Origin of the sequence: Mycolicibacterium wolinskyi, from assembly GCF_002101965.1 — a bacterium.
Lineage (GTDB): Bacteria > Actinomycetota > Actinomycetes > Mycobacteriales > Mycobacteriaceae > Mycobacterium > Mycobacterium wolinskyi.
This window is the reverse complement of record NZ_LQQA01000032.1, coordinates 168,189-218,318: the sequence shown is the minus strand read 5'-3', so window position 1 is coordinate 218,318 and position 50,130 is coordinate 168,189. Positions and strand designations below refer to the sequence as shown.

General features: G+C 66.9%; 60 protein-coding genes (1 of these 60 cut by a window edge). 24 read left to right on the top strand and 36 right to left on the bottom strand.

The genetic code is table 11. The annotated features are described in order from the left end of the window. The coding region (locus AWC31_RS30255) for a DUF349 domain-containing protein (protein WP_420087652.1) at window positions 1–1,262 on the top strand (1,262 nt) is incomplete at its 5' end. Window positions 1,263–1,265: 3 nt separating this feature from the next. Here AWC31_RS30255 and AWC31_RS30250 read toward each other — a convergent pair. Together AWC31_RS30250 and miaB are read right to left on the bottom strand one after the other, a co-directional pair. Further along, entirely contained in the window at window positions 1,266–1,871 is a 606-nt protein-coding gene (locus AWC31_RS30250; protein WP_085148285.1) for an Rv2732c family membrane protein, read from the bottom strand. After that, complete coding sequence (gene miaB / locus AWC31_RS30245; protein ID WP_085148377.1) at window positions 1,859–3,409, bottom strand: tRNA (N6-isopentenyl adenosine(37)-C2)-methylthiotransferase MiaB; 1,551 nt, start codon at window positions 3,407–3,409, stop codon at window positions 1,859–1,861. The genes AWC31_RS30250 and miaB overlap by 13 nt, the downstream gene beginning before the upstream one ends. 187 nt (window positions 3,410–3,596) lie before the next feature. On the opposite strand from miaB, the gene AWC31_RS30240 reads away from it, so the two are divergent. From AWC31_RS30240 to AWC31_RS30225, 4 genes are read left to right on the top strand one after another with little or no spacing between them, the layout of a single operon-like run. Continuing rightward, window positions 3,597–4,325 (top strand): amino acid ABC transporter ATP-binding protein, encoded by a 729-nt coding sequence (locus AWC31_RS30240; protein WP_085148374.1) that lies wholly within the window; start codon window positions 3,597–3,599, stop codon window positions 4,323–4,325. Between the two features lie 25 nt (window positions 4,326–4,350). Next, the gene (locus AWC31_RS30235) at window positions 4,351–5,181 is read left to right on the top strand and encodes a glutamate ABC transporter substrate-binding protein (RefSeq protein WP_067851111.1); all 831 of its coding nucleotides are present in this window, start codon (window positions 4,351–4,353) and stop codon (window positions 5,179–5,181) included. A gap of 24 nt (window positions 5,182–5,205) precedes the next feature. Next, the gene (locus tag AWC31_RS30230; RefSeq protein WP_067851109.1) at window positions 5,206–5,886 is read left to right on the top strand and encodes an amino acid ABC transporter permease; all 681 of its coding nucleotides are present in this window, start codon (window positions 5,206–5,208) and stop codon (window positions 5,884–5,886) included. A gap of 31 nt (window positions 5,887–5,917) precedes the next feature. Further along, window positions 5,918–6,829 carry an amino acid ABC transporter permease gene (locus AWC31_RS30225; RefSeq protein WP_085148371.1) on the top strand — a complete coding sequence of 304 codons (912 nt, stop codon included), beginning with the start codon at window positions 5,918–5,920 and terminating at the stop codon, window positions 6,827–6,829. A gap of 10 nt (window positions 6,830–6,839) precedes the next feature. On the opposite strand, the gene AWC31_RS30220 is transcribed toward AWC31_RS30225, so the two are convergent. Then, window positions 6,840–7,376, bottom strand: a complete 537-nt coding sequence (locus tag AWC31_RS30220; protein WP_085148368.1) for an AAA family ATPase — start codon at window positions 7,374–7,376, stop codon at window positions 6,840–6,842. An 81-nt stretch (window positions 7,377–7,457) separates the two neighbouring features. Here AWC31_RS30220 and AWC31_RS30215 point away from each other — a divergent pair, with 81 nt between their 5' ends. After that, a complete protein-coding gene (locus AWC31_RS30215) occupies window positions 7,458–8,063 on the top strand; it encodes a LysE family translocator (RefSeq protein WP_207626456.1) in 606 nt (201 codons plus the stop codon). 1 nt (window position 8,064) lies between these two features. On the opposite strand, the gene recX is transcribed toward AWC31_RS30215, so the two are convergent. The 5 genes from recX to AWC31_RS30190 all read right to left on the bottom strand — a co-directional run bounded on the left by recX (window position 8,065) and on the right by AWC31_RS30190 (window position 11,441). Next, window positions 8,065–8,625: a recombination regulator RecX gene (gene recX / locus AWC31_RS30210; RefSeq protein WP_085148279.1), complete on the bottom strand. Its 561-nt coding sequence runs from the start codon at window positions 8,623–8,625 to the stop codon at window positions 8,065–8,067. Then, on the bottom strand, window positions 8,594–9,646 hold the full coding sequence (recA, locus tag AWC31_RS30205) for a recombinase RecA (RefSeq protein ID WP_067851099.1): 1,053 nt from the start codon (window positions 9,644–9,646) through the stop codon (window positions 8,594–8,596). Before recA ends, recX begins: the two co-directional genes overlap by 32 nt. 167 nt (window positions 9,647–9,813) lie before the next feature. After that, entirely contained in the window at window positions 9,814–10,017 is a 204-nt protein-coding gene (locus AWC31_RS30200) for a hypothetical protein (protein ID WP_085148276.1), read from the bottom strand. 46 nt (window positions 10,018–10,063) lie between these two features. After that, window positions 10,064–10,258, bottom strand: coding sequence for a DUF3046 domain-containing protein (locus AWC31_RS30195; RefSeq protein WP_067851096.1), 195 nt, complete (start codon window positions 10,256–10,258; stop codon window positions 10,064–10,066). Window positions 10,259–10,268: 10 nt separating this feature from the next. Then, window positions 10,269–11,441 carry a glycosyltransferase gene (locus tag AWC31_RS30190; protein ID WP_085148273.1) on the bottom strand — a complete coding sequence of 391 codons (1,173 nt, stop codon included), beginning with the start codon at window positions 11,439–11,441 and terminating at the stop codon, window positions 10,269–10,271. 41 nt (window positions 11,442–11,482) lie between these two features. Here AWC31_RS30190 and AWC31_RS30185 point away from each other — a divergent pair, with 41 nt between their 5' ends. Together AWC31_RS30185 and AWC31_RS30180 are read left to right on the top strand one after the other, a co-directional pair. Continuing rightward, a complete protein-coding gene (locus AWC31_RS30185) occupies window positions 11,483–11,917 on the top strand; it encodes a limonene-1,2-epoxide hydrolase (protein WP_067851092.1) in 435 nt (144 codons plus the stop codon). After that, on the top strand, window positions 11,914–12,330 hold the full coding sequence (locus tag AWC31_RS30180; protein WP_085148270.1) for a DUF5313 domain-containing protein: 417 nt from the start codon (window positions 11,914–11,916) through the stop codon (window positions 12,328–12,330). Before AWC31_RS30185 ends, AWC31_RS30180 begins: the two co-directional genes overlap by 4 nt. A gap of 3 nt (window positions 12,331–12,333) precedes the next feature. On the opposite strand, the gene pspM is transcribed toward AWC31_RS30180, so the two are convergent. The 5 genes from pspM to pgsA all read right to left on the bottom strand — a co-directional run bounded on the left by pspM (window position 12,334) and on the right by pgsA (window position 15,633). Beyond that, the gene (gene pspM, locus AWC31_RS30175) at window positions 12,334–13,152 is read right to left on the bottom strand and encodes a phage shock envelope stress response protein PspM (RefSeq protein WP_085148267.1); all 819 of its coding nucleotides are present in this window, start codon (window positions 13,150–13,152) and stop codon (window positions 12,334–12,336) included. Window positions 13,153–13,172: 20 nt separating this feature from the next. Continuing rightward, on the bottom strand, window positions 13,173–13,988 hold the full coding sequence (gene pspA / locus AWC31_RS30170) for a phage shock protein PspA (RefSeq protein ID WP_067851086.1): 816 nt from the start codon (window positions 13,986–13,988) through the stop codon (window positions 13,173–13,175). 157 nt (window positions 13,989–14,145) lie between these two features. Beyond that, window positions 14,146–14,478 (bottom strand): transcriptional regulator ClgR, encoded by a 333-nt coding sequence (clgR, locus tag AWC31_RS30165; RefSeq protein WP_085148264.1) that lies wholly within the window; start codon window positions 14,476–14,478, stop codon window positions 14,146–14,148. Between the two features lie 83 nt (window positions 14,479–14,561). After that, complete coding sequence (locus tag AWC31_RS30160; RefSeq protein WP_085148365.1) at window positions 14,562–15,050, bottom strand: CinA family protein; 489 nt, start codon at window positions 15,048–15,050, stop codon at window positions 14,562–14,564. Beyond that, window positions 15,028–15,633, bottom strand: a complete 606-nt coding sequence (pgsA, locus tag AWC31_RS30155) for a CDP-diacylglycerol--glycerol-3-phosphate 3-phosphatidyltransferase (protein WP_067851082.1) — start codon at window positions 15,631–15,633, stop codon at window positions 15,028–15,030. The genes AWC31_RS30160 and pgsA overlap by 23 nt, the downstream gene beginning before the upstream one ends. Window positions 15,634–15,675: 42 nt before the next feature. Here pgsA and AWC31_RS30150 point away from each other — a divergent pair, with 42 nt between their 5' ends. After that, window positions 15,676–16,197 carry an amino-acid N-acetyltransferase gene (locus AWC31_RS30150; RefSeq protein ID WP_084356691.1) on the top strand — a complete coding sequence of 174 codons (522 nt, stop codon included), beginning with the start codon at window positions 15,676–15,678 and terminating at the stop codon, window positions 16,195–16,197. A gap of 113 nt (window positions 16,198–16,310) precedes the next feature. Here AWC31_RS30150 and AWC31_RS30145 read toward each other — a convergent pair whose 3' ends face one another. Next, window positions 16,311–18,848, bottom strand: a complete 2,538-nt coding sequence (locus tag AWC31_RS30145) for an FtsK/SpoIIIE family DNA translocase (protein WP_207626454.1) — start codon at window positions 18,846–18,848, stop codon at window positions 16,311–16,313. 159 nt (window positions 18,849–19,007) lie between these two features. Between AWC31_RS30145 and AWC31_RS30140 the strand changes: the two genes are divergently transcribed. Genes AWC31_RS30140 through AWC31_RS30130 form a run of 3 tightly spaced genes read left to right on the top strand, consistent with a single transcriptional unit; the run spans window position 19,008 to window position 20,571 of the window. Beyond that, complete coding sequence (locus AWC31_RS30140) at window positions 19,008–19,322, top strand: putative quinol monooxygenase (RefSeq protein WP_085148258.1); 315 nt, start codon at window positions 19,008–19,010, stop codon at window positions 19,320–19,322. Further along, window positions 19,322–20,149: a mycofactocin-coupled SDR family oxidoreductase gene (locus tag AWC31_RS30135; protein ID WP_085148255.1), complete on the top strand. Its 828-nt coding sequence runs from the start codon at window positions 19,322–19,324 to the stop codon at window positions 20,147–20,149. The genes AWC31_RS30140 and AWC31_RS30135 overlap by 1 nt, the downstream gene beginning before the upstream one ends. Further along, window positions 20,146–20,571, top strand: coding sequence for a hypothetical protein (locus tag AWC31_RS30130; protein ID WP_085148252.1), 426 nt, complete (start codon window positions 20,146–20,148; stop codon window positions 20,569–20,571). Before AWC31_RS30135 ends, AWC31_RS30130 begins: the two co-directional genes overlap by 4 nt. Here the strand turns inward: AWC31_RS30130 and AWC31_RS30125 are convergent. Genes AWC31_RS30125 through thyX form a run of 3 tightly spaced genes read right to left on the bottom strand, consistent with a single transcriptional unit; the run spans window position 20,568 to window position 23,968 of the window. Continuing rightward, entirely contained in the window at window positions 20,568–22,244 is a 1,677-nt protein-coding gene (locus tag AWC31_RS30125; RefSeq protein WP_085148362.1) for a ribonuclease J, read from the bottom strand. The genes AWC31_RS30130 and AWC31_RS30125 overlap by 4 nt on opposite strands. 8 nt (window positions 22,245–22,252) lie before the next feature. After that, window positions 22,253–23,161: a 4-hydroxy-tetrahydrodipicolinate synthase gene (gene dapA / locus AWC31_RS30120; protein ID WP_207626453.1), complete on the bottom strand. Its 909-nt coding sequence runs from the start codon at window positions 23,159–23,161 to the stop codon at window positions 22,253–22,255. 54 nt (window positions 23,162–23,215) lie between these two features. Next, a complete protein-coding gene (gene thyX / locus AWC31_RS30115; protein ID WP_085148247.1) occupies window positions 23,216–23,968 on the bottom strand; it encodes an FAD-dependent thymidylate synthase in 753 nt (250 codons plus the stop codon). An 88-nt stretch (window positions 23,969–24,056) separates the two neighbouring features. On the opposite strand from thyX, the gene AWC31_RS30110 reads away from it, so the two are divergent. Both AWC31_RS30110 and AWC31_RS30105 read left to right on the top strand, forming a co-directional pair. After that, complete coding sequence (locus tag AWC31_RS30110; RefSeq protein ID WP_085148244.1) at window positions 24,057–25,523, top strand: FAD-dependent oxidoreductase; 1,467 nt, start codon at window positions 24,057–24,059, stop codon at window positions 25,521–25,523. Next, on the top strand, window positions 25,520–26,095 hold the full coding sequence (locus AWC31_RS30105; protein WP_085148243.1) for an acyl-CoA-like ligand-binding transcription factor: 576 nt from the start codon (window positions 25,520–25,522) through the stop codon (window positions 26,093–26,095). Before AWC31_RS30110 ends, AWC31_RS30105 begins: the two co-directional genes overlap by 4 nt. An 11-nt stretch (window positions 26,096–26,106) precedes the next feature. On the opposite strand, the gene AWC31_RS30100 is transcribed toward AWC31_RS30105, so the two are convergent. Further along, window positions 26,107–26,931 carry a helix-turn-helix transcriptional regulator gene (locus tag AWC31_RS30100; protein WP_085148239.1) on the bottom strand — a complete coding sequence of 275 codons (825 nt, stop codon included), beginning with the start codon at window positions 26,929–26,931 and terminating at the stop codon, window positions 26,107–26,109. Between the two features lie 119 nt (window positions 26,932–27,050). Here AWC31_RS30100 and AWC31_RS30095 point away from each other — a divergent pair, with 119 nt between their 5' ends. Further along, a complete protein-coding gene (locus AWC31_RS30095) occupies window positions 27,051–27,545 on the top strand; it encodes a nitroreductase/quinone reductase family protein (RefSeq protein WP_085148236.1) in 495 nt (164 codons plus the stop codon). Window positions 27,546–27,572: 27 nt separating this feature from the next. On the opposite strand, the gene AWC31_RS30090 is transcribed toward AWC31_RS30095, so the two are convergent. Continuing rightward, window positions 27,573–28,358 (bottom strand): FadR/GntR family transcriptional regulator, encoded by a 786-nt coding sequence (locus AWC31_RS30090; protein ID WP_110775334.1) that lies wholly within the window; start codon window positions 28,356–28,358, stop codon window positions 27,573–27,575. A 70-nt stretch (window positions 28,359–28,428) separates the two neighbouring features. On the opposite strand from AWC31_RS30090, the gene AWC31_RS30085 reads away from it, so the two are divergent. Both AWC31_RS30085 and AWC31_RS30080 read left to right on the top strand, forming a co-directional pair. Then, window positions 28,429–29,355 carry a proline iminopeptidase-family hydrolase gene (locus AWC31_RS30085; RefSeq protein ID WP_085148359.1) on the top strand — a complete coding sequence of 309 codons (927 nt, stop codon included), beginning with the start codon at window positions 28,429–28,431 and terminating at the stop codon, window positions 29,353–29,355. Window positions 29,356–29,388: 33 nt separating this feature from the next. Beyond that, window positions 29,389–30,798, top strand: coding sequence for an APC family permease (locus AWC31_RS30080; protein WP_085148232.1), 1,410 nt, complete (start codon window positions 29,389–29,391; stop codon window positions 30,796–30,798). Here AWC31_RS30080 and AWC31_RS30075 read toward each other — a convergent pair. From AWC31_RS30075 to AWC31_RS30055, 5 genes are all read right to left on the bottom strand, one after another. Next, window positions 30,778–31,977: a winged helix-turn-helix domain-containing protein gene (locus AWC31_RS30075; protein WP_085148230.1), complete on the bottom strand. Its 1,200-nt coding sequence runs from the start codon at window positions 31,975–31,977 to the stop codon at window positions 30,778–30,780. The two genes, AWC31_RS30080 and AWC31_RS30075, sit on opposite strands and share 21 nt — an antisense overlap. Before the next feature lie 14 nt (window positions 31,978–31,991). Next, a complete protein-coding gene (locus AWC31_RS30070) occupies window positions 31,992–32,591 on the bottom strand; it encodes a TetR family transcriptional regulator C-terminal domain-containing protein (protein ID WP_165766082.1) in 600 nt (199 codons plus the stop codon). An 8-nt stretch (window positions 32,592–32,599) separates the two neighbouring features. Then, a complete protein-coding gene (locus tag AWC31_RS30065; protein WP_085148226.1) occupies window positions 32,600–33,322 on the bottom strand; it encodes a hypothetical protein in 723 nt (240 codons plus the stop codon). A 90-nt stretch (window positions 33,323–33,412) separates the two neighbouring features. Next, on the bottom strand, window positions 33,413–33,889 hold the full coding sequence (locus tag AWC31_RS30060; protein ID WP_085148224.1) for a dihydrofolate reductase: 477 nt from the start codon (window positions 33,887–33,889) through the stop codon (window positions 33,413–33,415). Then, on the bottom strand, window positions 33,886–34,686 hold the full coding sequence (locus AWC31_RS30055; protein ID WP_085148222.1) for a thymidylate synthase: 801 nt from the start codon (window positions 34,684–34,686) through the stop codon (window positions 33,886–33,888). Before AWC31_RS30055 ends, AWC31_RS30060 begins: the two co-directional genes overlap by 4 nt. Before the next feature lie 42 nt (window positions 34,687–34,728). Here AWC31_RS30055 and AWC31_RS30050 point away from each other — a divergent pair, with 42 nt between their 5' ends. Beyond that, window positions 34,729–35,466, top strand: coding sequence for an alpha/beta fold hydrolase (locus tag AWC31_RS30050; protein ID WP_085148219.1), 738 nt, complete (start codon window positions 34,729–34,731; stop codon window positions 35,464–35,466). Window positions 35,467–35,511: 45 nt separating this feature from the next. Further along, the gene (locus tag AWC31_RS30045; protein ID WP_085148216.1) at window positions 35,512–36,432 is read left to right on the top strand and encodes an HpcH/HpaI aldolase/citrate lyase family protein; all 921 of its coding nucleotides are present in this window, start codon (window positions 35,512–35,514) and stop codon (window positions 36,430–36,432) included. Here AWC31_RS30045 and AWC31_RS30040 read toward each other — a convergent pair. The 5 genes from AWC31_RS30040 to dapB form a co-directional block, all read right to left on the bottom strand. Then, window positions 36,426–36,881, bottom strand: a complete 456-nt coding sequence (locus AWC31_RS30040) for a hypothetical protein (protein WP_085148212.1) — start codon at window positions 36,879–36,881, stop codon at window positions 36,426–36,428. The genes AWC31_RS30045 and AWC31_RS30040 overlap by 7 nt on opposite strands. Before the next feature lie 139 nt (window positions 36,882–37,020). Further along, entirely contained in the window at window positions 37,021–37,569 is a 549-nt protein-coding gene (locus AWC31_RS30035; protein ID WP_085148210.1) for a hypothetical protein, read from the bottom strand. Window positions 37,570–37,870: 301 nt separating this feature from the next. Then, window positions 37,871–38,272 carry a flavodoxin family protein gene (locus AWC31_RS30030; RefSeq protein WP_110775343.1) on the bottom strand — a complete coding sequence of 134 codons (402 nt, stop codon included), beginning with the start codon at window positions 38,270–38,272 and terminating at the stop codon, window positions 37,871–37,873. A gap of 50 nt (window positions 38,273–38,322) precedes the next feature. Next, a complete protein-coding gene (locus tag AWC31_RS30025; protein ID WP_085148204.1) occupies window positions 38,323–38,790 on the bottom strand; it encodes a hypothetical protein in 468 nt (155 codons plus the stop codon). After that, entirely contained in the window at window positions 38,787–39,524 is a 738-nt protein-coding gene (dapB, locus tag AWC31_RS30020; protein WP_085148201.1) for a 4-hydroxy-tetrahydrodipicolinate reductase, read from the bottom strand. Before dapB ends, AWC31_RS30025 begins: the two co-directional genes overlap by 4 nt. 125 nt (window positions 39,525–39,649) lie before the next feature. Between dapB and AWC31_RS30015 the strand changes: the two genes are divergently transcribed. After that, the gene (locus AWC31_RS30015; RefSeq protein ID WP_085148198.1) at window positions 39,650–39,946 is read left to right on the top strand and encodes a hypothetical protein; all 297 of its coding nucleotides are present in this window, start codon (window positions 39,650–39,652) and stop codon (window positions 39,944–39,946) included. Window positions 39,947–40,059: 113 nt separating this feature from the next. After that, window positions 40,060–40,821 (top strand): META domain-containing protein, encoded by a 762-nt coding sequence (locus AWC31_RS30010; RefSeq protein ID WP_085148195.1) that lies wholly within the window; start codon window positions 40,060–40,062, stop codon window positions 40,819–40,821. A 10-nt stretch (window positions 40,822–40,831) separates the two neighbouring features. Here the strand turns inward: AWC31_RS30010 and aldR are convergent, their stop codons facing one another. Next, complete coding sequence (gene aldR / locus AWC31_RS30005) at window positions 40,832–41,347, bottom strand: HTH-type transcriptional regulator AldR (protein ID WP_085148192.1); 516 nt, start codon at window positions 41,345–41,347, stop codon at window positions 40,832–40,834. Window positions 41,348–41,441: 94 nt separating this feature from the next. Between aldR and ald the strand changes: the two genes are divergently transcribed. The 3 genes from ald (at window position 41,442) to AWC31_RS29990 (ending at window position 43,822) form a co-directional block, all read left to right on the top strand. Beyond that, complete coding sequence (ald, locus tag AWC31_RS30000) at window positions 41,442–42,557, top strand: alanine dehydrogenase (RefSeq protein WP_067852570.1); 1,116 nt, start codon at window positions 41,442–41,444, stop codon at window positions 42,555–42,557. A 98-nt stretch (window positions 42,558–42,655) separates the two neighbouring features. Then, window positions 42,656–43,207, top strand: a complete 552-nt coding sequence (locus AWC31_RS29995; protein ID WP_085148189.1) for a DUF4334 domain-containing protein — start codon at window positions 42,656–42,658, stop codon at window positions 43,205–43,207. Window positions 43,208–43,330: 123 nt separating this feature from the next. After that, the gene (locus AWC31_RS29990) at window positions 43,331–43,822 is read left to right on the top strand and encodes an Hsp20/alpha crystallin family protein (RefSeq protein WP_085148187.1); all 492 of its coding nucleotides are present in this window, start codon (window positions 43,331–43,333) and stop codon (window positions 43,820–43,822) included. A gap of 15 nt (window positions 43,823–43,837) precedes the next feature. Here the strand turns inward: AWC31_RS29990 and bla are convergent, their stop codons facing one another. The 6 genes from bla to AWC31_RS29960 form a co-directional block, all read right to left on the bottom strand. Beyond that, entirely contained in the window at window positions 43,838–44,713 is an 876-nt protein-coding gene (gene bla / locus AWC31_RS29985) for a class A beta-lactamase (RefSeq protein ID WP_085148183.1), read from the bottom strand. 18 nt (window positions 44,714–44,731) lie between these two features. Continuing rightward, entirely contained in the window at window positions 44,732–46,051 is a 1,320-nt protein-coding gene (locus AWC31_RS29980; RefSeq protein WP_067852562.1) for a M16 family metallopeptidase, read from the bottom strand. Beyond that, the gene (locus AWC31_RS29975) at window positions 46,029–48,302 is read right to left on the bottom strand and encodes a polyribonucleotide nucleotidyltransferase (protein ID WP_067852560.1); all 2,274 of its coding nucleotides are present in this window, start codon (window positions 48,300–48,302) and stop codon (window positions 46,029–46,031) included. Before AWC31_RS29975 ends, AWC31_RS29980 begins: the two co-directional genes overlap by 23 nt. Before the next feature lie 331 nt (window positions 48,303–48,633). Next, the gene (gene lppU, locus AWC31_RS29970; protein WP_234817044.1) at window positions 48,634–49,131 is read right to left on the bottom strand and encodes an LppU family putative lipoprotein; all 498 of its coding nucleotides are present in this window, start codon (window positions 49,129–49,131) and stop codon (window positions 48,634–48,636) included. An 11-nt stretch (window positions 49,132–49,142) separates the two neighbouring features. After that, the gene (gene rpsO / locus AWC31_RS29965) at window positions 49,143–49,412 is read right to left on the bottom strand and encodes a 30S ribosomal protein S15 (RefSeq protein WP_036437013.1); all 270 of its coding nucleotides are present in this window, start codon (window positions 49,410–49,412) and stop codon (window positions 49,143–49,145) included. A gap of 119 nt (window positions 49,413–49,531) precedes the next feature. Continuing rightward, window positions 49,532–50,130: the 3' portion of a bifunctional riboflavin kinase/FAD synthetase gene (locus AWC31_RS29960; RefSeq protein WP_067852556.1), read on the bottom strand. The gene runs 376 nt beyond the window's last position; the window shows 599 of its 975 coding nt (coding positions 377–975); its start codon lies beyond the right edge, outside the window — the gene reads right to left on this strand; the stop codon is at window positions 49,532–49,534.

The window sequence follows — 50,130 nt, the reverse complement described above, 5'->3', positions numbered from 1 at the left end:
GCCCCGTGCCCCACCCCGGCCGGGCGGCCAGTCCGGTGGTTGCGCCGGCCCCGACGAGCGATCCCCACCGGTTCGGCCGGGTGGACGCCGACGGCACGGTTTGGCTGATCACCGGTTCCGGCGAGCGCGTCATCGGCTCCTGGCAGGCCGGCGACACCGAGTCGGCATACGCCCACTTCGGTCGCCGCTTCGACGACCTGCACACCGAGGTGGCGCTGCTCGAACGGCGCCTGACGTCGGGCACCGGCGATGCCCGCAAGGTCAAGTCGGCAGCCGCCGCGCTTGCCGAAACCCTGCCCACCGCAGCGGTTCTCGGTGATGTCGACGCCCTGGGCGCGCGGCTCACGGCGATCCTCGAACAAGCCGACGCGGCAGCCCAGAACGAACGCGCGCAGCGCGACGAACACCGCGCGGCACAGACCGCCCGCAAGGAAGCGCTCGCCGCCGAGGCCGAGGATCTGGCCGCCAACGCCACGCAGTGGAAAGCCGCCGGCGACCGGCTGCGCGAAATCCTCGACGAGTGGCGCACGATCACCGGGCTGGACCGCAAGGTCGACGATGCGTTGTGGAAGCGCTACTCGGCCGCGCGGGAGACCTTCAACCGCCGGCGCGGTTCGCATTTCGCCGAACTCGACCGCACCCGGCTCGGGGCCAGGCAGGCCAAGGAGGCGCTGTGCGAGCGCGCCGAGGAACTGGCCGGTTCGACCGACTGGGGCGCGACCGGGGCCGCGTTTCGCGATCTGCTGGCCGAGTGGAAGGCGGCGGGCCGCGCGGCCAAGGACGTCGACGACGCCCTGTGGCAGCGGTTCAAGGCCGCCCAGGACACGTTCTTCTCGGCCCGCAACGCCGCCCATGCCGAACGCGACGCCGAGTTCAAGGCCAATGCCGCGGCCAAAGAAGCACTGTTGGCCGAAGCCGAGAAAATCGACACCACCGATCTCGACGCGGCGCGCGCGGCATTGCGGGTCATCGGCGACAAGTGGGACGCGATCGGCAAGGTGCCCCGCGAGCGCGCGGCCGACCTGGAACGCCGGCTGCGAGCCGTCGAGAAGAAGATCCGCGATGCCCCCGTTGGGGGCGTCGATCCGGAAGCGCAGGCGCGTGCCGACCAATTCCGGGCCCGCGCCGAACAATTCGAGAAGCAGGCCGAAAAGGCTGCCGCAGCGGGCCGGACGAAAGACGCCGAGGCGGCACGGGCCAGCGCCGAGCAGTGGCGCCAGTGGGCGGACGCCGCGGCCGAATCGCTGGGGAAGCGCCGCTGACCGCTAAGCCTGGTCCGGCTCGTCCGGGTCCTTGGCAGGCTTGTCCTTGTCGGTGTCGTCGAGCAGGCTGTGCTGTTCACGCTGCGCGGCGGCCCGGCGGCGTTCCTCCTCGGCCGCCAGCTGAACCGCGGTGCGCGACCAGACCACACGTGCCCAGTGGAACGTCAGCACGATCACCGCGAGCCAGGCGATGATCAGGCCGAACCCCGGCCCGGGATAGCCGGTCGCGGTCTGGCGCGACCACACCGCGAGCATGCCGAGCGCACTGGCCACGGCCGAGCCGGCCAATGCCACCCAGGCCAGCGCCCAGCGGCGGGTCAGCAACGCAAGCGTCGAGAAGCCGACCGAGAAGACCAAAGCCAGCCAGGTGAACACGCGCGAGGGCAGCGACACACCGTCACGGACCGCCGCGGCGTCACCGACCAGTACGTCGAAACCCAAGCTGTCACCGGTGTGCGGCAGCACGAACGACAGCAGCACGATGAATACCAGGATCGCCACCACGAGCGCGCGGGCACCCGGGTCGAACTCGCGTGCCATCTTGCGTTCGACGGCATCGAGGTCGCCCTTGAACTGCTCGAAGTCACCGTGGTTGGTCAACACCCACACCCTCCCGAGGACGGTTGTTGCACCGGCGCACCGATGCGTGGCATCCCCAGGCCGACGCCGGTGCGCGGTCGCTGCCCCGCCGCATGTGCGTCACCGGCACGGGTGCGCCGGTGCCCGACGATCGCGGAATCGGCGATCAGGTGATGCGGGGCCGCGCCGGTGACGGTCGTCGTGACGATGTCGCCGGGACGGATCTCGTTGTCCCCCGGGAGGAAATGCACCAGCCGGCCGTCGCGGGCGCGCCCCGACATGCGTGCGGTGGCGGCGTCCTTGCGGCCCTCGCCGGTGGCGACGAGCAGTTCGACGACGCGGCCGACCTGCGCCCGATTCTCCTCGAGGGAGATCCGCTCCTGCAGCTCGATGAGTCGCTGATAACGCTCGGAGACAACAGCTTTCGGCAACTGATCGGCCATGTCGGCAGCCGGGGTGCCGGGCCGTTTGGAGTACTGGAAGGTGAACGCGCTCGCGAACCGCGACTGCTCGACCACATCGAGGGTGGCCTGGAAGTCCTCCTCGGTCTCGCCGGGGAAACCGACGATGAGGTCGGTGGTGATCGCGGCGTGCGGGATCGCGGCGCGGACCTTGTCGATGATCCCGAGATACCGGTCGGCCCGGTACGAGCGGCGCATGGCCTTGAGGATGCGGTCCGAACCGGACTGCAGCGGCATGTGCAGCGTGGGGCACACGTTCGGCGTCGCCGCCATGGCCTCGATCACGTCGTCGGTGAACTCGGCCGGATGCGGTGAGGTGAACCGGACCCGCTCCAGGCCATCGATGCCACCGCACGCCCGCAGCAGCTTGGCGAACGCGCCGCGATCGCGCGGCATGGCAGGCGGGGCTGTCGGGTCCTCGCGCAACCGCTCGTCCGAAAAAGACACGCCGTAGGCATTCACGTTCTGGCCGAGCAGAGTGATCTCCAGCACACCCTGGTCCACGAGCGACTGCACCTCGGCGAGGATGTCGCCCGGCCTGCGGTCGACCTCCTTGCCACGCAGCGACGGCACGATGCAGAACGTGCAGGTGTTGTTGCACCCCACCGAGATGGAAACCCAAGCGGCATAGGCCGACTCCCGCGCCGCGGGCAGCATGGACGGGAACTCCTGCAGCGCCTCGACGATCTCGACCTGGGCTTCGCGGTTGTGACGGGCCCGGTCCAGCAGTGTCGGCAACGAGCCGATGTTGTGCGTGCCGAACACCACGTCCACCCACGGCGCACGGCGCAGCACCGCGTCACGGTCCTTCTGCGCCAGGCAGCCGCCGACCGCGATCTGCATGTTCGGATCGGACTGCTTACGGGGCGCCAGGTGGCTGAGGTTGCCGTAGAGCTTGTTGTCCGCGTTCTCCCGCACCGCGCAGGTGTTGAACACCACGATGTCGGCGTCGGCACCGTCGTCGGCCCGCCGATATCCGGCCGCCTCCAACAGCCCCGAGAGCCGCTCGGAATCGTGGACGTTCATCTGGCACCCGTACGTGCGGACCTGATAGGTGCGCACGTGACGGTCGACGGCATGATCTGCCGTCGCCTGTCGGGTCACCATCGAAGTCACGGCCCTAATGGTACGGACGCGCGACAGACGTCAACCGGGCAGGAGGTCGCCGCCCGGGCGACTCCGGCGCGGATTCACGAATGCGAGCACGCTGGGCGTTCCCTGGGTAAGGTCTGCACCCATGGGAAGCCCCGGCGCGCAGCCGCAGGTCGACGATCCGGCGCCACCAGAGGTGCCGATGATTTCACTCCAGGGAGTCAACAAACACTTCGGCTCCCTGCATGTCCTCAAGGACATCAACCTGGATGTCGGCCGCGGCCAGGTGGTCGTGGTGCTCGGCCCGTCCGGTTCGGGTAAGTCGACGTTGTGCCGCACCATCAATCGGCTGGAAACCATCGACTCGGGCACGATTTCGGTTGACGGCGAACAGCTACCGGCCGAGGGACGCAAGCTCGCACAGCTGCGTTCGGATGTCGGGATGGTCTTCCAGTCCTTCAACCTGTTCGCGCACAAGACGATCCTGGAGAACGTCACGCTCGCGCCGATGAAGGTGCGCAAGGCCACCAAGGAGAAGGCGCGTGACAACGCCATGGCGCTGCTGGAGCGCGTCGGCGTCGCCAACCAGGCCGACAAGTACCCCGCGCAGTTGTCGGGCGGCCAGCAGCAGCGCGTGGCCATCGCGCGCTCACTGGCGATGAATCCCAAGGTCATGCTGTTCGACGAGCCGACCAGCGCCCTGGATCCCGAGATGATCAACGAAGTTCTCGCGGTGATGACCTCGCTGGCCGGCGAGGGCATGACGATGGTCGTGGTCACCCACGAGATGGGCTTCGCGCGCCGGGCGTCGGACCGCGTGGTGTTCATGTCCGACGGCGCCATCGTCGAGGATTCCGCGCCTGCCGAGTTCTTCGACAATCCGAAAACCGATCGCGCCAAAGATTTTCTCGGCAAGATTCTCCATCACTAATGCTCCGGTGAAAGGACCCAGGAATATGGCGTCCATACCCACACGACGGATGCGCGTCGTCGGTGCGATCGCACTGGCCGTCGCACTGCCGCTCGCCGCGACCGCATGCGGGGGCGGCGGTGGCGGCGACGAGGGCAACACCATCGTCATCGGAACCAAGTACGACCAGCCCGGCCTCGGCCAGAAGAATCCGGACGGCTCGGTGTCCGGGTTCGACGTCGACGTCGCCAAGTACGTCGCGAAGGAACTCGGCTACAACGAGGACCAGATCGAGTGGAAGGAAGCGCCGTCGGCCCAGCGCGAGACGCTGATCCAGAACGACCAGGTCGACTTCATCGCCGCCACCTACTCGATCACCGACGCGCGTAAGGAGAAGGTTGACTTCGCCGGGCCCTATCTGTTGACCGGGCAGAGCCTGCTGGTGCGCGCCGACAACACCGACATCACCGGGGCGGCGTCGCTGGAGAACAACAAGAAGCTGTGCTCGGTGTCCGGGTCGACTCCCGCGCAGCGGATCAAGGACGAGTACCCGAAGGTGCAGCTGCAGCAGTTCGACACCTACTCGGCCTGCATCGACGCGCTCAAGAACGGTGTGATCGACGCCGTGACGACCGACGAGGTCATCCTGGCCGGCTACGCCGCGCAGACGCCGGGCACGTTCAAGATCGTCGGCGACACCTTCTCCGAGGAGCGCTACGGCATCGGCCTGAAGAAGGGCGACACCGAGCTGCGCAACAAGATCAACGACGCCATCGAGAAGATGGAGTCCAGCGGCGCCTGGAAGGAAGCGTTCGACAAGAACCTCGGCCCGGCCGGTATCCAGGCCCCCACGCCGCCGCCCGTCGACCGCTACTGATCCGCCGGAGGCACAGCTCCGACCGTGGAGATCTTCACCGAGTACCGCGATGAGATATTCGCGGCGTTCTGGACGACCATCCAGCTGACCGTGTACTCCGCGGTCGGAGCGCTCATTCTTGGCACCGTGCTGGCCGCGATGAGGCTGGCGCCGACACCGGTGATGAACTGGATCGGCACGACGTATGTCAACATCGTCCGCAACACTCCCCTGACGCTGATCATCCTGTTCTGTTCATTCGGGGTGGGGCAGACGTTGCGGATCACCCTCGTCGACCCGAATTCACCAACCTCCATCACCGACAGCAACTTTCGGCTCGCGGTGCTCGGCCTGACGGTCTACACCGCTTCATTCGTGTGCGAGACCGTGCGGTCGGGGGTGAACACCGTGCCCCTGGGGCAGGCCGAGGCCGCCCGGTCGCTGGGTTTGACGTTCGGCCAGAACCTGCGATTGATCCTGCTGCCGCAGGCTTTTCGCGCGGTGATCATCCCCCTCGGCTCGGTTCTGATCGCGTTGACGAAGAACACGACGATCGCCTCGGCGATCGGTGTCGCCGAGGCCGCGTTGCTGATGAAGGAGATGATCGAGAACACCGCCGCGCTGATCGCCGTCGGCACGATCTTCGCGGTCGGGTTCATCCTGCTGACGCTGCCGCTCGGGTTGTTCTTCGGCTGGCTCGGTAAGCGATTGGCGGTGGCCAGGTGATGAGCGCTTGCGCGAAGAACGGATGGCCAAGGTGAGCGGATCGGTTCTCTTCGACGCGCCCGGTCCGCGGGCTCGGGCACGCAACCATGTGCTGACGGCGCTCACCGTGTTGATCACCGGAGCGGTCATCGCGTTCGTGATCTACCAGCTGTGGAACCGCGATCAACTCGAAGCGGCCAAGTGGAAGCCGTTTCTCACGTCAGACCTGTGGATGACGTACGTGTTGCCCGGGGTGCAGGGCACGCTGACGGCGGCGGCCGTGTCGATCGTGCTGGCGCTGGCGCTCGGCCTGATCCTCGGGGTGGGCCGGCTCGCGCCGATCGGCCCGATCCGCTGGGTCAGCGCCGTGATCGTGGAGTTCTTCCGCGCGGTCCCGGTCCTGATCATGATGATCTTCGCGTACTTCCTGTACGCCACATACGACGTCTTCCCCTCGAAACACCTTGCGCTGGCCGGGGTCATCACGGGTCTGACGCTCTACAACGGCGCGGTGATCGCCGAGATCGTCCGCGCCGGGGTCAGTTCGCTGCCCCGCGGGCAGAGTGAAGCGGCATGGTCACTCGGCTTGTCGTGGACCCAGACCATGCGCATGATCCTGCTGCCGCAGGCGATCACGGCCATGCTGCCGGTCTTGATCTCGCAATTGGTGGTCGTGCTCAAGGACACCGCGATCGGCTACCAGATCACGTTCGTGGAGATGGTGCGGCAGGGCACCAACATCGGTTCGTCCTACGGCAACTACCTACCCGCATTGATCGTCATCGCGATCTTGATGATCACCGTGAACTTCGCATTGTCGGCACTGGCCACGAGAATCGAACGACGGCTGCGAAGCTCCCGCCGGGCACCGACTCCCCTTGCGGCCGAAGCCATCGAACAGGAAGGCGCCCCCGGCGCGCACGTGGAGCTGGCGGCCACCGGCGACCAGTCCCGCGGTACCTAGACCTGCCGGATCACAGGCGGTAACGCCCCGAGGCGATCGCCTGGCGAACGCGCTCGGCCGTGCCGGATGCGTCGAGTGCGCTGTTGTCGATGACGTGGCTTTCCAGGCCGTCGAGTTCGGCGAACGCGGAATGCAAACCGGTGATGGCGTCGGGGTCCTTGAGGTCGTCGCCGCTGCGGGCCTGTGCACGCGCCAGCGCGGTCTGCAGCGTCGGCCGTAACACGATGTAGGACAAGGTGATTCCGCTCCTTCCCGCGAGGTCGCGGAACGGTCCGAGAAACCACGGGCCGACGATGCCGTCGACGACCACGTCGAATCCGCCACTGGCGTATGCCGCGACCGCTGCGACGATCGCGTCGATGACCACTTCGTTCTGCGCTTGCGCCTCCGGCAGAAACGGCGGGATGTACCCGGCGCGGATCGCCCGATAGAACTGATCGGTGGTCAGATGTACGGTCGGCCGGTCGGCTGCTGCCGCGAGGATGTCCGCCGCTGTGGTCTTGCCGCTTCCGGGCGGACCGGTCAAGATCACCACTTCGCCGTTCACGTTGGTCAAGCTACCGTGCAGGTGGTCAGCCGATAAGCTGCCCCCGTGGTGTCCGCCGACCGGCTGCTGGCGTTCGCGGCGATGTCGTTCGTCCTGATCATCGTCCCGGGGCCGAGCGTCCTGTTCGTCATCGGCCGAGCGTTGGCGCACGGCCGCCAGACGGCGCTCACCACCGTAGCCGGCAACGCGCTGGGCGCGTACGTGCTCGTCGTCGCCGTGGCATTCGGTGTCGGCACCGTCGTCGAACACTCCGTCGTCGCGTTCACCGCACTCAAACTCGCCGGCGCGGCGTACCTGATCTATCTCGGCATCACCGCGATCCGCCATCGCGGCGAGCTGCAAGCCAACCTCGATGGCGGCGATCCACGACACGGCGTGTCCCGCACGCTGTGGGACGGGTTCGCCGTCGGTGTCGCCAATCCGAAGACCATTGTGTTTTTCGCGGCTGTCCTGCCGCAGTTCGTCGACCGCGGCAACGGTCACGGCGTCATCGTCCAGATCCTGATCCTCGGATTGGTCTTCAACCTGATCGCGATCGCGTCCGACTCCGTGTGGGGCCTCGTCGCGGCAACTGCCAGAAGCTGGTTCGCGCATTCACCGCGAAGGCTCGCCATGGTGGGCGGCGTCGGCGGGCTCGCCATGATCGGCCTGGGCGTGACCGTCGCCGCCACCGGCAGAAAAGACTGAACTACACCCGGCGCCGCTCCCGCTCACTGGCGAGCTCGACACTGACCACGTCGAACGCCATCGACTGGCTGTAGCCGCGGCGGGCGAGCATGCCCACCAACCGGCGCGTCACCTTCACATCGTCGTCGTCAGCGAGGCGTTCACGGCGCAACTTGTCCCGGACCAGCTGCTCGGCCCGCTGCCGCTCGGCGGCCGGATCGAGATCGGCCAGTGCCGAGCTGATCACCTCGTCGTCCACGCCCTTCTTGCGCAGTTCAACGGCCAACGCCCGCTTGCCTTTTCCGGCATTGGCGTGCCGAGAACGCACCCACTGCTCGGCGAAATCCTCATCGTCGATCAGTCCGACCTCGGTGAGCCGGTCGAGCACCCTGGCACTGACGTCATCGGGGTAACCGCGTTTGGTCAGCTGCGCCTCGAGTTCGGAGCGGGTACGTGCCCGCACGGTAAGCAGGCGCAGGCAGACATTCTTGGCCTGCTCCTCGCGGGCGCAGGGATCCTGCGCCTGCTCCCCCTCGGGCTTGCCGGGCGACTCAGAAGTCAACCGGGGCGGGTAGGACGTCATCGGTTGCCTCGGCGGTCACGACGGCCCCGATACCGAGCTTCTCTTTGATCTTCTTCTCGATCTCGTTGGCGACGTCGACGTTCTCCAGCAAGAACTTGCGGGCGTTCTCCTTGCCCTGGCCCAGCTGCTCACCCTCATAGGTGAACCACGAGCCCGACTTGCGGATGAAGCCGTGCTCGACACCCATGTCGATGAGCGAGCCTTCGCGGCTGATGCCCTGGCCGTAGAGGATGTCGAACTCGGCCTGCTTGAACGGCGGCGACACCTTGTTCTTGACGATCTTGACGCGGGTGCGGTTACCCACGGCGTCGGTGCCGTCCTTGAGTGTCTCGATGCGGCGGACGTCCATCCGGACCGAGGCGTAGAACTTCAGCGCCTTACCGCCCGTTGTGGTCTCGGGCGAGCCGAACATCACGCCGATCTTCTCGCGGAGCTGGTTGATGAAGATCGCGGTGGTGCCGGAGTTGTTGAGCGCACCGGTCATCTTCCGCAGCGCCTGGCTCATCAGGCGGGCCTGCAGACCGACGTGACTGTCGCCCATCTCGCCTTCGATCTCGGCGCGGGGCACCAGGGCGGCGACCGAGTCGATCACCAGGATGTCCAGCGCACCCGAGCGCACCAGCATGTCGGCGATCTCCAGCGCCTGCTCACCGGTGTCGGGCTGAGAGACCAACAGCGAGTCGGTGTCCACGCCGAGCTTCTTGGCGTACTCCGGATCGAGCGCGTGCTCGGCGTCGATGAACGCCGCGATGCCGCCTGCGGCTTGCGCGTTGGCCACCGCATGCAGCGCGACCGTCGTCTTACCCGAGGACTCCGGGCCGTAGATCTCGACGACACGGCCCCTCGGCAGACCGCCGATACCGAGTGCCACATCCAACGCGATCGAACCGGTCGGGATGACCGAGATCGGCTGGCGCACCTCGTCACCGAGGCGCATCACCGACCCCTTGCCGAAGTTCTTGTCGATCTGCGCCATCGCCAATTCGAGCGCTTTTTCGCGGTCAGGTGCCTGCTGCGCCATGGTGATCTCCGTCCTTATGGGTGGTTGATCGGTTTTCGATCAGTTGTCCGTGACGCTAGAGGTAGCCACCGACAAGTCGGCCTGACCAGCATCTAGCCATCGCATGCCGACCACAGTAGACGAACATCTGTTCGATTCAAGTGGACACGCCGTGCACGGCGCGGCGGTCAGTGCCGCCAGTTCGGAAAGTTGTCGAGATCCCGCAGCGTCATGACGAACCCGACCGCGCCGACGGCGATCGCCAGGAAGTATCCGACCGCCGCCTGCCATCCGGTCAGTGTCGACGCGACCAGCCACGCCAACAGAACTGCGACGATCACCAGCAGCACGCCGTAGAACGGCGTCCGCATCGGATGGTCACCGAGACCCATAGCTCCGGTATACGCCGGATTCGCGATCAGGAAAAGCGGAAAAACCTCACCATTGATCGCGCGGCACGTCGAAGTCCGCGCACAGCGCCCGCCACACCTCGCGGGGCTCGACACCGTCTTCGATGGCCTGCGCGGCGGTGCGTCCGCCGAGGCCGCTCAGCACATGGTCGACGAGCAGGGAGCGCCCTCGCATCGAGCCGAACTGGCCATCCACAAGGTCATGGAATTCCGTCAACCGCACGGACCCCAACCTACCCAGCCCGGGACAGGGCGTCATGGCACACCCGTACCGGATCTGCCACCTCGGCCGCCGATGCCCCGGCACGCGCCGCGGCCTCCCGGTAGGCCGGCGAGCCGAGCACCGCGCCGACCGCAGCGGTGAGAGCGTCGGCGGTCAACGGCCGCACGAGTTGCGCACTGCCCTGGCGCACAACACGATTGGCGATCTCCCATTGATCGCCACCGCCCGGGACGACCACCATCGGCACACCCGCCAGCAGCGTCTTGGACACCATGCCGTGCCCGCCGCCGCAGATCACCAGATCGGCGTGCGAGAGCAGTTCGTCCTGGCGGCCCAGCCCGACGACGGCCCACGGCGGCACGTGGGTGTCGGCTCCGGCCAGGCGCGATACCACCACGCGCGCGCCCGCGGGCACCGTCTCCCCCGGCCGCAGCGATTCCAGTGCCAGCTCGGCCATCCCCTGCGCCCCGGTCACCGCGGTGGACGGCGCCACCACGATCACCGGGCCGGATCCCGGTGGCACGTCCAGCACCGCGGAGGTGGGCTCGAAGTGCAGCGGCCCCACGACAACCGCCTCGTCCGGCCAGTCCGGGCGCGGCACCTCAAGGGCGGGCAGGGTCGCGATCAACCGGCGCAGCGGACCCGGGTCGGCCGCGGGCAGACCGATCTGCACCCGCGCCGCCGAACGCTGCGCGAGCCCGGCGCGCCACGACCGCGCGGTCAGCGCCCGCATCACGGCGTCACGCAACCGGCCCCGGACACCGACGCCGGGCGCCAGGCCGCTGCCGAGCGGCGGAAGCCCCTTCGACGGCCGGTACAGCGGATGGGGATTGAGCTCGATCCACGGCAGTCCGAGCAGTTCGGCGGCCAGACCTCCGCATGCGGTGATGACGTCGGAGACCACCAGATCGGGCGCGAGGTCCTGTAGCTGCGGCACGTTGAGCACCGCCATGCGGGCTGCCCGCTGGTGGATCTTGGCTCCCGCGTCGGCGTCGTCGTCGAGTTCGGTGGGATCCAGGCCGTCGAGTTCGATCGCGTCGATGCCGGCAGCACGCGCGGTGTCCAGCCATTCCACGCCCGTCAACAGGGTCGGGGTGTCCCCCGCGGCCAGGAATTCTCGGCACAGCGCGAGGGCTGGAAAGGCATGCCCGGGATCGGGCCCGGCAACCACGGCTACGCGCACCGGCCTACCCTGCCACAGCCCCTGGCATCTAGGCTTCGGGCATGGCTGACCAATCATCCACGACAGTGCAGGACCCGACCACAACGGTCGAGGTGTTCCTGAACGCACTGCAGGACGAGGACTTCGATACGGCCGAGAACGCCCTGGCCCAGAATCTCGTCTACCAGAACGTCGGGCTGCCGACGATCTACGGGCGCGCCCGCGCGATGAAGCTGTTCCGGTCGATGCAGGGCCGCGCCGGTTTCGAGGTGAAGATTCATCGCAGCGCGGCCGACGGTGCGTCCGTGCTCACCGAACGCACCGATGCCCTGACCTTCGGCCCGCTGCGGCTGCAGTTCTGGGTCTGTGGCGTATTCGAGGTGCACGACGGCCGAATCACGCTGTGGCGCGACTACTTCGACTTCTTCGACATGTTGAAGGCAACCGTGCGGGGCGTAGCCGGCGTGGTGGTCCCGTCGCTGCGCACCACCCTGTGAGCGAGCCGTCGGCACGCTCCAAGCCGAACATCTGGGAGTACGTCACCTACTGCTACGGGCGGCGACTGCCCGATTCCATGCGCGGCTGGGTACGTGACGATCTGGCCGGCGAAGGCGCCACCATCCGGATGATGGTGCGGATGGCGGTGCCCGCCCTGATCATCCTGGCACCGTTCTGGCTGATCCCGACGACGCTGTACGTCCACATCAGCATGACGCTGCCGATCTTCATCCCGTTCGTGTTCTTCTCGCATGCCCTCAACAAGGTGTGGCGCCGCCACATGCTGGCCAAACACGGGCTGGACCCCAACCTCGTCGACGCGCTGTCCCGCAAGAAGAACGCGCACATCCACGAGGCGTACATCGAGAGGTACGGACCGCGGTCGGGGCCGCCAAGCAGCCACGACGTCTGAGGGTCAGGCCCGCCGCAGCTGCCCGAGCTCGTCGAAGGCCTGCGCCCAGCCGATCAGCCGATCGGTGGCGCCGGTCAGCTCGGTGCGGTAGCGGTGCTGTGACAGCGGCGCGGCCGATGCCGGACCGTTGTTCGCCGCCGACACCAATTGGGCTGCGGCGGTGACCATTTCGTTGTACTGCCGGACACCCTGATTCAACTGTGCGGTGAACGCGTTGATCGTGGGCACCAGATGCGCCCGCGACTGGGGCGCGTTGCTGATGGCGCGCTCCATGGACACCACCTCGTTGGCGGTCCCGGCCATTGTGCGCGCGGTCTGGTTGGCCACCGCGGTCAGCTCCCGCAGCTCCTCGGCGGGCAGCATCCGTCCCCGCTCCATCACCCCGAGCAGCGAGAACATCCCACGCTCGGAGGCCAGCAGCGCCGCCATGGGCTGGCGGGCCGCCGAACCCCACGGCGGCAGCCGACGCCCGACGGTGGGGCGTTCGGCGGGCAGCGGGGTGGCGCGCAGCCAGCGATACCGTAGCCACAGCAACGTCGCCGGGAACGCCGCGCCCGCGGCGATGGCGCCCGTGATGATCAGGACCCAGACCGGGGTGCTCCACGACGCGAGCACCGCGGTGACGAACACCCAGAACGCGCACGCCAGGGTGAAGAACACCCCGAGCCGCAGCGCCCACCGCCGTTTGCGCAGCAGCTTGGCGCGCGGATCGGCGGCGGCACTCAGCTTCTCGGCAAGTGCCCCGGACAACTCGGCGGCGGTATCGACACCTCGCTGCAGCAGCGATCGCCAGGCTTCTGGTCGACCGGTCTTGGTAGCCATGATCTAGAACACTCGAATCACTATTGGCTGAGCGGGTTTTCGGGTGCGGCCGGGGTCTGGTTGGTCGCGGGCGTGGCCGGTGTGGCGGGCGTGGCACCGCCGCTCGGCAGTGCCTCACCGCGCATCGACGCGCGGATCTGCTCCAGGCGCGAATGGCCGGCCATCTGGACGCTGGCCTGCTGCACCTCCATCATGCGGCCCTGCACCGAGTTCTGCGCGAGCTCGGCCTGGCCGATCGCGTTGGCGTAGCGGCGTTCGATCTTGTCCCGGACCTCGTCGAGGCTCGGGGTGTTGCCCGGGGCGGCCAGCTCGCTCATCGACCGCAGCGACGAACTGACCTGCTCCTGCATCTTGGCCTGCTCGAGCTGCGACAGCAGCTTGGTGCGCTCGGCGATCTTCTGCTGCAGCATCATCGCGTTCTGCTCGACGGCCTTCTTGGCCTGGCTCGCGGCCTGCAGCGCCTGATCGTGCAGACCCTTGAGGTCCTCGACGCTCTGTTCGGCGGTCACGAGTTGCGCGGCGAACGCCTCGGCGGCGTTGTTGTATTCGGTGGCCTTCGCGGCGTCACCGGCGGCGGTGGCCTGGTCGGCCAGGGTGAGCGCCTGACGCACGTTGACCTGCAGCTTCTCGATATCGGCGAGCTGGCGGTTGAGGCGCATCTCCAACTGGCGCTGGTTGCCGATCACCTGGGCGGCCTGCTGGGTGAGCGCCTGGTGCTGACGCTGCGCGTCCTCGATGGCCTGCTGGATCTGCACCTTCGGGTCGGCGTACTCGTCGACCTTGGAGCTGAAAAGCGCCATCAGGTACTTCCACGCCTTGACGAACGGATTGGCCATGGGTTCATTCCGCCTTGTCGTATCGGGCCTTGGGATCGGGCCTTGAGTTTCCGGGTTGCCGCAACTTCTCTGATGCCAACCTATCGGTTTCGGGCATGGCTCCACAGTCCCGCGGCATGTTCGGACGTGTGTTTCGCAAAATCGCCGCGAGCAGCGATCAAGCGACCGCCATCGACACTGCCTGCGGGATGACGACCTTGGTCGTGACGTCGATGTGCGCGACGTTGGTCTGGGCGGGGTGTGCGGCGTCGCGCTCGCGGCGGGCCATGCCCTCCCCGGCGTCGGTCAACACTCGCGACAACGGAACGTCGAGGGCGTCGCAGATGGCGCTGAGGAGTTCACTCGACGCCTCCTTGCGGCCGCGTTCCACCTCCGACAGGTAGCCCAGGCTGACCCGGGCGGCGTCGGACACCTCCCGCAGGGTGCGCCCCTGGTCGGTGCGGGCGTTGCGCAGCACGTCGCCAATCACCTCGCGCAGCAATGCCGTCATGGTGCCCTCCTTCGGTGGCTTTGCGCGGATTCGCTATCTGCAGAACGCTGACACCCACCGCGAAGGTTCCCGACGGCTCGAACTCACTGACGCCGGACGAGGGCACGCAACCGTGCGACGGCCTCGTCGACCGCGGCCCGACGGATCTCCCAGCGGGAACCGGTCAGCGCCAGCTCGACCACCTCGGTGTCGACCGGCCCGGCCAGGCCGAGAAACACCGTGCCGGGCGGATGCCCGCCGTGCGCCTCCGGGCCGGCCACGCCCGTCAGGCTGACGCCCCAGGTGGCCGCACACCGCTGGCGGGCGCCGACCGCCAGCGCGCGGGCCGTGGGACCCGCGACCGGGCCGACGGCGTCGAGCACCTGCGGCGCGACACCGGCCAGCCAGATCTTGGTGTCCTCGGTGTAGGTGATCAGCCCGCCGTGCAGCACGGCGCTGGAACCGGGCACACCCGCCAAGGTCGCCGCCAACAGCCCGGCCGTGAGGGATTCGGCCGTCGCCACACTCTGGCCGCGCACGGTCAGATCGGCGACGAGCGCACGTGCGTCGTCAGTTACGAGCGGGTCGTCCACGTGAATCCCTGATCGCCGAAATCACATAGTCGGCTCCGGTGAGCACGGTCAGCACCACCGCGGCCCACATGATCACCCAGGCCACGGTCAGCCAGATGTCGGGCCATGCCTGCAACGGCAGGATGAACAACCCGATGGCAACCGCCTGCACGAGGGTCTTGAGCTTGCCGCCGCGGCTGGCCGGGATCACCCCGTGACGTAGCACCGCGAAACGCAGCACCGTGATTCCGATCTCACGAGCGAGGATCACCACGGTCACCCACCACGGCAGATCGCCGAGCATCGACAACCCGATCAGCGCCGAGCCGATCAGCAGCTTGTCGGCGATCGGGTCGGCCAGGGTGCCGAACTCGGTCACCATCCCGTAGCTGCGCGCGAGCGCCCCGTCGAACCGGTCGGTGATCACCGCGACCGCGAACACCGCGAAAGCGGCCAGGCGCCAACCGGTTTCATGACCGCCGTCGACGAACAACAGCACCAGGAACACCGGAACGAGCACCAGTCGCACGCCGGTGAGCACGTTGGCGAGGTTGGCCACGCGCGCACGCGGGACCACCGGATCGGTAGAAGGTTGCCCCGGCACCGCAACAGAATATCGGTTGCCGGAACGGATACTCTTCCACCTGTGAACGGAGGCAGTGCAAAAGCGGCCAATCGCCCCGTGGTGCGCCGCGCCCGCACCTCTGACGTTCCCGCGATCAAAGGCCTCGTGGACATCTATGCAGGCAAAATCCTGCTCGAGAAGAACCTCGTCACGCTCTACGAGGCGGTCCAGGAATTCTGGGTCGCCGAACTCGACGGCGAACTCGTCGGCTGCGGTGCACTGCACGTGTTGTGGTCCGATCTCGGCGAGGTGCGCACGGTCGCGGTGCATCCGAAGGTCCGCGGCGCCGGCGTCGGCCATCTACTCGTGGAGCGATTGCTGGACGTCGCGCGCGACCTGCATCTGCAACGGATCTTCGTGCTGACGTTCGAGGTCGAGTTCTTCAGCAGGCACGGCTTCGAGGAGATCGACGGGACACCGGTGACCGCCGAGGTGTTCGAGGAGATGTGCCGTTCCTACGACACCGGCGTGGCCGAGTTCCTCGACCTCTCCTACGTCAAGCCCAACACCTTGGGCAACACCCGAATGCTGTTGACGCTCTAGCGTTCTGCTGCTCTGGCCGCGTTTGTCACGCTGGAGTGGCTGCCGGGTGCGGCAGCCACTCCAGCGTGACATTCGAGCGCTGAGCCGAGCGCTGAGGCCCGTTCGAGCCCGCCTCAGAACTCCTCGTCGTCGTCGGCGTCGGCTCCGTTGGCATCGGCGCCACCGCGGATGAGCGCGAGCGTGCCCGCCAACTCGTCGGGCTTGACGAGCACCTCGCGGGCCTTGGATCCCTCGGACGGGCCGACGATGTTGCGGGTCTCCATGAGGTCCATGAGCCGGCCCGCCTTGGCGAAGCCGACGCGTAGCTTGCGCTGCAGCATCGAGGTGGAGCCGAACTGCGACGACACCACGAGTTCGACGGCCTGCAGGAACACGTCCATGTCGTCGCCGATGTCGGGGTCGACGTCGGTGCGCTCGCCGCTGGGCTTGGCCTTGGTGACGCCTTCGACGAATTCGGGCTCGGCCTGTTCCTTGGTGGCCGCGACGACGGCGTGGATCTCTTCGTCGGTGATGAACGCGCCCTGCATGCGGATGGGTTTGTTGGCGCCCATGGGCAGGAACAGTCCGTCGCCCATACCGATGAGCTTCTCGGCACCGGCCTGGTCGAGGATGACGCGGCTGTCGGTCAGCGACGACGTGGCGAACGCCAGCCGCGACGGCACGTTCGTCTTGATGAGGCCGGTGACGACGTCGACCGACGGCCGCTGCGTGGCGAGTACCAGGTGAATGCCGGCGGCACGCGCCTTTTGCGTGATCCGGACGATGGCGTCTTCGACGTCGCGGGGTGCGGTCATCATGAGGTCGGCGAGCTCGTCGACGATCGCGATGATGTAGGGATAGGGCTTGTAGACCCGCTCGCTGCCCAGCGGGGTGGTGATCTCGCCCGACCGCACCTTCTCGTTGAACACGTCGATGTGGCGCACGCGCGATGCCTGCATGTCCTGGTAGCGCTGCTCCATCTCCTCGACCAGCCAGGCGAGCGCGGCGGCCGCCTTCTTCGGCTGCGTGATGATGGGCGTGATGAGGTGTGGGATGCCTTCGTAGGGCGTGAGTTCCACCATCTTGGGGTCGATCAGGATCATCCTGACCTCTTCCGGGGTGGCCCGGGCCAGAAGCGACACCAGCATCGAGTTGACGAAGCTCGACTTGCCCGAGCCGGTCGAACCGGCCACCAGAAGGTGCGGCATCTTGGCCAGGTTGGCCGAGACGAAGTCACCCTCGATGTCCTTGCCGAGGCCGATCACGAGCGGGTGGTGATCCCGGCGCGTCGACGGCGCGGTGAGCACGTCCGACAGCCGGACCATCTCGCGGTCGGTGTTGGGCACCTCGATGCCGACGGCCGACTTGCCCGGGATCGGGGCGAGCATGCGGACGCTCTCGGTGGCCACCGCGTAGGCGATGTTGCGGTGCAGCGCGGTGATCTTCTCGACTTTGACGCCGGGCCCGAGTTCGACCTCGTAACGCGTGACGGTCGGGCCGCGGGTGCAACCGGTGACCGCGGCGTCGACCTTGAACTGCTCGAGCACCGACGTGATCGCGTCGGTCATCTGGTCGTTCGCGGCGGTCCGCAGCTTCGGCGGGTCCCCGGCCACCAGGAGGTCGAGCGACGGCAGGACGTACGGCCCCTCGACGACGCGGTCGAGCACCAACGTCTCGTCGGGCTTCTTCGCGGGCTTGGCGGCTTCCGGTTTCTTGCGGCGGGGCTTGACGGCCGGCTCGGGAACAGTCGGGGCGTCCTCGAGGGGATAGTTGTCCATCGGCGTGCCTGCCGGCTTGGGCGCCTCGATGGCCGCGGTCGGCCAGGTCTTGGCCTCGTCCTCGGCCGGTGCGTCGTAGTAGCCGTCGGAGAAATCGTCGGGCTCGCCCTCGGCGTACTCGTCGTCGTATTCGTCGTAGTACTCGTCGTCGTCACGGAATGCGCGGGTGCTGAACATCGCGCGCAGGGTCGACGGCACCTCGCGGATCGTCGTGCCGGTGATCAGCAAGAGGCCGAACAGGACGCCGATGAACAGCAGCGGCGCGGCGATCCATGGCGTGAGCCCGTCGGACAGCGGCCCGCCGATCGCGAAGCCGATGAAGCCCGCGGCGTGCTGGCGGGCGATGGGGTCGGCAGGCGAACCCGACCACAGATGCCACAGGCCCAGCGCCGGGAGCGCGATCATCGCCGAGCCGAGGATGAGGCGCGGGCGCGATTCCGGATCGGGTTCGGTGCGCATGAGGGTTACGGCGATGACGCCGAGCACGATCGGGACGAGCACCACGGGGCCGCCGACGAGCGTGCGCAGGGACGTGTCGATCCAGGCTCCGACTGGCCGGGCGGCATCGAACCAGGAGCTCGCGGCGACCACGACCGCGATGCCGAGGAGGGCCAGGGCGATGCCGTCACGGCGATGGCCGGGCTCGATCTCGCGCGCGCGTCCGACCGAGCGGGCCGTCGACCCTGCCCCCTTGGCCAGCATGAGCCAGCCGGCGCGGGCGCCACGGCCGAGCTTTTGACCCGCGACGGCCACCGGCGAAGCGTGGGGCCGACGGGCAGGCTTGCGCCGTGGCGGGGCTGGCCGGGCCGGCGACTGACGCCGGGACCCGCCCTGCGAGCCGGCCTTTGACCTGCTCGAACGCGCTCCGGATCGGGCGGCTGTCTTGTTAGCCATGCCCGCAAGCCTAGTCGCATAGGCCCCATATTCACCATCTGCCACACGGGTCACAGACTGGTATCGATAACAACTTAGTTATGCGAACCGAATCGGGCCCGTTTGTGGGTAGGGTGGACACTCGTCCAGCTTTGGCACTCATCGAGGAGTTCTGCGCATATGCCTGTTGTCGTCGTCGCCACCATGAAGGCCAAGCCCGAGTCCGTCGACGCGGTACGTGCGGCCTGCACGAAAGCCATCGAGGCGGTGCACGACGAGCCCGGATGCGACCTCTATTCGCTGCACGAAGCCGACGGGACGTTCGTGTTCGTCGAGCAGTGGGCCGACGCCGACGCACTCAAGACCCACAGCTCGGCACCCGCGGTGGGCACACTGTTCGGCACGGTCGGCGAACTGCTCGACGGCGCGCCTGACATCAAGGTCCTGCAGCCGGTGGTCGCCGGAGACCCGGCCAAGGGCCAGCTTCGGCCCTAATGCCCACCGACGGTCCCCTCACCGGCAAGGTCGCGTTCATCACCGGTGCCGCGCGCGGTCAGGGCCGCGCCGAGGCGATCCGGCTGGCCGCCGACGGGGCCGACATCATCGCGGTCGACCTGTGCGACCAGATCGCCTCGGTCCCCTACCCCATGGCGACGCCGGACGATCTGGCCGAGACGGTCAAACTCGTCGAGGACACCGGTTCACGGATCGTCGCGGGCCAGGCCGACGTGCGTGACGAGGCGGCGCTCGCCACCGCCCTTCAGGCCGGGGTGGACGAGCTCGGCCGCCTCGACATCGTGGTCGCCAATGCCGGCATCGCCCCGATGCAGTCGGGTGCCGACGGCTGGCGTGATGTCGTCGACGTGAACCTCACCGGCGTGCACCACACCGTCGAGGTCGCGATCCCGACAATGGTCGAGCAGGGCGACGGCGGGTCCATCGTGCTGATCAGCTCGGCGGCCGGCCTGATCGGCGTCGGCGGCGGTGACCGCGGATCGCTGGGATACACGGCCGCAAAGCACGGCGTGGTCGGCCTGATGCGCGCCTACGCCAATTTCCTTGCCCCGCACAGCATCCGGGTGAACTCGATCCATCCCACCGGTGTCGACACGCCGATGATCAACAACGAGTTCACCAGGCAGTGGCTCAAGCACGTGGCCGAGGAATTGAACGCCCCGACGGATTTCGGAAATGCGCTGCCCGTGCAGGTGGTTCAGGTCGAGGACATCGCCAACGCGGTCGCCTGGCTGGTGTCCGATCAGGCGCGTTATGTCACCGGGGTGACACTTCCGGTCGACGCCGGCATCGTGAACAAGCGATGAGCCCGGCCGCAGCCGTCATCGTGGCCGTGTCGTTCGTGTGGCTCGGTATGGTGCTGGCGATCTCATTTCTGGAGGCCCCGCTTAAGTTCCGGGCGCCGGGGGTGACGCTGCAGATCGGGCTCGGTATCGGAAGGCTGGTGTTCCGCGCCCTCAACAGCCTCGAAATCCTTTTCGCCGTGGCGATTTCGATTGCGCTCGCCGCCGATCCTCCGGCAACGTCGGTCAACGTCGCGTTCGCGGTCGCCGTGGTCGCGCTGGCCGCGCAACTGCTCGCGGTGCGGCCCCGTCTCACGCGTCGATCGGACGCCGTGCTGTCCGGCAGCGATGCGCCGCGTTCGCACGCGCACTACGCGTACGTCGCGTTGGAGGCCGTCAAGGTCATCGCCCTGTCGACCGGCGGAATCCTGTTGTTGTCGGCCTAGATCTCGATGACCGTCGGCACGATCATCGGCTGCCTGCGGTATGTCTCCCCGACCCATTTGCCGACGGTGCGGCGCACCGCCTGGGCGATCCGCGTCGGATCGGTGACGTTGTCGGCGGCCAGGGTTTCCAACTCGCGCTCCACATTGCGGGCCGCGGGCTCGAGCGCCTTCGGGTCCTCCGAGAACCCACGCGAATACAGATGCGCCGGGCCGACGGGACGTCCGGTACCGCGATGCACCACAACCGTCACGGCCACGAAACCCGAAGACAGGATGAGCCGTTCGCCGAGCGTGGCATCACCGACATCACCCGTGATCAGGCCGTCGACGAACATCTTGCCCACCGTGACGGCTCCGGAGATGGACGCCCGGCCCGCGACGAGGTCCACACTGACCCCGTTCTCGGCCAGCACGATGTTCTCCGGCGGCACCCCGGCGCGGGCGGCCAGCGCGGCGTTGGCCCGCAGATGTCGCCACGTTCCGTGCACCGGCATGACGTTGCGCGGCCGCACGCCGTTGTACAGGAACAGCAGTTCGCCGGCATAGGCGTGGCCGGAAACATGCACGCGCGCTTGAGCATTGGTGACCACGCGGGCACCGATCTTGGCCAGCGAGTCGATCACGCCGTAGACGGCTTCCTCATTGCCGGGAATCAGTGAGGACGACAGGATGATCAGATCGCCGGCCGTCAACGTGATGCTGCGATGCTCACCGCGCGACATCCGGGACAACGCGGCCATCGGCTCGCCCTGAGTTCCGGTGGTGATCAGCACAACCCGGTCCGGCGGCATCATCTCGGCCGCGGCGATGTCCAAGATGTCGGTGTCGTCGACCCGCAGATATCCCAGCTCGCGCGCGATGCCCATGTTGCGCACCATGGACCGGCCGACGAACGACACGCGACGGCCGAGCGCCACGGCGGCGTCGATGATCTGTTGCACGCGATCGACATTCGACGCGAAGCAGGCCACGATCACCCGGCCCTCGGCCCCGCGGATCAGGCGGTGCAACGTCGGGCCGACTTCACTCTCCGAAGGGCTGACCCCGGGATGCTCGGAATTGGTGGAGTCGCAGAGAAACAGGTCCACGCCCGAATCACCGAGCCGCGACATCCCCGGCAGGTCGGTCGGGCGACCGTCGAGCGGCAGCTGGTCGAGCTTGATGTCGCCGGTGTGCAGCACCGTGCCCGCACCGGTGTGGATGGCGACGGCAAGACATCCCGGAATCGAGTGGTTGACCGCGAAGTACTCACATTCGAAAACCCCGTGGGTGCTGCTCTGCCGCTCGGCCACCTCGACGAACACCGGTTTGATGCGGTGTTCGCGGCACTTCTCCCGGATCAGGGCGATGGTGAACTTCGAGCCCACCACCGGGATGTCGGGCCGCAGTTTGAGCAGAAAAGGGATCGCGCCGATGTGGTCCTCGTGGGCGTGCGTGACCACCAGTGCCTCGACATCGTCGAGGCGATGCTCGATATGGCGCAGGTCCGGCAGGATCAGGTCGACACCGGGTTCGTCGTGCCCGGGGAACAATACTCCGCAGTCGACGATGAGCAATCGGCCGAGATGCTCGAAAACGGTCATGTTGCGGCCGATCTCGCTGATTCCGCCCAGTGCGGTGACCCGCAGACCTCCTGGAGCCAGAGGCGCGGGCGGCGCGAATTCGGCGCTCACTACCGTCACTACCTGAGCACCGCCGCGGCTCGCATATCGGCAGCCAAGGCCTCGATCTCGTCGGCGGTCGCGGGGATCTGCGGCAACCGCGGCTCACCGGCTTCGAAGCCCTGCAACCGCAACCCCGCCTTCGACATCGTCACGCCACCGAGCCGCGCCTGCGCGGCCGCCAGCGGTGCAAGCGCGACGTTGATCTTGCGGGCGGTGGCGATGTCACCGGAGTTGAACGCCGACAACATGTCTCGCAGCTGACCGGCGGCCAGATGACCCCAGACGCTGACGACGCCGACCGCTCCCATGGCCAGCCACGGCAGGTTGAGCGCGTCGTCGCCGGAGTAGTACGCCAGACCGGTCTCGGCGATGATCTGCCCACCGCCGGGCAGATCGCCCTTGGCGTCCTTGACGCCCACGATGTTCGGGTGCCTGGCCAACGTACGCATGGTGTCCCAGGTGATGGGGATCGATGAGCGCGGTGGGATGTCGTACAGCAGAACCGGCAGCTCGGTGGCATCGGCCACCGTCGTGAAGTGCGCGATCAGGCCGGCCTGCGGCGGCCGCGAGTAGTACGGCGTCACGACGAGCAGTCCGTGCGCGCCCTCCGCGGCACAAGCCTTGGCCAGGTGCACGCTGTGTGCGGTGTCGTAGCTTCCCGCACCGGCGATGATGCGCGCCCGGTCACCGACGGCTTCGAGCACCGTGCGCAGCAGCGCGATCTTCTCGTCGTCGGTGGTGGTCGGGGATTCACCGGTCGTGCCGGACAGCACGAGCCCGTCGCATCCGGAATCCACGAGATGTGCCGCGAGCCGGGCCGCAGCGTCGAGATCGAGTGAGCCGTCGGGCTTGAAAGGCGTAACCATCGCGGTCAGCACGGTGCCCAACTGGGCGGTTACGTCAATTGCGCTGGTGCTCACGGGCACCAAGATTACCTGGTCGTTGTCACGCTTCTGTCGCGATACCGATGGGCCACTCCGTCAAGCCTCCGTGGCCAACGGGGAGGTTGCCACCTCTGTGCCATCCGCCAGCGTGTAGATGTCGAAATCCGAGAACACCGCAGGTGCGACGGCGACCAGTTCACGCAGGCACGCGATGGCGAGCCGGCGGATCTCGACATCGGCGTGCTCACTGGCCCGCATGGCGATGAAATGGCGCCACGCCCGGTAGTTGCCGGTGACGACGATGCGCGTTTCGGTCGCGTTCGGCAGGACCGCTCGGGCCGCCTGCCGGGCCTGCTTACGGCGCAGCACTGCGTTGGGCTGGTCCGCGAACCTGGCTTCGAGCCGCGACAGCAACTCCGTGTAGGCCGCGCGGCTCGCATCGGCGGCCGCCGAGAAGAGCTCGACCAGCTCCGGGTCGTCCTCGAACCCCGGTGGCACCACCACCTCGGCATCGTTTTCGGGCACGTACCGCTGCGAGAGCTGCGAGTAGGAGAAGTGCCGGTGCCGGATCAACTCGTGGGTGGCAGACCGGGAGATCCCCGTGATGTAGAACGACACCGACGCGTGCTCGAGCACCGAGAAGTGCCCGACATCGATGATGTGGCGGATGTAGCCGTCGTTGGTCGCGGTCTTCGGATTCGGCTTCGACCAGCTCTGATAGCAGGCCCGGCCGGCGAATTCCACGAGCGCGGATCCACCGTCGGCGTCGGTGTCCCATGGGACGTCCGGCGGCGCCTGGAACTCGGTCCTGGCGATCAGTTGCACGCGCAGGGGCGCGATCTCGGCCACGGCCTCACCTTAACGGGCTGACCTGATCGCGCCTTGTCCAATCAATGTTAGTCCCCTAACATGTTAGTAACTAACATCAGGAGCTGATATGACACCGGATGTCGTCGTAGTGGGAGCCGGGCCGACCGGCCTGGCGGCGGCCTGCGCCCTACAGGAAGCCGGCGTCGCGGTACGCGTCTTCGACAAGGCCGACGGGCCCGCCGTGACATCGCGCGCGCTCGGCTTGCAGCCCCGCGGAGTCGAGGTGCTCGATCGGCTGAGCGCGCTGGGCCATCTTCCGGAACACGGGTTGCCCGTCGAGCGGGTGACCGTCCACGTGGACGGCCGGCCGTTGGCGAGCCTGCCGATCGGGCGGCCCGCGCGCCTGCACGGGCCCGCTGCCCTGCTGATGTCGCAGGCCGACATCGAGGGCGCGCTGCGGGACCGACTGACCGCACTCGGCGGCACCGTCGAGTGGGGTATGCCGGTGACCGGGCTGGCTACCGAGCCAGACGGTGTGGCGGTGCGGGCCGGGGATTCCGACGTGCGCTGCGGCTGGGTCGTCGGTGCCGACGGCGCGCACAGCGTCGTCCGCAAGGCGGCCGGTATCGGGTTTCCCGGGGTGCCGATCATCGAACGCTTTTTGCTGGCCGATGTCCATGCCGCAATCGATCAGACCCGGGACGGCGCGACCGCGTGGGCGCGCGGCCGGAAACTGCTCGCCGCATTCCCGCTGCCCGGTGACGATCTCTGGCGGCTGATGACGCCGGCTTCCCCGGACATGCCCGACAATCCGGCACCCGACGACATCGCGGGCTACCTCGGATCGCGGCTCGCCGAGGAGGCCGACGCCGCCATCGACTCGGTCGTCTGGACGTCGTCGTTCCGGATCCAGCGCCGACTCGCCGACACCTATCGGCGCGGTCGCGTGCTGCTCGCCGGCGATGCCGCACACATCCACAGCCCGTTCGGTGGTCAAGGGATGAACACCGGCATCGGCGACGCCGAGAATCTGGCGTTCAAGCTCGCGCTCGTGGTCACCGGCCGCGCCGATGCGCGGCTGCTCGACACCTACGAGGCCGAACGACGCCCCATCGCCGGCGATGTGTTGAAAACGACGAGCAGTCTGACCGAGATCGTGGCCGGGCAGGGCCGAGCCGCCCGGCTGATCCGCGACCACGTCGCGATACCCCTGCTGAACCGGACGTGGATGCGGCGGCTGATCGCGGAAAAGGCTTCACAGCTTCAAGTTTCGTACCGCCGTGGCCCGTGGGGTGCGTCTCGGTGGTTGCCCGGTATACGCCCCGGAGACCGCGTTCCGGACCGCGACTGCGTATCCGCCGACGGGTCGGCTGTGCGGCTCTACGACACACTCGGCCCGTCCTGGGCGGTGCTCGGCGCGCCCGCGTACGCCGACGTGGCTCGCGACCGACTCGGAGCCGTGGTCGCGCTGCACGACGACGGCTCCGACGATTCGCACGCACGTCTGATCCGGCCCGACGGACACCTGGCCTGGCGCGGCTCGGATCCGGCCGCACTGCGGGCTTGGCTCGACACCGCGTTGGGCCGGCCATGACGGACTGGCGGGCCGCCAAGAAGGCCGCGACGCGTCAGTCCATTCAGGACCATGCGTTACGGCTGTTCGCCGAAAAGGGCTACGACGCAACGACAGTCGAAGATATCGCCGCAGCGGCCGGCGTCTCGCACATGACCTTCTTCCGGTACTTTCCCCGCAAGGAGGAGGTCGTCGAGTACGACGAGTACGACCCCCTGATCGAGGATCTGATCGCGGCCAGGCCCGCCGACGAACCGCCCCTGACCGCGATTCATCGCGCGATCCGGGCCGGGCTGCAAGCCATCTTGCCCACCGATCACGGCGCGCTGCTGCAGCGCACTCGCCTGATCATGGCGAATCCGACACTGCGGGCCCGAAACACCCTGGCGCAGGACGAGACCCGGGATCTGTTCGCCCGGGCACTCGCCCGCCGCGCGGGTCTGCAGGCGCCGGACTTGCGCTGCGTCGTGCAAGCCTCGGCTGCGCTGGCCACGGCCGCGCCGGCGATCACCGCATGGGCCGGCGCCGACGGCCAAGATCTCGTCGCGTTGATCGACGAGGCATTCGCGGCATTGCGCGACGCCGTCCGCTGAGTTCCTGGTCGTCAACAGGTGATCTTTACCGCCAGCCGGTCGACGGCGTCGGCCGACACAGATCCCGGCTCGGGTGTGTAGGTGACGAGGATCTGATCGGGTGTCGCCGGGGTTGCCCAGGCGATGAAGGTCAGGTCGATGTCGCCGACCTCGGGATGTCGCAATTGCGTGAGTCCGGTCGACTTCTCGTAGACGTGGTGCTCGCCCCAGTATTTCCGAAATGTCAGGCTGTGCACTGACAACTCGTCCACGAGGGCCGTCACCGCGGGATCGTGGGGGTTGCGTCCGGCGGCCATGCGGAGCATTCCGACCGTGTCGCGGGCTGATGCTTCCCAATCGCGGTGTCTGGCCGCGACATCATCGTCACAGAACAGGAGCCATGCCGTATTCCGCTCGTGGGGTGGGTGTTCGGCAAAATCCCCGAACACGCGGCGGGCGAGGTCGTTCCATCCGACGACCTGTGTGCTGGCCGTCATGACGAGTGCCGGCACCGTCAGCGTGTCGATGAACGCGCGCGTCGCCGCGTCAAGGCGTTCGGGCGCCACCCACTGTGCGCGGCGGCGCGGATGGGCGAGGTGGCGGAGGTGCTCGCGCTCGGTGTCGTCGAGCAGAAGCACCGCCGCAATCGCTTCGAGAACGGACTCCGACGGTCGGCCACCTCGGCCCTGCTCAAGCCGGACGTAGTAGTCGGTGGACAACCCGACCAAGGCGGCGACTTCCTCACGTCGGAGCCCGGGAACCCGCCGACGCGAGCCGGTGTCCGGTATTCCAGCTGAGCTCGGCGAAACCGCTGCCCTGCGCGCCTTCAGGAACTCGCCCAGTTCGGACTTGCTCATTTCTTCAACATTGCGCGACAGGGCCGAGCCGACCATAGGTCTCGCAGTACCCCGGTTGAGGGTTACCTGGGTGCGGTCAGGCCTGGACCGGGCGAGGCAGACGCGCCGACAGTGGAGCCATGACGAACGACGACCGGACGCCCAACGAGCACTCCGAATCGAAGGTGCCGCGGATACCCACCTATGCCGAAACGCAGGCGGATCCCGACATCCTGCGGGCCTTCAATGCTGCGGTCGTCGAAGAGTTTCGCGCCAATCGCGGAAGAGTGGGTGGTCCGTTCGCGGACTCCAACGTGGTGCTTTTGACAATGACGGGCGCCAAATCTGGCCTGCGTCGTCAGACCCCACTGGAATACTTCACCGTTGACGGACGGATGCTCATCCTGGGCACCCGAGGAGGAGCTCCACAGAATCCGGCATGGGTGCACAATCTTCGCGCCAATCCGGCCGGGCACGTCGAGATCGGCACATCGTCGTACAACGTCGTAGCGCGCGAGATCACGGGCAAAGAGCGGGATGTCCTCTACGCGAGGATCGCTGAACTCTGCCCCCGCGTAGCCGGCTACCCGAAGCCCGACCGAGTGATCCCACTCTTCGAGCTTCACCGAACCTAGATTGCGTGCCTCTCCGCGACCGGAGCCTTAGTCCGCGAGCACCCCGGCGCGGCGCATCGCCGCCGAGATGTGCTCGTAGTCGATCGCGACGTGGGTGCGGGCCAGCGCTTCGGCGTCGTCAGCACGGCCGTCGGCGATCGCCGATATGAGCGCCTCGTGGTCACGTAATGCCCGTAATTCCATGTCCGGCATGGTTTCCGGCTCGCCCCACAGGTGGGCGGGAGCGCCGATGCTCACCGAGGCCTCCAAGTCCAGCAGCACCTGCTTGAGCACCGGGTTGCGGGCGGCATCCATGATCGCCAGGTGCAGCGCACTGTCGGCCTGCTGAGACGCCAGACCACTGGCCGCGTCCCGATAGACCTCGAGGCGCTCGCGCAGCACGGCGATGTCGCGGTCGGTCCGGGCCTCCGCCGCGGCCCGGCACACCGCGCCGTGGATGCGGCAGATCGCATCGCATCGGTCCCGCAGTTCGTGGGCCCGCATGGTCAGCGTCCGGCCGACCGCGGCTGTCGACGACTCCGGCCACTGCTGCAGCACGTAGGTCCCACCGCCGCGACCGCTGCGACGGGTCTCCACCAGGCCCTGCTCGACGAGCCGGGCGAGCGCCGCGCGTACCGTCATCCGGCCCACGCGCAACGACGCGGCGAGTTCGCGTTCGGCGGGAAGTCGCGCACCGGGCAGATATTCGCCGACGGCGATGGCCGTGACGAGCCGGTCGGTGATCTCGTCGACGCGCGAGGGGATCTCGAGTTCGCGCTCGAGCAGGCCCCGCGCGCCGGCGGGTTGGGCCATCTGCCGGTCCGGTTCCCCCATGGTGCACACAGTATCGAAGCCAATTGTTAAAAACTGATTAATGGTCTTGCGGCGAGACCATTACCGCTTCATGCTGTCCCGCATGTCTCGATCCACCCGCATGGTGCCTTTCCGTGAATACGAGACCTGGGTTCAGGTCACGACGCCCGAAAACGCCAAGCCCGACGCGCTGCCGCTTTTCGTCCTGCACGGCGGGCCCGGCATGGCCCACAACTACGTCGCCAACATCGCGGCCATCGCCGACGAAACCGGGCGGACCGTCATCCACTACGACCAACTCGGCTGCGGCAGCAGCACCCACCTCCCCGATGCGCCCGCGGAGTTCTGGACTCCGGAGCTGTTCGTCGAGGAGTTCCACACCGTGCGCACGGCCCTGGGCATCGACCGCTACCACGTGCTGGGGCAATCATGGGGCGGCATGCTCGGCGCCGAGATCGCCGTGGCCGCGCCCGCGGGTTTGGTGTCCTTGGCGATCTGTAACTCCCCCGCCTCGATGCAGCTCTGGGTCGAGGGCGCCGCCGAGCTCCGGGCCCAGCTGCCGCCGGAGATTCAGTCGGCACTGCAACGCCACGAGGCTGACGGCACCGTCACCGATCCGGAGTATCTCGCCGCGACGCAGGAGTTCTACCGGCGCCACGTCTGCCGCACCGACCCGATGCCCCAGGACTTCGCCGACAGCGAGGCACAGATGGAGGCAGAGCCGACGGTGTACCACACGATGAACGGCCCCAACGAATTTCACGTTATCGGCACCTTGCGCGATTGGAGCATCGTCGACCGGCTGCCGTCCATCACCGCGCCGGTGCTCGTCGTCGCCGGCGAGTTCGACGAGGCCACGCCGGCCACCTGGCAACCCTACGTCGAGCTCATTCCCGACGTTCGCAGTCACGTCTTCCCCGACACCAGCCACTGCACCCATCTCGAAAAACCCGAGGAGTTCCGTGCCGTGATCGCGGAATTCCTGCAGCAGCACGATCTGGCCGCCGCCCGGGTCTGACATCCACCTTCCACTCGACCCGACAGGATCGCCATGGCAACTGAAACAGGCCCGGCCACCGGCCCCCTCACCACCGGTGAAGGGCAGCGCAGTCTCGAATCCTTCGGCTACAAACAGGAATTGAGCCGATCGGTTTCGACCGTCGACCTCGTCGTCTACGGCTTGGTCTTCATGGTGCCGATCGCCCCGTGGACCATCTTCGGCACCGTCTACAACAGCGCATCGGGCATGGTGCCGCTGGTCTATCTCATCGGCCTGATCGCGATGGTGTTCACCGCGCTGGCGTACGCCCAGATGGCCAAGTCGTTCCCGCTCGCCGGGTCGGTGTTCGCCTACGTGGGCCGGGGCATTCACCCCGGGCTAGGCTTCTTCGCCGGCTGGGCCATCCTTCTCGATTACCTGCTGATCCCGACTTTGCTGTACGTCTTCGCCGCCGAATCCATGGTGGGTCTGTTCCCCGAGACGCCACGCTGGGTGTGGGCGATCGTCTTCGTCGTCGTCAACACCGTGATCAACCTGCTCGGGGTCGGGTCGCTGAAAATCGTCAACCGGGTGTTCCTCGCGGTCGAGCTCGTGTTCGTGGTGCTGTTCGTCATCATCGCGGTGCGGGCCATCAACGGCCAGTCACTCCCCGACGTCGGCTGGAGCACGCTGCCGATCTGGAATTCCGAGGTGGTCAACGCCCCGCTCATCGCGGCCGCACTGTCCATCGCGGTGCTGAGTTTCCTTGGTTTCGACGGTATCTCGACTCTCGCCGAGGAGTCGACGGGCAAGAAGAACCCGGCCGGCCGCGCCATGATCATCGCGCTGTTCGTCGTGGCCTTCCTGTTCATCACCCAGACGTGGCTGGCCAGCCTGCTCGCCGGCGGCCGGGCGTCGTTCGGCGACGACGAGGTGGGCAACGCCTTCTTCCTGCTGGTGCAGGCCGCGTCGAGCACCGGGTGGATGAACGCGTTCTTCGTCGTCAACGTCTTGGCGGTCGGCTTCGCGAACGCGATGGCCGCCCAGGCCGCGACCAGCCGGTTGTTGTTCTCGATGAGCCGCGACCGCCAGCTGCCCGCGATCCTGTCCACGATCAGCGCGCGCAAGGTGCCGTTCGCCGCGATCCTCGTCGTCAGCGCGCTGAGCCTCGTGCTGGTGCTGTTCTTCGTCGGCCAGATCGGCCTGATCTCCTCACTGGTGAACTTCGGCGCGCTGTTCGGGTTCTGCATGCTGCACGCGTCGGTCATCTGGTTCTACATCGTGCGCAAGAAGTCGAAGAATTACCTGCTGCATCTCGTGGTACCGGCGGTCGGCTTCGTGATCATCGCCTACGTGCTGATCAACGCCGACGCACTGGCCAAGATCGGCGGCATCGTGTGGTTGATCATCGGCGCGATCGTGTTCGGCGCCAACATGGTTCGCGGCCGCCGGGTGCCCGAGCTAGCCGAGGACCGAGCCTAACGGACCGGCGAGGTCACCGCGGTCGCCCACCTCGACCGCGTCGACCCCCAACCAGCCGGCCATCGACGTCAGCTCAGCGGCCAGGGCCGTCGCCACGCGCGACCGGTCCTGGCCGTCTTCGGTGTATGCGCCCAGCACCTGCAATGCGGCGTCGGTACGTTTGAGGTCCACGCGGCCCACCAACTCGCCGTCGAGCAGGAACGGCCATACGTAGTAACCGAATTGGCGTTTCGGGGCCGGCGTGTAGATCTCGATGCGGTAGTGGAATCCGAACAACCGCTCGACGCGGGGACGGAAGAAGATCAATGGATCGAACGGGCACAGCAGCGCCGTGCCGCGGTCGCGGCGCGGCACGATCTGGCCGGCCCGCAGGTACGCCGGGGTGCCGTCGATGTCGACGGGCTCCAGTTCGCCGTCCGCGACGAGTTTGGCGATCGCGGGCTTGACCTGTTTGGCGCCGAGCCGGAAATAGTCGCGGATGTCGGCTTCGGTGCCGACTCCGAGCGCGGAGGCGGCGCGCAGGGTTAGCTCACGGATGGCCTCGTCCTCACCGACTTCGCGCGCCAGCACCTCGGGCGGCAACACGTTCTCGGCGAGGTCGTAGTGACGGGCGAAGCCCACGCGCGTCGCCGTCGTCAACACCCCGGCGGCGAACAGCGCTTCGGCCACCCACTTGGTCTCACTACGGTCCCACCACGGTCCCTTGCGGCCACGCGGCTCAGCCTCCAGGTGCGCCTCGATCTGGCCGGCCGTGGACGGCCCCAACTCGGCGACGGCCGCGACGATGTCCTCGGCAAGCTTGGGATTCTTCTTGACGATCTCGGTCCCCCACCTGCCATGCGTGTACTCGCGCATGCGCCAGCGCAACAGCGGCCAATCCTCGACTGCCATCAACGCGGCCTCGTGTGCCCAGTACTCCACCAAAAGCCGCGGCGACCGGGCGCTGTGCGCCCAGGCCGCGCGGTCCAGCACGTCACGGCCATACGGCCCGAGCCGGCTGAAGACCGGCGCGTAATGCGCCCGTACGGCAACCGAAACGGAATCCAGCTGCAGCACTTGGATGCGCGAGATCAATCGGCGCAGATGGGCGCGAGTGACCGGGCCGCGTGGCCGGGGCTCGTGGAACCCCTGCGCGGCGACGGCGACGCGACGGGCCTGTGCGGTGGTGAGAGTGGCCACCCCGTCATCGTTCCTCAACCCACCGACAAGTTGTCGGAAGGCGGTACGAGGACGCGGCCGAACACGAACTCGATCACATTGTCGACAGGTGCACCGTCGCCGAGGCCCTTGGCGCGTAGAGCCGCACCCTCCCAGGCGTCGACGATCAACTCCGCCGCATTCACCGGGTCGATCCCGGAATCGAACTCGCCGGCGACCTGGCCGGCGCGGATTGCCTCGGCCAAGGCTCCGCGCCAAGCATCGAACGACGCGGCAACCGTGGCGGTGACGGTGGGCGCCACTGCCGGATTCTCTGCGGCGAAGTTTCCGAACATGCATCCGCGACGGTAATCGTGGGCGGCCAGATCCTGCCTCAGATGCGCGAGGTGGTTGCGGATACGCTGCGTCGGCGTCACCGCATCGTCGGCCAGTAGATCCAGCCGACGGGTCCGTCCGTACCGTTCGAGAACCTCGATCGTGAGCGCTTCTTTACTCCGAAAGTGGTTGTAGAACGAGCCTTTCGGGGCGTGGGCGGCCGCCGCTATCGCCGCAACACCGGTTGCGGAGTAGCCACCGGCATGCAATTGGTCGAACGCGGCGTCCAGGAGCGCGTCGCGCAAACTCGGCTTGGGCACGGTACTCCTCACTCGATGGTCACATCGTCGATGTCGATGGTGACAGTGATCGGTTCCGGGATCCGACGCCCGTTCGCGTCGCGCCCGTAGACCACCCGCTTCACAGGTAACACGAGCCCACTGAACTCGCGATGGTCATCGGCGTAGTGTGCTGCCGGCGAACCGCCGGCGATGTCGACTTGATAGTCACGGCGGCGCAGGAGTCCGTCGGAATCCACATACAGCACCTGATCTCGGCTGTGGGTGGCGATGCTGTCGGGGTAACGGACGCCCAGCCGACGCCACTTCTGCCCGTCCTCGGCCCAGGTGCCCAGTTCGTCGGTCTCGACGCCCGGCAGGGTCAGCGAGAAGGGTTCCGACAAGTAGGTCCACATCGCATAACCGGCGAAGTAGGCCAGCTGCAGATGTGACCATGGCGTCTCGAGGGTGTGACCGGCGAACGAGTCACGTGGGGCAGCCAAGGTTTCGACGACCTCGGGGTTGTCCACATCGGTTTCGATGGCTACGGCCGCCGGGCGAAACGACGACCGGAATCCCGGACGAGGCAGCGGTCGATGCCAGGCGCGTTGCTCATGGAGATCGATGCGCACCGTGGAGTCGTTGATGATGCCGTCCACACCCTTCAACGGCCACAGCACACCGCCGACCTGCTGGTGGATCGTGATCGACGTAGCCTCACGCCACCGATCGGCACCGCCGTAGGCGCCGAGCACCTCGTCCAGAAGTTTCATGTCGCACCCTTTCGTCGTGGTGCACATTCAGACAAAGTGACCGGTCGTCTTATTCCGTGCGGCGTGAGAACTATCCAAAGACCTCACTGACTACAGCTCGCGCCGATAAGTGCAGAACCGGTATCGCAGGCCGGAGCTGCTGGTCTGCCATTCGCCCGTGGCGCCCACCCAGGTTTCGTCGAGGACGGGGGCGAGCGTGTCATGATCGTCGCGCGGCAGATCGATGTCGATCTCGGTGACCTCGCATCGGTCGGCGATCGGCAGTGCCATGGCGTAGATCTGCGCGCCGCCGATCACCCAACCGTCCAGGTCGTCGGGCAGGCCGGTGACCACGTCCGCCCCGTCGGCGCGGTACGCGGCATCGCGGGTGACGACGACATTGCGCCGCCCCGGCAGTGGGCGAACCTTGGCCGGCAGCGATTCCCACGTGAGCCTGCCCATCACCACGGTGTGGCCGAGCGTGAGTTCCTTGAACCGGGCCTGGTCTTCGGGAAGCCGCCACGGGATGCCGTTGTCACGGCCGATGATGCCGGTGCCCGACTGCGCCCAGATGAGACCGACGGTCATACGGCGACTGGGGCCTTGATCGCGGGATGCGGATCGTAATTGACGATCGCCACATCCTCGTACGCGTACTCGAAGATCGAATCACGCGGCGCCAGAACGAGTTCCGGGTACGGCCTGGGATCCCGGCTGAGTTGCAGGTTCACCTGCTCGACGTGATTGTCGTAGATATGGCAGTCACCACCGGTCCAGACGAACTCGCCGACGCCAAGGCCGGCCTGCGCGGCCATCATGTGCGTCAGTAACGCATAGCTGGCGATGTTGAACGGCACCCCGAGAAACAGGTCGGCGCTGCGCTGGTAGAGCTGGCAGGACAGCTTGCCGTCGGCCACATAGAACTGGAAGAACGCGTGGCACGGCGGCAGCGCCATTTGCGGGATCTCACCGACATTCCACGCCGAGACGATGTTGCGGCGTGAATCCGGATCGCGTCTTAGCAGCTCCAGCGCATTGCTGATCTGGTCGATATGGTCGCCTGACGGAGTCGGCCACGACCGCCACTGCACGCCGTAGACCGGGCCCAGATCGCCGGTCTCACTTGCCCATTCGTCCCAGATCGTGACTCCGTGCTCCTGGAGCCATCGAACGTTCGAGTCGCCGCGCAGGAACCACAGCAGCTCGTAGACGACCGACTTGGTGTGCACCTTCTTGGTGGTGATCAAGGGGAAGCCGGCGGCGAGGTCGTATCGCATCTGGTGGCCGAACAGGCTGCGGGTGCCGGTGCCGGTGCGATCGGATTTGGGCGTCCCGCGCTCCATCACCAGGCGCAGCAGGTCCTCGTAGGGCGTCGGGATCGGCACTCGCTCAGCTTACGTGCAGCGCCTAGGAGTAGAACGGAAGCCATGCCGACCATCAAGGACTCCATCAGCACGCCCGACGGCACCTGCACCGTCACGTTCGCGACGCCCGACGGCAGTGGGCCGTGGCCCGGTGTGGTCATGTACCCCGACGCCGGCGGTGCCCGGGCCACGTTCGACGAGATGGCGACCCAGCTCGCGGACGAAGGCTATGCGGTGCTGGTACCCGACGTGTACTACCGCGACGCGGGCTGGGCGCCGTTCGAGATGGCGACGGTGTTCAAAGACGAGGACGAGCGGGCCCGGCTGTTCTCGATGATCTCGAAGGTCACCCCCGACATCATGGCCGCCGACGCCGCGGCGTTCTTCGACTATCTGGAGCAACGTCCCGAGGTCGTCGACGGCAAGTTCGGCACCACGGGTTACTGCATGGGCGGTCGCACGTCACTGGTCGTCGCCGGTCGCGTGCCCGAGCGCGTCGCGGCCGCCATGTCGTTCCACGGCGGTGGACTGGCTTCGGACGATCCGGGCAGCCCGCATCTGCTGGCCGACAAGATCCAGGCCGCCGTCTATGTCGGCGGCGCCAAGGACGACGCGTCGTTCACCCCGGAGCACGCCAAGACGCTGGAATCGGCACTGTCCGCCGCGGGCGTCGAGCACACCATCGAAATGTACGACGCCGCACATGGTTTCGCAGTGCCCGACAACGCGCCGTATGACGCGGCAGCCGCCAAGCAGCATTGGGAAGCGATGGAGAGCTTCTTCGGCGCCCGCCTGGGCTGAACCCTGCTTTGCCCGGCGGCCGGGCCGTAGGCGACGATTGACCCCGTGTACGACCAGCCCGTCACCAATGACCCAGACGCCGGAGCGGATCCGGGGTTCCGTATCGACCCGGTACTCGCCCGCAGTTGGCTGCTGGTCAACGGTGCGCAGTACGAGCGGTTCGCACCGGCCGCCCGGTCGCGCGCCGACATCGTCGTGCTCGACATCGAGGACGCCGTCGCGCCCAAGGACAAGGTGGCGGCCCGCGACAACGTGACCCGCTGGCTGGCCGACGGCAACAGCGACTGGGTCCGGGTCAACGGTTTCGGCACCCCGTGGTGGGCCGACGATCTGGAGATGCTCACCGGCACGTCCGTCGGCGGGATCATGCTGGCCATGGTCGAATCCGTCGACCACGTCACCGAGACCGCCAAACGGCTGCCGAACATCCCGATCGTCGCGCTCGTGGAGACCGCGCGCGGACTCGAGCGGATCACCGAGATAGCTGCGGCGAAAGGCACCTTCCGGCTCGCGTTCGGCATCGGAGACTTCCGCCGCGACACCGGATTCGGCGACAACCCCGCGACCCTGGCGTACGCCCGCTCGCGTTTTACGATCGCCGCCAAGGCCGCACATCTACCCAGTGCGATCGACGGACCCACGGTGGGTTCCAGTGCGCTCAAACTGTCTGAAGCCACCGCGGTGTCGGCTGAGTTCGGCATGACCGGAAAGATCTGCCTGACCCCGGACCAATGCCCGACCGTCAACGAAGGCCTGTCGCCCTCGCAAGACGAAATCAGCTGGGCCAAGGAGTTTTTCGCCGAGTTTCAGCGCGACGGCGGCGAAATCCGCAACGGTTCAGACCTGCCGCGCATCGCCCGCGCGAACAAGATCCTGGATCTGGCCAAGGCATACGGCATTCACGAGCCCGAGTACACCGACGACCCGGACCACGTGCCGGCCCCGTCCGACACGTATCACTACTGAGCGTCGTTGCGGCGCAGGAACGTCCGCACTGCCCGTAGCACGCCTCTGCCGGCATAGATGCCCGCCGCCACCGACACGATGATCATGGCGATGAACATGACGAGCCAATTGGCCCTGCTGTGGCTGACGTTCCACCAGACGATCGTGAACAGCACCGCGCAGACGAAAACGACGATGTCGCGCCAGTTCCCCCGGTAGGACATCGCCGCCTCGCGGAGTTCGCGGCTGCGCTCACCGGCCGCGATCAGATCGCTGATCCGCTCGTCGATGTTGGCTTTGAGCCGGGCACGCAATTCGACGTCTTCGGCCGGAAGCCGTTCCAGCAGATCCATGTCCTTGGCGATCATGCCCCGCACATCCGGCGGCTTGAGATTGCCCGCGATCACCCCGAGCATCGCACCCCCGGCGATCGGCGCAGCGCCAAGTGCGAGTTCGGCTATCCCCGGCATGGCTCTCCTAAGTCCGCTGACTGAGTTGCACCACAATCCATACGGCGGTGCGGCGACCGGGTCAAGCCGCCGAGCGTAATTGCACCGCCCGTATCCCTGGTCGGGATACGGGCGGTGACACTCGGACTACTTCAGATGTCTACCCTCCCAGCAGGCCGAGAATCTGGTTGAGCAGATCGATGATCGGCTGCAACGGATTCGGGGGTGCGGGCAATCCACCGGCGAGGCTGCACAAGAGCTGCCCGAGAAGCCCACCACTGGGATCGGCCGTGATTTCCAGTACGACCTGATCCAGATGGACCATCAATCCGAGCAGGTTGAGGTCCAGCGGCCCGAGCACCAGGGTCAGCACCTCACACGTCGCCTGCTGGATGAGCGCGGGCATGTCGACGGTCTGATTGACATCCTGGGCTGTCTCCTGCCCCTGGCCGGGGCTCACGAGCTTTCCGGTCAGCTGGCCGGTGACGGCCAACGGTCGCTCACCGCCCGGCCCCTCCTTGGCGCTCTGCGCCGTGAACCGACCGTTGAACTTCTCCCCGTTGGGGCCGGTGCCTCTTACCTGGACGGTCTCTTCATTCCCCCGGTCAGGGGGTTCGGCCGATACGATGCTCGGCGAGACTCCTCCAACGAGGCCGATAGTTGCGACGGCCACCACGAGGGTGAGCAGCCGCAGCAGGCGTGACGTCATGGGTCCGCTCCGTTCTTCTCCAATTGAAGGCAGCAGTAACCGACCCCCGACGTAGCCCCTTGTCAGTGACCCTCGGCGGCAGAGTCGGCCCTGCCGAACGTGATGTACGCCACTGCTCCCCACGCCGGTCTTCCACGGCGCACAAAACGCTAAACCCAAATCGCGAGGCAAATTTGCGAGCGACAACAAATAGTGAGGCGACTTAATTAACTATGTCGTAAACGCGCTGTCTGGTGCGTGTGATCTCCAGCGGCATCACTTGCTGGTAGCCGTGCCCGTTATTTGCTGATGCCGGCCGGGGTCATTCCATCAAATGTGCAGCCACCGTGGCGCCGAGTTCCCAGCACGACTCGACGTCGCTCTTGGTCGGCTTCCCCGACACCACGACGTTTGGCGCCACGCGCGCCCAACCCAGACCCGCGGTGATCGAATCGATGGCCCGCTCCGCCCCTTCGGTGCCTTCGTTGCCGTGGAGGTAGACACCGAACGGCCGGCCGCGGGTCGCGTCCAAGCACGGGTAGTAGCAAACATCGAAGGCGTGCTTGAGGGCGCCACTCATATAACCGAGATTCGCCGGCGTGCCCAGCAGGTAACCGTCGGCCGCCAGCATGTCGACCGGCGACACCGTCAACGCCGGCCGTCGCACGACCTCCACACCCTCGATCTCGGGATCGGTCGCACCGGCCACGACAGCCTCGAACATCTCCTGGGTGGCCGGGGACGGCGTGTGGTGAACGACGAGCAGGGTCTTACTCACGACTGCTGTTCCTGCATCCGCACCGCCGTGCGCATCGTTTCGCGGGCCCGGGTGCGGTCACCCGCGTAGTCGTACGCGCGTGCCAGGCGGTACCACCGCACCCAGTTGTCAGGATCGGCTTCCAGTTCGGTCTTGACCGTGACGAACAGCTCGTCGGCCGCGTCGCGCTCGATACGCCCAGATGGCCTGCGCGGCAACGCACTGACGTCGAGTTCCATCCCCCGTTCCCGCGCGAGGCGGGCGAGGCGTTGATGAGCGAAACCGGCCCGCAACGTCGAGAACAGCACCCAGACGCCGATCAACGGAAAGATTAGCAATGCCAACCCGAGCCCGATCGCCGCAGGTTCTCCCGAGGTGATGAACGCCAGCGCGGTGCGGCCCAGCATGAGGAAGTAGACGACCAGCGCCAGACACATGAAGCCGATCAGCAGCTGGATGCGCAGCGACCGCGCGCTCTCGCTCACGAGAGGTCGAGCAGGGGCTCAATACCGATGGTGAGACCCGGCCGTTCGCCGACCTTGCGCACGGCCAGGAGAACGCCCGGCACGAACGACGATCGGTCCAGACTGTCGTGGCGGATCGTCAGAGTCTCCCCCTGAGTTCCGAACAGCACCTCCTGATGGGCCACCAAACCGGCGAGCCGCACCGAGTGCACCGGGATACCGTCGACGTCGGCGCCGCGGGCACCCTCCAGGCCGGTGCTCGTCGCATCGGGATTGGGCGGCAACCCTTTTCGCGCTTCCGCGATCAACTTCGCGGTGCGCGCCGCCGTGCCGGACGGCGCATCGGCCTTGTGCGGATGGTGGAGTTCGATGACCTCGACGGACTCGAAGTACCGGGCGGCCTGCTTGGCGAAATGCATGGAGAGCACCGCCCCGATCGCGAAGTTCGGCGCGATCAGGACGGCGGCCTCCGGCTTGTCCTTCAGCCAGGCCTCGACCTGTTCGATGCGTTCCCAGGTGAACCCGGTGGTGCCGACGACGGCGTGAATGCCGTTGTCGATCAAGAACTTCAGATTGTCCATCACCACGTCCGGATGCGTGAAGTCGATGACCACCTCGGTTTGCGACTCCGTGAGCAAACTGAGCTCGTCACCGGCGTCGACTCCGGCTGACAGCGTCAGATCCTCAGCGGACTCGACCGCCTGCACCATGGTCGCCCCGACTTTGCCCTTTGCACCCAGAACACCGACTCGCATGGCAGGGAGCCTACTGCGCGGGCGGTACGCGTCATTCGCGCACGTCGCGAAAATCTTTGGCCACTTTGGTCTCGGCAGTCACAACTGACGTTTTCTTGTCGGTGATTCGAACTAGTGTTCGATGCATGGATTCCTTGGTGGCGGACCGGCTCGCGGCGTTACGCGCGGCTCTCGCCGGGGTGCGCGGCCTGCCCTGGGGGTCGCTGCCCGAAGCCGACCTGCTGGAGGTGTGTGCGGGAGTCCAAGAGGTCCGCAATCTGGTGCCGGTGGTCGAGCATGCCGCGATCAGTGCGCTCTCGGAGTCCACGACCCCGGCCGCGATCGGGGCGAAATCCTCGCCGGAGGCGCTGCAACCACGACGCCCTCGTGGCGATCGGGCGCAGCTCAGCAGGACACGTCGACGTACACCGTTCGCGCTGTGACGGTGGTGCGGATCCTAGGAGTGACCGTTGTTCAGTGGCCAGATCCGGCCACGCTTGTATTACGGCAGTGCGAGTTCGGCCACTCGGCGTTACGCGCGCTCTACCGTGGTGTCATGCGTCTGCTCGCGATTGCGCTCGCTGCCCTGGCTCTCGCCGGTTGTTCGGATACCGGTAACGCCGATGATCAGAACCCGAACGGCCGCACGTTCGTCTCGGTTGAGGTGGAGGGCAATCAGATTCCGGGCGGTGGGCCGCTGACCGTGGTTTTCGACAGCGGGCAGATCAGCACGTTCGCGGGCTGCAACCACGGGTCGGGTCCGGTCGACCTGTCCAACGGCAAAGTCGTCACGGAGTTGGCCAGCACGATGATGGCGTGTCCGCCGCCGCTCGGCGATGCCGACGCGTGGATGTCGCAGTTCTTCGAGGCTCAGCCGTCCTGGTCACTGTCGGGTGACACGCTGACCCTCAAGACCGATACCGCGACCGTCACGTTGCGGGACAAGAAGGTGGTGCATCCGGATCGGTCAATCACCGACACCACCTGGCAAGTCACCAGTCTGGTTTCAGGACAGTCGGTTTCGACGTCACAGGCGCTGGAGGAGGCGAAGCCCACGGTCAAGATAGCGGCCGACGGTGCCGTCACCGGATCGACCGGCTGCAACCAGATCACCGGTCACGCAGTGGTTTCGGGGACGCCGGCCATCATCGAGTTCGGCCCATTGGCCACCACCAGGATGGCTTGCCCGAACGGCCTCGACGAGGTGGAACAGGCCGTCATGCGGGTGCTCAACGGCAAGGTACAGACCGCAATCGACAGCGACGAGCTGACCCTGACCGGTGCGGATGGCTACGGGCTGGTGCTGCGCGCCCAGTAGCCGCAACCGGTCAGAGCGGTGAAGCGCCTCGCAGATGCTCGAAGATCAGCGAGGTCTGCGTGCCCGCGACGTCGGCGTCGGCGTTGAGATTTTCCACCACGAAAGCCCGCAGATCGTCGGTGTCCCGCGCGGCGACATGCAGGATGAAGTCGTCGCCGCCGGCCAGAAAGTAGACATCCATGACCTGCGGGCGTTTGCGGATATGCGCGATGAAGCTGCGGATCTTGCCGCGGGCGTTCGACTGCAGGCTCACCGAGATCATGGCCTGCAGGCTGAGGCCGACCGCGGCCGGGTCGATGTCGGTGTAGAACCCACGGATCACGCCGATCTCCTGCAACCGCCGCACCCGACCGTGACACGTGGAGGCCGCGATGCCGACGGAATCAGCCAGCGCGCTGTTGGACATCCGTGCATCGGCGTGCAGTGCCAGCAGAATGCGCCGGTCGATGTCATCGAGTTCCGCGTGCCGAACATCCTTCGGTAGACGGCTCTGACTCGCCGCGTTGCTCGTCGATTCTTCGCTCACGGAGCGATCGTAACGAATCTTTATCAGAGATATTGCTCGTACTTCGAAGGTTCTTCACACTTGTTCCTAGCACACCGAATCTGAAGGAGCGATCATGCTCGTCGGCATCCCGACTGAGATCAAGAACAACGAGTACCGCGTTGCCATCACGCCCGCCGGGGTGGCCGAGCTGACCCGTCGTGGCCACGACGTGATCATCCAGGCCGGCGCCGGCGAGGGCTCAGCCATCGCCGACAACGACTTCAAGGCCGCGGGCGCCGAGATCGTCACCTCCGCCGACCAGGTGTGGGCCGACGCCGAGCTGCTGCTCAAGGTCAAAGAGCCGATCGAGGCCGAATACTCGCGCATGCGCAAGGGCCAGACCCTGTTCACCTACCTTCATCTCGCGGCGTCGAAGCCCTGCACCGATGCCCTGTTGGCGTCGGGCACCACCTCGATCGCCTACGAGACCGTGCAGACCGCCGACGGAGCGCTGCCGCTGCTCGCGCCGATGAGCGAGGTCGCCGGCCGCCTCTCGGCGCAGGTTGGCTCCTACCACCTGATGCGCACACAGGGCGGCCGCGGCGTGCTGATGGGCGGCGTCCCCGGCGTCGCACCGGCCGAGGTCGTCGTCATCGGCGGTGGCGTGGCCGGCTACAACGCCGCGCGCATCGCCAAGGGCATGGGCGCCCACGTCACGGTCTTCGACCTGAACATCAACACGCTGCGCAAGATCGACAACGAGAACAGCGGAAGCATCGAGACCCGCTACTCGTCGTCCCTCGAGCTCGAAGAGGCCGTCAAGAAGGCCGACCTGGTGATCGGCGCGGTTTTGATCCCCGGCGCCAAGGCACCCAAGCTCGTCACCAATTCGACTGTCGCCCACATGAAGTCGGGTGCGGTGCTGGTGGATATCGCGATCGACCAGGGCGGGTGCTTCGAGGATTCGCGGCCCACGACGCACGACGATCCCACGTTCAAGGTCCACGACACGGTGTTCTACTGCGTCGCGAACATGCCCGGCGCCGTGCCGCGCACCTCGACCTTCGCGCTGACCAACGCCACCATGCCGTACGTGCTCAAGCTGGCCGACAAGGGCTGGCAGGCCGCATGCGCCGCGGACCCGGCGCTGGCCAAGGGCCTGTCGACGCACGAAGGTGGTCTGTTGTCCGAGCAGGTCGCCAAGGATCTCGATCTCCCGTTCACCGACCCCGCGCCGTTCCTGGCTTAACGGACCCCCTCCGATCGCCCGGCTGGAGCACGCTCCGGCCGGGCGATTACCTTTCGGACGACTAGCCGTTCTTGACACGTGTCAACTATGGTGTCGGCATGCTGCAGGAGTTGTTTTCCACCGTTCCGACCATCACCGCTGATGCACTCGAGGCGTTCGACGCCGCGGAGGCCGTCGAACCTGAGTTCATGATCGGGACGTGGCACGGCGCCGAACTGCCCACCGGCCACCCGATGGACGGCCTGCTGGCCGCGAGTGGCTGGTGGGGCAAGCAGTTCATCGATGCCGAGACCGTCCACCCGCTGCTGTTTCCGGCCCGCGACAGCACTGGACTGTGGGCGCTCAACCCGGCCCTGGCGTTCGGCGGCCTCGGGCTGTCGACCAAGCTGCCGTTGTTGAGGAACCGGTCCATGGTGGCGCCGATCGCCGCGCTGCGGCCCGTCCTGCAGACGCGGTCGGCGAAAGCGCGGCTGCGCACCACGCGATACCGCGGCGTCGACACCGCGACCATGATCTACGACCAGCTTCCGATCAACGACGTTTTTCGCAAGTTGTCCGACGACGCCGTGATCGGGGCCATGGACCTGCGGGGATCTCGCAAGCCCTACTTCTTCGTGCTGCGCCGCGACGACTCCCGGCGGCTGGCCTAGCAGCCACGCGTACTCGAGCTGTTCACCGCGCATTCGACCGACGGATCGAAAGCGATGCTTGGATCGAAAGAGCAAGCGTCGCAAGGCCTTTTCGGCCGATAACCTGAGTCCTAGGAGTCACCCGTGGTTAACCTGCCCGTTGCGCACCAGCCCCGCCCGTTCCTGCCCGAGCTGTCCGAGTTCTTCGCCGGCATCACCCCGTTCTCAAGCCTGCGGCCCATCTTCGAGCGCAACCTCATGCGCATCGAGGACGAGGTCACCGATGACCACTACGAGTTGCGCGCCGAGATCCCCGGCATCGACCCGGCCACCGACGTCCACATCACGGTCGCCGACGGCCAGCTCACGGTGAAGGCCGAGCGTGCCGAGCGGGCCGAGGTGAACTCCCGCTCGGAGTTCTCGTACGGATCGTTCCTGCGCACGGTGACGCTGCCGGCCGAGGCCGACGAGGAAGAGATCACCGCCAGCTACGAGCGCGGAATCCTGACCGTCCGCGTCCCGCTGTCGCAGAATCCGTCGGGCATGCGGCACATCGCGATTCAGAACGCCGAGAACCACAGCGTGGAGAATGCGACGGTCGAGAACCACACGGCCGAAGCCGAAGCTCCGGAGTAATCCGGCACCGAACGATCAGAGCAACGACGGCAGCACCGATGCCGTCAGCTCACCGATGAGCGGTCGCAGATTGGCGGCTTTCGGGTCGTCGGTCTGTGACCGCGTCATCATCGCCAGCAACAGGCGCTGACCGGCCGGGCCGTACGCGACGCCGACGTCGTTGGTGCTGCCATAGTCTCCACTGCCGGTCTTGTCGGCGGTCGTCCACCCAGCCGGAAGTCCCGCCCGCATGCTCGACGTCTGATTGGCCCGCATCCAATCCTCGAGCTGCCGGCGCTGGGGCGGGCTGAGCGCATCGCCGACCAACAGCGCGCGGTAGCCGATGGCCAGCGCCGCGGGCGTGCTGGTGTCGCGCGGGTCGCCGGGTATCGCCGAGTTGAGCTCGACCTCCCACCGGTCCAGCCGTGTGCGCTCGTCACCGATGCTGCGCGCGAATGCGGTGATACCCGCGGGCCCGTCGATGGTTTTCAACAGCAGGTTGCCCGCCGTGTTGTCGCTGCGTTGCAGCGCGGCCGCACACAGTTCGCCGAGCGTCATCTCCGAACCTGCGCGCGGTTCCGTGATCGGCGAGTTCATCACGATCGCGTCTGGGTCCACGAACACCCGGTTGTCCAGCGACAGCTGGTCGCGCCCGACCATCTGCAGGACCCGGCCTGCGGCATATGCCTTGAACGTCGAGCACATCGCGAACATGTCGTCGGCGCGGTGGCTCACGATCCGGTTCGAATCGAGGTTGACGGCATGGATGCCGATCACCGCGTTGTGCCGGCGTTCGAGCTCCCCGATCTGGTCGTCCACGGGGGCCGCATACGCGGTTCTGCTGCTCACCCCGACAGCCGCCACTGCCGCGAGGGATCCGATCAAGACGTTGCGTCGCGAGAGTCCAGTCACCCGACCCAGCGTAGCCGGTCAGCCCGCGATGGCTCGAAGCCGTTGCGGTAGCGAGTGTTTCGACTTTTGCGGGCCTAGCACCGCCGCACCGTAATCCCTGGTCAGCAACTGCCGCGCCACCGCGTTGACCTCGTCGAGGGTGACCGATTCGATCTGGGTCAGGGTGCGTTCGATGCTGCGGTGTTCGCCGTAGTTCAGTTCGCTGCGGCCGATTCGGTGCATCCGCGAAGCCGAGTCCTCAAGCCCCAGCACCAGCCCGCCGCGCAACGAACCCTTCGCGATCCGGCATTCGTTCTCGGTGATGCCGTCGCGCGCAACGCTTTCGAGCACGTCGGTGGTCAAGCGGACCACCTCGTCGAACCGCTCGGGCTGACAACCCGCATAGACCGACAGTGCGCCGCTGTCGGAGAAGGTGTCGACGGTCGAGTACACCGAGTACGCCAGTCCCCTGCTCTCCCGAATCTGTTGGAACAGACGCGAACTCAGGCCACCACCGAGCGCGGTGTTGAGCACCGATAGAGCCCACCGATGCTTCCAGTGCCGCCCGGGGGTTCGCACGCCGAGCGAGACGTGCATCTGTTCCCCGTCGCGGTCCATGACCTCCAACGTCGGCCGTCCGGACAGGCGACCCGACCCCTTGCGCGGTGCGATGGCGTTGCGCCCCGAGACGAGTCGCTTGCCGAAGTGCTCGTGGGCCAAGGCGACAACTTCGTCGTGGTCGATGTTGCCCGCGACCGCCAGCACCATGCGATCGGGCGTGTAGCGCCGCATGTGAAACGAATGCAACTGCGCGCGCGTCATCGCCGAGATCGACTCGACGCTGCCGATGACGGGCCGGCCGACGGGGTGATCGCCGAACATGGCCGACAGGAACACATCTCCCAGCGTGTCCTCGGGATCGTCGTCGCGCATGGCGATCTCTTCGAGGACGACGTCGCGCTCGACCTCGACGTCGTCGGCTGCGCAGCGGCCCCGCAGCACGACGTCGGCGACCAGATCGACGGCCAGTTCCAGATCGGTGTCGAGCACGTGCGCGTAATAGCACGTGTGCTCTCTGGCGGTGAAGGCGTTCAGCTCACCGCCGACAGCGTCGACGGCTTGGGCTATTTCGACGGCGGTACGGGTCGGAGTGGCCTTGAACAACAGGTGTTCGAGGAAATGCGCTGCGCCCGCGACACTTCGGCCTTCGTCGCGCGAACCGACCCCGACCCATACTCCGACCGATGCCGAATGCACCGACGGGATGTACTCGGTGACCACTCGCAGTCCGCCGGGCAACGTGGTCCGGCGGACGTGCGAGGTCTCCAGCGGCGTATCAGGCTTCGGCGGGCGCAACATCGGTGGACGCGGAAGTGTCCGCCGAATCCCCAGCTTTGTCGGACTGCTCCGCTTGCTCCTCATCGACGAGCACCAGCGAGATCTTGCCGCGGTTGTCGATGTCGGCGATCTCGACGCGGAGCTTGTCGCCGACCTTCACCACATCTTCGACCTTGGCAATGCGCTTGCCGCGGCCCAACTTCGAGATGTGGACGAGGCCGTCGCGACCCGGCAGCAGCGACACGAACGCACCGAAGTCGGTGGTCTTGACCACGGTCCCGAGGAACCGCTCGCCGATCTTGGGCAGCTGCGGGTTGGCGATCGCGTTGATCTTGTCGATCGCGGCCTGCGCCGAAAGCCCGTCGGCGGCACCGACGAACACCGTGCCGTCGTCCTCGATCGAGATCTGCGCGCCGGTCTCCTCGGTGATCGAGTTGATCATCTTGCCCTTGGGCCCGATGACCTCGCCGATCTTGTCGACCGGCACCTTGATCGTGGTGATCCGCGGCGCGTACGGGCTCATCTCGTCCGGCCGGTCGATGGCCTCGGCCATCACGTCGAGGATGGTCAGCCGGGCGTCCTTGGCCTGCGACAGCGCGCCGGCCAGCACCTGCGACGGGATGCCGTCGAGCTTGGTGTCCAGCTGCAGGGCGGTGACGAAGTCCTTGGTGCCCGCGACCTTGAAGTCCATGTCGCCGAACGCGTCCTCGGCGCCGAGGATGTCGGTCAGCGCCACGAAGCGACGCTCGGTCTTGCCATCGACTTCGATGTCGTCGGACACGAGGCCCATGGCGATGCCGGCCACCGGAGCCTTGAGCGGCACACCGGCGTTCAGCAGGGCCAGCGTCGAGGCACACACCGAGCCCATCGACGTCGAACCGTTGGAGCCCAGCGCCTCCGACACCTGGCGGATCGCGTAGGGGAACTCCTCGACGCTCGGCAACACCGGGACCAGGGCACGCTCGGCGAGGGCGCCGTGGCCGATCTCGCGGCGCTTGGGCGAACCGACCCGGCCGGTCTCACCGGTCGAGTACGGCGGGAAGTTGTAGTGGTGCATGTAGCGCTTGGTGTTCTCGGGCCCGAGCGAGTCGATCTGCTGGGCCATCTTGATCATGTCGAGCGTCGTGACACCGAGGATCTGGGTCTCGCCGCGCTCGAACAGCGCGCTGCCGTGTGCCCGCGGAATCACCGCGACCTCGGCCGAAAGCGCCCGGATGTCGGTGATGCCACGCCCGTCGATACGGAAGTGATCGGTCAGGATGCGCTGGCGCACAAGCTTTTTGGTGAGCGACCGGAACGCCGCGCCGATTTCCTTCTCGCGGCCCGCGTACTGCTCGGCCAGGCGCTCGAGCACCTCGACCTTGATCTCGTCGGTGCGGTCGTTGCGCTCGGTCTTGCCCGCGATGGTCAGCGCCTGCGACAGCGCGTCGGTGGCCACCGAGGACACCGCGTAATAGACATCGTCGGCGTAGTCCGGGAACACCGGGAAGTCACCGGTCTCCTTCGCGGCCGCGTCGGCGAGCTCCTGCTGCGCGGCGCACAGCACCTTGATGAACGGCTTGGCGGCCTCGAGGCCCTCGGCCACGACGGCCTCGGTCGGTGCCTGGGCACCACCCGACACCAGTTCGATGACGTTCTCGGTGGCCTCGGCCTCGACCATCATGATCGCGACATCGCCGTCTTCGAGCACGCGGCCGGCCACGACCATGTCGAACACGGCCCGCTCGAGCTGCTCGACGGTCGGGAACCCGACCCACTGACCGTCGATCAGGGCGACACGGGTGCCGCCGACCGGACCGGAGAACGGCAGACCGGCGAGCTGGGTGGACGCCGACGCGGCGTTGATGGCCAGCACGTCGTAGAGATCCTTGGGATCCAGGCTCAGGACGGTGACGACGACCTGGATCTCGTTGCGCAGGCCGTCGACGAACGACGGACGCAGCGGCCGGTCGATGAGGCGGCAGGTCAGGATCGCGTCGGTGGACGGGCGGCCCTCGCGCCGGAAGAACGAGCCGGGGATGCGGCCCGCGGCGTACATGCGCTCCTCGACATCGACCGTCAACGGGAAGAAGTCGAAGTGGTCCTTGGGGTTCTTGCTGGCGGACGTCGCGCTCAGCAGCATGGTTTCGTCGTCGAGGTAGGCGACGGCGGAGCCGGCGGCCTGCTGGGCGAGTCGCCCGGTCTCGAAACGGATGGTGCGGGTGCCGTAGCTCCCGTTGTCGATGACAGCGGTGGCTTCGAACACACCTTCATCAAGTTCAACTACAGACATCTAGTCCGTGGCCTCTTTCGAATTCATTCAACTGTTTCGCGTCGTCACGCTCAGATGTGCCACGGGTCTGGATTCGGCTACGGCCGTCGATCGAAGCGGCCGGACATGTCCCGATGGGAACTCCCGGCAGCCACTACCGAAGACCGCCCGATCAGACGGGCCCTGACGTGACTCGCAGGAGCAGCGCCCGCGGATCGCGGGTACCGCACCTCGTGTCCGACCAGCCAGAAAGTATTCGTAGTGGGCTCTCGAACAGATTTCGGCCATCGAACGCCCTCATGTTACACGGCAGCAATCCCGTGAACGCCAATCCGGCCCTGCTCAGGCCCGGTCAGCGGACATCTTCCACGCACACGGTGAACTGCCGTTCGTCGTAGGCGTAGCCCACCCCGCTGGCACATTGATCGACGTTCGACACGCCTTGCAGGATCTCGGTGGCCCGCTGCCGATGCGGCGCAGTGGAATCCGAGCAATCCACCCGGTACGGGTCGGTGTCGTTCTCCGGGTCGATGTTCATGCACCCGCCGACGATCCAGTCGATGTCCATGCAGACCGTCTCGGATTCGTCGCTGAACGGACTCGTCATCGAATAGTAGGAATCGACGTCCATGGGGCACTGGTCACTGTCGGTGACCGTCGAGACCACCTTGTAGTTGGACTGCTCACTACCACACACGGCTTCGGAAGCTTCCGGACGGTCGTACGTGCCGCCGATCTTGAGGCAGTCCCCCGCCTGCATGTCCGCGGCAGCCGCGGACGAACACCCTGTCAAAAACCCGATCGCGAGTATCGCGGCCGCCCCCATCACGGCCGCGGGCAGGGATGCCACTTAAGGCCGCGTCAGCGACGCAGCCCGAGGCGCTCGATGAGCGAGCGGTAGCGCTCGACATCGACCTGAGCGACGTACTTCAGCAGCCGGCGCCGACGGCCGACCAGCAGCAGCAGACCGCGCCGCGAGTGGTGGTCGTGCTTGTGCACCTTGAGGTGCTCGGTGAGATCCGAGATCCGCTTGGTCAGCAGGGCGACCTGCGCCTCGGGCGACCCGGTGTCGGTCTCGTGCAGGCCGTAGCTGCCCAGGATTTCTTTCTTCTGCTCGGCTGTAAGCGCCACGAAGCAACTCCATCAAATAGGTCCCGCGAACATATTCTCGGCACAGCCACCGCGGACTGCAGCATGCGCCGGATCGGCGAGAAGTCTAGCAGTTGACCGCGGCGAGCCGAGAATCGTGCTCAGTGCGCAGCGAGAATCGTGCGGGCCCGGTCGGTGTCGGCCTCCATCGCCACGACCAGATCCTTGACCGCGTCGAACTTCTCCTGCCCCCGGATGCGCGCGACGAAATCGACCGCGACGTGCTGGCCGTACAGGTCGGCGTTGGTGTCGAGGACGAACGCCTCGACCGTGCGGGTACGGCCCGAGAACGTCGGGTTGGTACCCACCGACACCGCCGCCTGATACCGCTCGCCAGGAATCACCGTGCCCATCACCGGACCGTGCCCGAGCACGGTGAACCAGGCCGCGTACACACCGTCGGCCGGGATCGCCGAATACATGGGCGGAGCCACGTTGGCCGTCGGGAATCCGAGCACCCGGCCCCGGCCGTCGCCGCGCACGACGACGCCCTCGACGCGATGTGGACGGCCCAGCGCCTCGGCGGCCGCGACCACGTCGCCGGCATCCACGCACGACCGGATGTACGTCGACGAGAAGGTGACCGTCTCGTCGCGGTGGTGTTCGGCGACCAGGCTCATGCCCTCGACCGCGAATCCGAACCGCTCACCCGCCTTGCGCAGCATCGTGACGTTGCCGGCCGCCTTCTTTCCGAACGTGA

Bases quoted from the DNA above. Each gene is read 5' to 3' on its own strand.
- AWC31_RS30145 (WP_207626454.1), bottom strand. From the start codon at position 18,848: ATGGCTAACAAGACAGCCGCCCGATCCGGAGCGCGTTCGAGCAGGTCA.
- AWC31_RS30035 (WP_085148210.1), bottom strand. From the start codon at position 37,569: ATGACGTCACGCCTGCTGCGGCTGCTCACCCTCGTGGTGGCCGTCGCA.
- AWC31_RS30010 (WP_085148195.1), top strand. From the start codon at position 40,060: ATGCGTCTGCTCGCGATTGCGCTCGCTGCCCTGGCTCTCGCCGGTTGT.
- AWC31_RS29980 (WP_067852562.1), bottom strand. From the start codon at position 46,051: ATGTTGCGCCCGCCGAAGCCTGATACGCCGCTGGAGACCTCGCACGTC.
- AWC31_RS30185 (WP_067851092.1), top strand. From the start codon at position 11,483: ATGGCTGACCAATCATCCACGACAGTGCAGGACCCGACCACAACGGTC.
- AWC31_RS30080 (WP_085148232.1), top strand. From the start codon at position 29,389: ATGGCAACTGAAACAGGCCCGGCCACCGGCCCCCTCACCACCGGTGAA.
- AWC31_RS30140 (WP_085148258.1), top strand. From the start codon at position 19,008: ATGCCTGTTGTCGTCGTCGCCACCATGAAGGCCAAGCCCGAGTCCGTC.
- AWC31_RS30110 (WP_085148244.1), top strand. From the start codon at position 24,057: ATGACACCGGATGTCGTCGTAGTGGGAGCCGGGCCGACCGGCCTGGCG.
- AWC31_RS30215 (WP_207626456.1), top strand. From the start codon at position 7,458: ATGTCGTTCGTCCTGATCATCGTCCCGGGGCCGAGCGTCCTGTTCGTC.
- AWC31_RS30040 (WP_085148212.1), bottom strand. From the start codon at position 36,881: ATGCCGGGGATAGCCGAACTCGCACTTGGCGCTGCGCCGATCGCCGGG.
- AWC31_RS30015 (WP_085148198.1), top strand. From the start codon at position 39,650: ATGGATTCCTTGGTGGCGGACCGGCTCGCGGCGTTACGCGCGGCTCTC.
- dapB (WP_085148201.1), bottom strand. From the start codon at position 39,524: ATGCGAGTCGGTGTTCTGGGTGCAAAGGGCAAAGTCGGGGCGACCATG.
- pspA (WP_067851086.1), bottom strand. From the start codon at position 13,988: ATGGCCAATCCGTTCGTCAAGGCGTGGAAGTACCTGATGGCGCTTTTC.
- AWC31_RS30030 (WP_110775343.1), bottom strand. From the start codon at position 38,272: ATGTTCGAGGCTGTCGTGGCCGGTGCGACCGATCCCGAGATCGAGGGT.
- miaB (WP_085148377.1), bottom strand. From the start codon at position 3,409: ATGGTGACCCGACAGGCGACGGCAGATCATGCCGTCGACCGTCACGTG.
- AWC31_RS30090 (WP_110775334.1), bottom strand. From the start codon at position 28,358: ATGGGGGAACCGGACCGGCAGATGGCCCAACCCGCCGGCGCGCGGGGC.
- AWC31_RS30050 (WP_085148219.1), top strand. From the start codon at position 34,729: ATGCCGACCATCAAGGACTCCATCAGCACGCCCGACGGCACCTGCACC.
- AWC31_RS30200 (WP_085148276.1), bottom strand. From the start codon at position 10,017: ATGGGTCTCGGTGACCATCCGATGCGGACGCCGTTCTACGGCGTGCTG.
- AWC31_RS29995 (WP_085148189.1), top strand. From the start codon at position 42,656: ATGCTGCAGGAGTTGTTTTCCACCGTTCCGACCATCACCGCTGATGCA.
- clgR (WP_085148264.1), bottom strand. From the start codon at position 14,478: ATGACGGCATTGCTGCGCGAGGTGATTGGCGACGTGCTGCGCAACGCC.
- AWC31_RS30240 (WP_085148374.1), top strand. From the start codon at position 3,597: ATGATTTCACTCCAGGGAGTCAACAAACACTTCGGCTCCCTGCATGTC.
- AWC31_RS30095 (WP_085148236.1), top strand. From the start codon at position 27,051: ATGACGAACGACGACCGGACGCCCAACGAGCACTCCGAATCGAAGGTG.
- recA (WP_067851099.1), bottom strand. From the start codon at position 9,646: ATGGCGCAGCAGGCACCTGACCGCGAAAAAGCGCTCGAATTGGCGATG.
- AWC31_RS29975 (WP_067852560.1), bottom strand. From the start codon at position 48,302: ATGTCTGTAGTTGAACTTGATGAAGGTGTGTTCGAAGCCACCGCTGTC.
- AWC31_RS30065 (WP_085148226.1), bottom strand. From the start codon at position 33,322: ATGAAACTTCTGGACGAGGTGCTCGGCGCCTACGGCGGTGCCGATCGG.
- AWC31_RS30235 (WP_067851111.1), top strand. From the start codon at position 4,351: ATGGCGTCCATACCCACACGACGGATGCGCGTCGTCGGTGCGATCGCA.
- AWC31_RS30105 (WP_085148243.1), top strand. From the start codon at position 25,520: ATGACGGACTGGCGGGCCGCCAAGAAGGCCGCGACGCGTCAGTCCATT.
- AWC31_RS30100 (WP_085148239.1), bottom strand. From the start codon at position 26,931: ATGAGCAAGTCCGAACTGGGCGAGTTCCTGAAGGCGCGCAGGGCAGCG.
- AWC31_RS30130 (WP_085148252.1), top strand. From the start codon at position 20,146: ATGAGCCCGGCCGCAGCCGTCATCGTGGCCGTGTCGTTCGTGTGGCTC.
- ald (WP_067852570.1), top strand. From the start codon at position 41,442: ATGCTCGTCGGCATCCCGACTGAGATCAAGAACAACGAGTACCGCGTT.
- pspM (WP_085148267.1), bottom strand. From the start codon at position 13,152: ATGGCTACCAAGACCGGTCGACCAGAAGCCTGGCGATCGCTGCTGCAG.
- AWC31_RS30060 (WP_085148224.1), bottom strand. From the start codon at position 33,889: ATGACCGTCGGTCTCATCTGGGCGCAGTCGGGCACCGGCATCATCGGC.
- AWC31_RS30135 (WP_085148255.1), top strand. From the start codon at position 19,322: ATGCCCACCGACGGTCCCCTCACCGGCAAGGTCGCGTTCATCACCGGT.
- AWC31_RS30085 (WP_085148359.1), top strand. From the start codon at position 28,429: ATGCTGTCCCGCATGTCTCGATCCACCCGCATGGTGCCTTTCCGTGAA.
- recX (WP_085148279.1), bottom strand. From the start codon at position 8,625: ATGACGTCCTACCCGCCCCGGTTGACTTCTGAGTCGCCCGGCAAGCCC.